The organism is Aliivibrio sifiae (assembly GCF_002954715.1).
GTDB classification, from domain to species: Bacteria; Pseudomonadota; Gammaproteobacteria; order Enterobacterales; family Vibrionaceae; genus Aliivibrio; species Aliivibrio sifiae.
Genome location: NZ_MSCP01000002.1, coordinates 735924 through 793594 on the forward strand (window position 1 = coordinate 735924; position 57671 = coordinate 793594).

Sequence of the window (57671 nt, forward strand, 5' to 3'; positions counted from 1 at the left end):
GAGCATTCAATGGGAGAATCTCCATTTTTGGTGGGGAGATGAACGTTGTGTTGCGCCGGATGATGCAGAAAGTAATTATGGGGAAGCAAATGAGTTGTTGTTTTCACATATTACAATTCCAGAAGACAACATTCATCGAATTCAAGGTGAAAATGATCCAGAAAAAGAAGCGATTCGTTTTGCACAAGAAATGTGCGATACCATTCCACAACAAAATGGTATTCCAGTATTTGATTGGATTTTATTAGGTGTTGGAGCTGATGGTCATACGGCCTCTTTATTTCCAAACGTTACCGATTATAGTGATTCAAACCTTAGTCTTGTCGCTATTCATCCAGAGTCAGGTCAGCGTCGAGTTTCAAAAACAGCCAAAGCATTGCAAGCCGCAAAACGTATTAGCTATTTAGTTTTAGGCAAAGGCAAGGCAGACATCGTACACGAGATTAATACAATACCAGCAGAGCAGTTGCCATATCCGGCAGCAAAGATCCAATCAACAATGGGTCAAACTGAGTGGTTTTTAGATTTAGATGCAGCAGCGCACATCATTAATAAATAGAGCGCTCGCACAATACAAATTTTGGAGAAATATATGAAAGGTGATATCGGTGTAATCGGCTTAGCAGTAATGGGCCAAAACCTTATTTTAAATATGAATGACCATGGTTTTAACGTCGTCGCTCATAATCGAACCGCTGCAAAAGTAGATGAATTTTTAGAAGGTCCAGCAAAAGGAACCAACATTGTAGGGGCTTATTCTTTAGAAGAGTTAGTCGAGAAGCTAGAAACTCCTCGTAAAATTATGTTGATGGTTCGTGCTGGTGATGTTGTTGATACGTTCATTGATAAACTTGTACCATTACTAGATAAAGGCGACATTATTATTGATGGTGGTAACACGAATTTCCCAGACACAAATCGTCGAGTTGCAGCATTAAAAGAAAAAGGGATTTACTTTATTGGTACGGGTGTTTCTGGTGGTGAAGAAGGTGCGCGTTTTGGTCCTTCAATCATGCCAGGCGGTTCATCAGAAGCGTGGCCATTTGTAAAACCAATCTTCCAAGCTATTTCTGCAAAAACAGAGAATAATGAACCTTGTTGTGATTGGGTTGGTAACGACGGTGCTGGTCATTTTGTGAAAATGGTGCATAACGGTATCGAATATGGTGACATGCAATTAATTACAGAAGCATATCAGTTCATGAAAGATGGCTTAGGCATGACGCATGATGAGATGCAATCTGTCTTTATGGATTGGAATGAAACGGAACTAAATAGCTACTTGGTTGAGATCACTGCAGATATTCTTGGTTATAAAGATACTGATGGTGAACCATTAGTTGAGAAAATTCTGGATACAGCAGGACAAAAAGGCACAGGTAAATGGACGGGTATCAACGCGCTTGATATGGGCATACCATTAACTTTAATTACAGAGTCTGTATTCTCTCGTTGTTTATCAGCACTTAAAGATCAACGAGTAGAAGCAGAACAGTTATTTAGTAAAACAATCGTCCCTGTTGAAGGCGATAAGAAAGCGTGGATTGACGCATTACGCCAAGCGTTACTGGCTTCAAAAATCATTTCGTACGCACAAGGCTTTATGTTGATGCGAGAAGCGTCAAATGAAAATGGTTGGGATTTGAATTATGGTAACGTAGCGCTTATGTGGCGTGGTGGTTGTATCATTCGTTCTGCATTCCTAGGTAATATTCGTGATGCCTATGATATTGATCCTGAATTGTCATTTTTAGGTTCAGACAGCTATTTTAAAGGGATCTTAGAAGATTGCTTATCTGCATGGCGTAAAGTTGCCGCTAAGTCTATGGAAGTAGGAATCCCAATGCCTTGTATGACATCAGCGTTAACATTCTTAGATGGTTATACAACGGCTCGTTTACCTGCGAATCTTTTACAAGCTCAGCGTGATTATTTTGGTGCTCATACGTATGAACGTTTGGATAAACCAAGAGGAGAGTTTTTCCATACTAATTGGACAGGCAAAGGTGGCGATGTTTCATCTACCACTTACAATTCGTAAGTTAAATTTACCTAATTACTAATTTAAAAGCCCTTAACTTATAATGAGTTAAGGGCTTGTTTTACTTATCTATATAAAGATAGATTTTAATATAATTTTTTACGTCGATATCTCTTTAAGCAATAACCACTAACAAAACTACCTAATGCGATAGCTAAGGTAATTACGGGAGCAGCCATTAAAGCCATCGTAATGTATTTAGACAGTTTTTCAGGTAAAAAAGAAAGAGAGTAACCAAAACCAGTAAGCAATAAAATCCAAATAATGGCACTCATCCAAGCAAAGTAATGAAAGCGAGCCGCTTTTTGCATTCTTAGTCCCATCATTAATGGTAAGAGGGGACGAACAACAGGAATAAATCGAGCAACAAACAAAGCAATAAGACCATGCTTAGCAAGTAAAGAGTCGACAGTTTGTAACCTATGCTGTGGAACCGCACTTATCCATTTTTGAATTGTTGGGAATTTATGTAACCAGCGTCCTTGAATAAATGCCAATTGGCTACCAATGGCAGCGGCCATAATAAGGCCAGCAGCAATAACTGGATAGCTAATCACATTCGCTGCAGCTAAAGAGCCTGAAAGGATAACAACACTGTCACAAGGGAGTGGGGCGGCAGGGATAAAAGCACTCTCTAACCAAATGAATAAGATCAGACAGAAGTAAATCATCGCTGCACTGTTTGGATTTTGTAAAATGGTGAAATCTTGTTGCCAAAGAGCCGTTAAAATTGAAATAAATGAATCAAACATCGCCATTCTCCAGACGAAATTCAAGTAGTTAACTTGTTGAATAAGAATGATCGAGAGTAAGGTAAGTGCTTGATAAAGTCACTATAAAAATTCACTGTCATAAAAAGTTCATAAAACTATGTTTAAGTTGTTTTTTTAGCTTAAAAAACGGGTAACAAATCAAGAGTTAGGTAAGTGTTACTTACTTTTTATAACGGTTATTGTAGTAAATAGAAAACAAAATTATAAATAACTAACTGAAATAGGTATTATTTAAAAATAATGAGATATTGATTAATTACAAATCAATTAATGCAATATAATAAATAAAACTTATGTGGTTTTATGTAAAAAAATATATTTGGCGCTTTTGTCTTGTCTGTTGTAAGTTGTTGTTTTTTATTGAATTGATAGTTAACTTAAATGATTCGGCTCATGTAATAAGATAAGCCTTTGTTATAATTTGCTTGGTTTTTGGATTGATGTATATTTTTAATCGAATCTAATCCTCACCAATCATACTTATAATTTATGGGAGGATTTTATTTGAGTTGCTTAGCTTCTATAGATAAATGATTGAACCTAAGTATTGAACTATTATTTTTAAGACTTATTTGGTATTTATTATGAATAAAATACATCTTGCTGCTTTAATTTTTGGTTTGTTTTCAGCTTCAGCTTCTGCAGATATGACTCCATATATAGGGATTAATTTGGGTATAGGAGGCATAGAGGCCCCTGATGCTGATATCGATGGAATGAACTATTCACAAGAGTCAGGAAAGTTTGCTTGGGGACTTAATTCTGGCGTTTTATTTAACGCTGAAATGAATAATAAATTTCAGTATGGTGCTGAAGTTAGCTATTCATCATATGCAACTAATGAAACAAAAATTGAAAATTTAAGATTTGATTATGATGGTTATAATGTCGCAGCTTTAGGTGTTGCTAAATATAACTTTAATAAAAAATGGAGTATATTTGGAAAGGCTGGTGCTGCTTATACGGTTCAAGATCTTTCAAGTAATGTTAGTGCTTTTAATAAAAAAGAATCAAAAGTATTACCAAAAATTGGATTAGGTGGCTCATATAATGTGACGAATAATTTTGCACTTAATGTAGGCTTTGAGCATATCTTTGGTGATGATCTTGTTGAGTTCACGAATAAAGCAAACAATTATCAATTATCAGATTATACTCATGTTGGCTCAGTGACAACGATGTATATTGGTGCTGGATATTCTTTTTAATTTACTCAATTAATTGTTTATATGTTGTAGTTTTTATACTGCAACATATGACAATAAACCTATACTTCTTCTTTCTTTAAAGTAGAATTTTTGGTTATCTTTAAAATGGCGTTTGTTGATCTTTTTAACTAATTAAGTTTAAATTTTGTATATTTAGATGGAATAGTAATTATTTATACATGGCGCCATTTTAATCAATAAAAGATAAATGATAACATTACAGTGTAACTTTCAATGTTTATTGTTGGGTTTATATATCTTCTTTGTTTGTTTTGTGTAAGAAGAACTCTAATATTCTCATTATGTTAACTAAGCCAAGAATAAGAGATTGACATTAAATAAGAATAGGTTTATTTATATTCATTATTGACTAGGTACTTATTAAGTAAGGTTTTTATGCTTTTTAAACTTAATGAAATCTATTGGAATCCAAGAACTAAAAAACTGTATAACTCACTAGAAGACGCAAGAAATGATGTAAATGAATACGGCTCAACTACTCCTTTAGTATCGGATATTCTTAATTTATTAATTAAAGAATACCCTTTAGTTTGTAATAATGAGCATATTAAAAATATACTATGGGGAACTCAATGGATATCTAATGAAAGCATACCACAGTTAATAAAACGGACTAGAGTTGCGATTAGAGATTCAGAACGTGAAGTGATTGAAAATGTGAAAGGAACAGGATATAAAATTAATAACTTGCAATCTATTGATTATAAAGAGATACCTGTAGATATCGACAATGAGTTAATCGAAAATGCTTTGGAGCAAGGCAAAGTAGAATCTAATAAAAAGATTAAACAAAAACAAATAACAATACTTGTCTTATCAATAGTCACATTTATTTTATCAACAGCATCATTAATTTATTGCGTGAATAAACATGTTTTTTATAAGTTGGTTCCCTTAGATGAAATAATAAAAGTAAAGGATTTTGATTTTATACGATTATCAGATGATAAATACATTTTAAAGACAAAAAATCAAGAATGTGAGTTCAATTTAACTAATAAAATAGCTCGATGTAAGGTATGAAAACAACAATATCAAAAATATTATTATTAATATCGGCTATTAATTTACTCGTTATAATAGTATGGCACAGTATATATAGAGTGGAATTGATAGGAACCATTACTATCAATGACAACTATGTAAAATATGCCAAATATGTAAAATATTTAGACTCAGTAGAAATATTGAATACTCATTCAAGTGATGATTCTTCGGTGTCTACAACTAGTGACTCAAGTGAGTTCATCGTTGACTATGATTTATCTCAAGGGCAACTCTATGCCTACGACGGAAATAATTATTACATATTAAACATATACTCGTTAGGTGAGTCCTGCTTCGTTACTTTACCTACAGGAAGTAAAAGCCTAAAGAAAATTGGTTTTTTCTGCACATATAATAATTAAAAAATCACGATTAGTTATTTTTATATATAAAATGTAAAATCCCATTCATTTATATAGAATGTAATTGTCTATAATTTGTATTTTAAACTAATTAGGGTAAATTCAGCCTTGTTGTTGATGCGCTAAAGTCTTAGTGAGCATCATTTTGTAATAGTACTTTTTGTTCAGGGTATTTTCTTGATTTCTAAATGTTCGTTTTTATATCAGCCAAAAATTCAACATGGAAAGGTTATTGGCGCAGAAGCTTTACTAAGGATCCCAGGCGTATCAAATATAGAAAACTATATTTCATTAATTACTAATAAGTCGTTATTTGATTACAGCGTTATAAAAAAGGTGCTCTTGGAGCGACGCTCGTATCATGAATACATAGGTATGAGTTTTCCTGTATCGATAAATATTTCAATTCAAAGCTTAGAATCTGATTTTTTTGTTGAAAAAGTCTCTAAGCTGTTAGTGAATGAATCTGATGTAACTTTTGAAATCACAGAAAATGATAATTATTTATCACTAAGTCGTGTTAAAAATGCGATGACAAAAATTAAGTCTTTAGGTGTGAAGTTCTCTCTTGATGACTTTGGAAAAGGTTTTTCTGATATTGAGCAGGTTTTAGCATTAGATTTTGATGAAATCAAAATAGATGGTTCTCTAGTTAAAAACATAGAAAACAATTTTTATAACTACAGACACCTTAAATACATATTAGATGAGCTGTCTGACATTCATGATTTTCATATTGTTATCGAAAGAGTTGAAACTAATAAGCAGTTAGATTTAATTGAGTCATATGGCAAAACGTTATCATATCAAGGCTTCTTATTCTCTAAGCCATTGAAAATATTTGATTTGAAAATTACAGGGCATCAAGATGTCGTTGAAAAATCGATGGATAATAAGTTAATTTTAGAAAAATTAGTTTATGATTTAATTAAAAATGATGACACTAAAACATGTGAAAGTATCATTAACGAGATTCATGTTGCTGATGAGTTTAATAATCTTGGTTCAAAAGTTTCAGACTGCTTGAATATCCCTGAAGTAAAATTAAATTTACTTAAAAAATATAACAAAATAACAGTAAGCTCAAATAGCCCAGAAACTCGTTTTTTTAAATCGTATCTTAATTGTACTAGCCGCTTAGTGATCATTCGTGATTCTGAAGGGAACGCATTGTTCAATAATCAAGCGCACATCGATTTTATGCAAGTTGACCTTGTTGGGTTACCTTTAAATAAAATTTATGAACAATTTGAACAATATAAAGGTTGTATTGCTATTGATAGGAATTTGATCGAATCAAAATCAAATTTTTTAGCTGTAAGAGAGTCGGTTGATTTTGATGGAAAAATTAAATCGTATTATACGTTTAGACAAAAGATTAATCATTACGGGAAAATACTTATCATTACAATTGTTTATGATGAAGATGATAGGGATTCATTCCCGCGTGATGCATTAACCGATTGTTTCGATAGAACTATTTTAAATAGCTATTATATGAATAATTTCAATATGGTTGCTTTTATTGATATGGATGGTTTTAAAAAAATTAATGATAAATTTGGTCATAAATTTGGTGATAATTGTTTGAATCGACTTGTTGGATACCTAAAAAATGAGTTGAGAGAAGAAGACTTAATTATTCGGTACGGCGGTGATGAATTTTTAATCTTTACTAAATGGAATGACATTAATGTATTTAAAAGTAGGTTAGAGTTAATTAGAAATAAAGTAGAACGATTATTTAAATCTGATGGTATCGCTTTATCTTTCTCTTTTGGTATCGATAATTTAGCTAAAGGCATTGAAATTGCGATTAACTGTGCGGATGAGAGAATGTATTTGGATAAAAATAGATAAATTAATTAAGTCATAATATGTTAACTAAGATAAATAAAACGGCTTTAATCAGTTTATGCGTATGTTATGTATTTGTTGGCTCTGTGATGTTTTATGTAAGTAATAATGCCACTAAGTCAATAAATAAAAATAATATGATTCATCTTTTAGGTAAGTATGAAAGTGAAATTCTAATTAAAACTAACGAATACCTTACCTTATCGAAGGTATATAGATATTTAATTTTTACGCAAAACTCTATTATAACCGAGTATAATTTCAATTCAATATCTGAAAATCTGATAAAAAATAATACAGCAATAAAAAGTTTACAACTTGCTCCTAATGGCTTTGTTCAGTTTGCTTACCCTAAAAAGGGTAATGAGAATGTATATATTGATTTATTTACAGATGAAAAGAGAAAACAAGATGCTCTTTATGCACGAGATAATAAGGTAAGTATGATGTCAGAACCACTTGAACTTTTTCAGGGTGGTTCAGGACTTATTATTAGGACCCCTGTATTTGTTGGAAATAAATTTCAAGATTTCTGGGGGTTTAGCATTGTGATATTAAATATTGAAAGTTTCATAAAAACCTTATCATTGAATGACTTATCTATTGATGGGTTCAATTATAAGTTAAGTTTTTTAGAAAAAAACACGAACAAAATTAAAGTGATTAGCGAATCGTCAGATAAAGCCTTATCTAATGCTGTTGATCATAAATTTTCGGTGTTAAATCAGTGCTGGATTCTCTCTGTTAGCTCTAAAGATAACTGGCTGAATCCAATTGAATATAAAGATAAGATTTATTTACTGATTTTTTTCTTTGTAGCCTTGTCTGTAATTACTTATATGTTTATGAATTTATTAGAAAAAAAGAAAGAGATGTATAAGCTTTCACATGTTGATTCACTTACAGGGCTTTATAATCGACGTTCATTTGATGAAAAATTTAGCTCATTATTTAAAACATCAGTACTGTTTTTTTCTGATCTTGATGGTTTTAAAAAAGTTAATGATATTTATGGTCACGAAGTCGGAGACCTATTACTGATCGAAATATCGAGAAGAATTGATTTGATCGTTGGTAATAAAGGTTATGTTTTCCGGTTAGGTGGAGATGAATTTTCAATTATTTTAAGTGATACGTCAGGTATAGATTTAGACAATTTTAAGATGGAAATTATTAATTCCATATCTGAGCCTATAATTATAGATACTGTGTCATTAAATATAGGGATTAGTATTGGTCATAGTCTTTATCCTTATGACGGAATAGATAAAGAAAACCTAATTAGAATTGCTGACAAAAGAATGTATAAAGTAAAGTTTAACAAATCTAAATAAACTACATTTAATATAAGCTAATCATTAGCTAATGATTACCTTTTTAATTTGAAATATTAATGGTAACAATTATGAATATGCAACCTGGAAGCCTTATTCCTGTCTATGTTATTGGTGAATCTAAATTTATATATGGTAGTGATATTAATATTATTCATATCACAAATGTGGATGAACTATTCTTACATGAACCCGCTATTTGTATATTATCTCTACCTTCAGAAGAGCAAGATAGAGCATTAGAATATCTTCACTCTAAGTTAGCACTATGGAACTGGCGCATCTATGTTTTAAAAATAAGCATCTTAAGCCCCCACTTATCTGATGGTTTATGGACTCCAACAAACGTAACAGAACAATGGAATTTACACCGTTCAAAACTAGAGTTAATAAAAGAAGAACCAATCGACAAATTGTTAGCTTGGCTTTGGTTAGGAAATGAACGATGTTTAAAACCTCTTTGTGATAGCACTAAAAAGGAATTGTATCATTATCCATTAATTACTTCGTATTTAGGTTATAAAAGTACATTTAATAATTACCTTCAATTAGAAGCAAAGCGAGGGAATTTAAAAAAAGAATATACAGTTGATAGAATTAGATTGTGTCCAAGCTGCCATAGCGGTCATCAAAACTATATTGAAACCTGTCCTTCTTGTAAAAGTGTAGATATTGAAGAAGCAATATCACTGCATTGCTTCACTTGTGGTCATGTCGGAAAGCAAGACCAGTTTACGCAGCGTGGAAAATTAGAATGTCCAACTTGCTTAACTCAGTTACGCCATATTGGTGTTGATTATGATCGCCCATTAGAAAATTATAAGTGTTTAGATTGTGATTACACCTTTTCTGAATCAGTTGCTAGGGTTCGATGTTTATCATGCACAGATAGTAATGAAATTGATGACTTAATTACTCGTCACATCAATACATACAAGGCTGATGAACAAGTTAAAAATGTAATGATATATGGTCAACATTCATTTAGCCAAGAGTTAATACTAAAAGGACTCATCGGTGGGGAGTCATTTGAAAATTTATTAGTTTGGGTTAATAAGTTAGCAATCAGGCATAAGCATAATCACATTCTATTAGGTATTAAATTATCTGGAATTGAAACGTATTCAAATCAGTTTGGAGAGGCTAAATTAATCCAATTAATTGATCAGATATCTAATGACTTGAATGGGATTTTACGTGATACGGATGTTTGTTGTCAGTATCGATCTGACATGATTTTGTTACTCATGCCAATGACACCTATTGAGTCTCTGTCAGTTTTACAGAAAAAAGTAGAAATTATTGCAGATAAAATTGAGTCTGAATTAGTTGTTCTAAATGTTCATATTTGGGCTTTGCCTGAACCATCATTACATGATGATGCTTCTTTGTGGTTGGTTGAACAACTTGGTGCTATTGAATAATGAGCGAGTTTGAATATGTTTTTTATTCTATGGTCGGAATGTTACAACAAGATATAGGGTTAATATTCTTATTTTTCCCTATTATGATTTTTATTGAATTACCATTGTTTTTATTAGTTTCAACTGGTGTCTTCCGTTGGTCGTGGAATTTAAGTGATGCGGAACCAAAGGAATATCCGACAATTAGTTTTATTATTACCTGTTATGGTGAAGGTGAAGCGATTGCTCAGACTATTGATACCTTAGTTGAACAAGTGTATCCAAGTTTTATTGAAATATTAGTAGTTGTTGATGGAGCAAAGCAAAATGAAGACACCTATAAAGCGGCATTAAATGGAGCGAAACGGCATCAATTTTGCGATATGAGAAGAGTGAAAGTGGTACCTAAGTGGCAACGAGGAGGTCGGGTATCAACATTAAATGCTGGATTATCAGAAGCAAAAAATGACCTAATAATCAATGTCGATGGAGATACATCATTCGATAATAATATGGCTTGGGAGATGGCGAAACAATTTTCAGATCCAAATGTTCTTGCCTCTGGTGGGGCACTTAGAGTCCGAAATTGGGATGCCAACTTTCTAACTCGTATGCAATCACTTGAATACATGATGTCAATGCAAGCAGGTAAAACGGGAATGAGTAACTGGGGAGTACTAAATAATATCTCTGGGGCATTTGGTGCTTTTCGCGTAAATGTAATTAAACAAGTTGGAGGTTGGGATACTCATACAGCAGAAGATCTCGATCTTACCATGCGATTAAAACAGTACAAAGGACGTCACCCAAACTGTCGATTAGCGTTTTCTCCTCATGCGGTAGGGCATACAGATGCTCCTGATACATTAAAAATACTCATCATGCAGAGGTTACGATGGGATGGTGACTTACTTTTTCTATTTTTACGAAAACATCGTAATGGGCTTAACCCAAAATTACTCGGTTGGGGGAATTTCATTTATACATTAGTGTATGGAGTAATACAAAATGTGATATTACCACTTTTGATGGTTTTGTTTACGCTACATATTTTATTTAGTTATCCAGTAACTGTGATTTTGGCGATGTTACTCTTTATATACCTATTGTATATGGGTTTTATCCTCCTTACGTTCTCGATTTATATTGGATTAGTATCAGAAAGAGCAAAAGAAGACATTAAGTTATTAATTTGGTTACCAATTTATCCATTATATGCATTTTTTATGAGATTAATAACTGCATTTTCAATGGTTAATGAAGTGACACGAAGAAGCCATGAAGAATCAAGTATGGCTCCATGGTGGGTACTTAAACGTGGAAAACGGTTTTAGACATTATGAAAGTTAAATTTCACCTAGAAAAAAATAAACAGCCAAAAACTGAAAATGGAATGAAAGTCGTTTATGGTAATGCTAAAAGGGGAGGTTATCGAATACGTTGGTATTCAATTTTAGCTTTAGTATTAAGTCCATTATTTGTTATGTTATATTTGTTTTTCCAAGAATATATCTTAACGATTGCACCAGGGATCATTACCAGTAATCCTGTTATTTTAACAGCACCTCAAGATGGATTAGTCGTTGAGATTAATGCCAAAGAGGGCGGTGATGTTTTTGAAAATGAAAATGTTTTATATTTAGAAGATAAAGTATTAAATGAAGATATTTCGTTTTTAAGAAATGAACTACAAAATGTAGTGAAAAGTAAAGTTACAACAAAAGATGACTTTAAACCATATTTATTGGCAATTAATAATGCAAGACTAAATTTAATAAAAATAACCAAAATAAAAGAAAAGTATGATGGATATATAAAAGAAGGAAAAGTATCACAAGTTGATTATGCGGCTATTATTGGTATGTATAGTAGTGCTCAAAATCTAATGACTAATGCCGATATTGAATTGCGCCAAGCAAAAATAAATGAGCATCAACTTAATCTTGCTGGTGGTATCGCTCAAGTTATACGGGGATTAAATCAAGAATTAGTGACCAAATTAAGTCAATATAATGCACTCAATATCCGTTCACCATTAGATGGTAATATTTTAGAGATAAATGCAGTTGTTGGCCAAAGAGTAAAAAAAGGTGATGATTTAGTTACGGTTTCATCAAAATTGGAACCGTTTGTCATAGTGTATTTAGAACCAAAATATATAGATAAAGCAACAGAAGGTGCATCTGTTACTATTACGTTACCAAATAGAAAGCGCTTAAAAGGACACGTATATCTTGCGATTGAAACGACATCTAAGTTACCAGCTCAGTTAGCAAAACCTTTTGAAGGACCTAAAGCCCTACTAAAAGTAAAGGTAATGTTTAATGAAAAATTAGAGGCAAATTCTTGGGTAGAAGGAATGCCTGTTAATGTTTCGTTTTAATTTATAATTAAAAATATATAAATACACTTAATTACCCAATGTCATTAACTATGTAATTAAGTGTAATAAGTTATAATTAGAATGCTTCTATGTGTCACGTTATTATTCTAATGATTAAATAACAATAATTTAGGAGTAATTGAACGATGAAGATAGACTATGTTTTTTTAATTAATAAAATCTCTGACTCGTGTGAGATATTAAAGTTTGCAATGGAAAAAGATCCTCTATTGATGGTAAACAATAAAGAGGCAGTCTTGAAGTTGATTGATTTAAATTGCTGGCTTATCGATGAATTATCAAAGCCGATATATGATAGTAATCACTATAAAGAAATCATATCAAAGTGTATTAATTTAAAAGTAATACTTAACGAGTTAGGTACTGAGTAGATACCATTATCAATGGTTATATTTGTATCAAATAAAATAAGCAATACAATAAATAATAATTATTAAAGGTTGTAACATGAAAAACTTTTCATTAAAAAATAAAATTTTATTTTTAGTGGCATTTAATGCTATGGGACTGTTTGTAGCATTGAATATTATATATATGAATTATATTGATAATGATAAAACAGAGCAGTTTTTGTTTAGACAAGTAATCCAATCATCAGAAATATTCGATACTTTTGAAAAAAAATTAATATCTTTAAGAAGGACAGATCTTGCATTGATTTCTATCCGTTTTGAAGATCAAAATGACTTGAATGAAAGAAGTGCTTTGGTATCTGATATTAATTCTCTATTGAATTCATACAGTACGTTTGATTTAGATGTTATCAAGAATGAAAAAAACCAATTGATTTCGTTAGGTAATGAGATTAATGAATACGTAAAATATGTCGATTCGATTAAAGATGGTAGAACATTAGAACCTAGGGCTAAACTCGTTAGTGATAGTTTAGTTGTTTATAGTAAAATTAATAACAATATTCGTGATCTTTCAGGCAAGATCGATGTCTTCCTTGAGGAATATAGACAAGTTTCAAAACAAGAACGATTAGACACTTTGTACTTTGCTATATTTATTATTATATCTATAACACTGGTTTCTGTCGTTAGTGGATTATTTATTTCAAAAGATTTGAATCGCCGTATCGCATTGATCAACTCTTCTCTAGATACCTTTATTTCATTGGATCTTCGAGATGGAGATGTATGCAAATTTATTGATAGTAATGATTTTGTTAATGATGAAATCGGCAGTATTATGAAGTCAATTCGTTCTTTTAGATTAAAAATTGTTAATGTAATCAATGCGGTAAAAGAAAGTATTGATATTAGCAACGATGCATTCAATTTAATGAATGAGCAATCAAAAGAAAATGAAAAAGCAATAACACAGCAGCTTAACTCTGTCGATATGTTAGCGACTGCAATTAATGAAATGCAGTGTGCCTCAAATGAAATTACAAGTAACATTAATAACTCTGCTAATTTTACTACTGATGCGTCCAAAGAGTGTAATCAGACTAAGCAAATTGTTTCAAATACATCAGAAGTGATTGCTTTAGCTTCTACTGAAATCGATGATTGTAACGCTTTAATTTCTGAGCTACGTAACGATAGTAATAAGATAACCAGTGTTCTAGATATGATCAGTAATATTGCAGATCAAACGAACTTATTGGCATTAAATGCTGCCATTGAAGCGGCAAGAGCAGGGGAGCAAGGACGAGGTTTTGCCGTCGTTGCTGATGAAGTTCGCGTGCTCGCTCAAAAAACGCAGCACTCTACAATTGAGATTAATAGCATCATTTCTAACTTACAAGCTAAGACACTTGATGTAAGTGAGAAAATGGAACTGAGCCAAAATACAATTAAAGAGTGTGTTGAGCAATCTATTGTATCTAGAAACAATATCGAAATTGTTGATAACAACTTAAATTCTATATCAGATATGAGTCATCAAATCTCTACAGCAAGTGAAGAACAGACTTGTGTGATTGAAGAGATTAATGGTAATGCTGTTAATGTGAGGGATATGTCTCAAGTATGCATGGACGTTTCAAATGTAATTTCAGAACAAGTTAAAAATATGAATAAAAGCATTTCTAACTTGTCTAAAAACATAGATCAATTCACGTTATAAGTTTTATTAATAAGCTATAAAGTCTTGTGCTTTATAGCTTATTTTATTTTTACCCAATAAAACTAATGTAAGCTTGAAGAATGATTAAGTTAGTAATATCAATGAAGAAGGCACCAACAATTGGAACAACCATAAAGGCTTGAGGCGAAGGACCAAATCTAGAAACTAATGACCCCATATTCATTACAGCAGTAGGGGTTGCCCCTAATCCAAATCCACAATGACCCCCGACCATTACTGCCGCATCATAGTTTGATCCCATAACACGGAAAGTGACAAAGTAAGAGAACAGGGCTAAGACTAGGGTTTGAATAGTTAAAATAATCAAGAATGGGATAGCAAGATCAAAGATATTCCATAACTTCAAGCTCATAAGAGCCATAGCCAAGAAAAGTGATAAAGATACTGTGCCTAATATATCAACGGTATCTGTGTCAATTTTACGAACCTTGGTTATTTCAAAAATATTGGTAATAAAAACACCAATAAATAGAGCATAAACAAAGTCAGGAATTTTAAGCCAAGCAATACCAAAACTATTCACAAAACTGCTTAAATGTTGTGAGCCTGCGACACATAACAACATGATAAATAGCATCTCAATAACTTTCTTAGCCGTTACCTTGTCTTCTTCACGTTCGTTATAGGTAACCAGTTCGGGGAAGCGTGTATGAGTATCAATATCAGTGCCATATTCTGATTCTAAGTTGTGTTTTTGAATCAGTTTTTGGGCAATAGGACTGCCGATTAAACCACCCATGACTAAACCAAAAGTAGCGGAAGCCATAGCTAACTCTAATGTATTCAAATGGTAGTTTTCAGCGAAGGTCTGCGACCAAGCTGCACCAGTACCATGTCCGCCAGATAGGGTTATGGAACCTGCAATTAGACCTAATAGTGGGTCTAATCCCATTGCACTAGCAAGACCTACACCAACGGCATTTTGAATTAAGATATAAAAAGAGGCGACAGCTAAGAATAAGAAAACCTTAGATCCACCTTTGATTAGTTGGGTGTAGTTAGCGGCAAGACCAACAGTACTGAAAAACATTAACATGAACGTGTTCTGCAATGGCAGAGAGAATTCAATACTGACTCCCTGAAAATGCAAAACAGTAATAGAAAAAGCAACAATTAAGCCACCAACAATCGGTTCTGGGATATTGTATCTTTTCAATATCCCAACTTTTGAGTTGATGAAATGGCCAAGGGAAAGCACTGAAATGGCGATCAGAAATGATTCTAATGCACCGATAGATAGAGTATTTGTCATAGAAGCTCGAAGTTAAATTATCAAACCAATAGGTATGATGCCAATCTAGGTAAGTATTTGATATCTGTCCGAGATGAGCATTGTTAGGAAGATCGAGATTATGCTAAGTTATTGAAAATGTCACTATAAATATTCACTGTCATAAAAAGTTCATATTAGTAGTTAAGCACGATAAACATAATCTCATCATTCTCAATTAAATCATTAATCTATTGATTATTAAGGTTTATATGATTTATGTAGGCAGAGAGACATAATAATACCAAAACAGATCCCTTGAGTGATCATTGCCGTTCCGCCATAACTGAAGAAAGGTAAAGGACTTCCCATAACAGGAAGGATCCCACTAACCATTCCCATATTAATAAAAGCATATAAAAAGAAGCTAAGAGCAAAAGTGCCACTGACTAGACGGTTGAACGAAGAGTCACATTGGTAAGCCAACCAAATGACTCGACCAGTAATAAACAAATACAAGCTTAGTAGTAACACGCAACCAAAAAATCCCCATTCTTCTGCATAAGTAGAGAAAATAAAGTCGGTATGGCTTTCTGGTATAAAACCAAGTTGGCCTTGAGTTGCGTTTGTCCAACCTTTACCACGTATACCTCCGGAACCAATTGCAATTAAAGATTGAATTATTTGATAGCCAGCACCAAGTGGGTCAGATTCAGGGTCAAGAAACTGAGTAACCCGCTTTTTTTGATAAGCTTCCATAATGAAAACCCACAAAATAGGGATTATGACTGCAATTCCGCCAAGGAAGGAGCCAATGATTTTCCAACTCATTCCCGCAAAATAGAGCACAAATAGGGCGTAGATTATAGTAAAGATAGCGCCATCAAGATCGGGTTGAATAAAGATTAGTCCAGCAGGAACAGCTGTAACAAGTAAACAAATAATGATTTTCCTAATATCAGGACGACCAGCTTCTGCTACTAAAATCCAAGCAACCATTAATGGGATCGCAACTTTAACTAATTCTGAAGGTTGAAATCGAATAGGGCCAACGACTAACCAACGTTGAGAACCATTGGTACTATCACCAGCAACAATTACACCGAAGAGAAGGATAACCGCTAAAACATATAAGTAAGGTGTTATTCGCTCATAAGTGCGTGGTGAGATTGATGACATGATAACGATACAACTAACCGCAATTAAAGCACGGATGAGGTGTCGTTCTAACATAGGTTCACTAAAGCCACTTGCGCTCCATACCGTTAAAGTGCCTAGTAGCATTAATAGTAGAATAGCAATGAGTAAAGCATAATCAATTCGGGGTGTATATTTGAACATAAGTCAGTAATCTTTATAAACGGGTAAGGAGACATTCATTGTTTTGAATGCATAAAAGAGTTTAAAAATTAATGAGGTTATGAACTCTCTACAAATGCATTACATTGAAAGCTTATAGATAGTGGCAATGAGTCTTTATGTATCATGAGATTGTCTACAAAGAGTACCTAAGTTTAGATACTGAAATTATGGTTATGCAACCAATTTATAAGACAGAGAAAATAACGCTTTTATAGAAAAAAGCAATCTTTTACTTACGATAAACAATAAAAAAACGAGCACCTAAAATGCTCGTTATGATATTTATATTATTAACTGAATAAAGCGCTTAGAACTCAGCACTCACCTCAAATTCCATCTCATTATTTGTGATTGGGTGACGCAGTTTTAAATACCCTGCATGTAAGTGCAATCGAGTGTCTTTAAAACCATATAGGTCATCACCAACGATAGGGGTATTTAGTCCTGTCTGATGGGCACAATGTACTCGTAATTGATGCGTGCGACCGGTTTTAGGATAAAGATATACTTTAGTTCGATTGTTGTTACGTGATATTACTTCATAAGTTGTTTCTGCACTTCGCCCGTGTTTATGACATACCATTTGACGAGGTCTGTCTTGCATATCTCCCGCCAGAGGTAGATTGATGATGCCGTGTTCTGATTTAATATTACCTTCAAGAAGCGCGGTGTAACGCTTTTCAACGGTACGTTCAATAAACTGTTTTTGTATGTGTTTATTCGTTTCTGCGGTTAAGGTAAGAACCAGTAAGCCAGAGGTCGACATATCTAAACGATGAACAATCAATGGCCCCGTTGCATTTGGGTAACGCTCTTGGATCCGAGCATGGACAGAATCTGTAATATATTTACCTGATACAGATAAAAACTCGGCAGGTTTATTAACGACAACCATGACATCATCTTCATAAACGATTTCAAGCTCTTTTCCATAAGAAGGGGTTAGCTCTAAAGGGCTGTCATCCGTTTCAATACCATCTAACATGTGTTGAATAATCTCAAAGCATTTACTTTGGCAAACAGGATAGAGGTTTTTATGTTGGCGGATTTGATCATAAGGGGAAGAGCCCCACCAAAACTCGCCTAAGGCTAATGGTTCGTAACCCATTTTAAATGCGGTTTGTAAGAGTTTTGGTAAATTTTGTTCACTTGAATATAAAATTGGATCTTGAGTCGTTGTTTTTAAATCATTAATAGTAAATAGCTCAAATAGACTTTTTGAAATACCATGATGATTAAGAAATGAGCATGATGTTAGTACTGCAGACTCTATCTCTTTAGTTAATTTAGCCTGTTTTTCTTTTATTAATTTAATAGCATTAAGCTGTTTGTTATGCCGTTCTGAAAACTCAGATACCGTTTCTTTCCAATGTTGTTTTAATGCTTTTAACTCACGTTTTTCACGACTGCTTTGATTACCTAGCTCACGAATGAATACATTCAGATCTTCTGGTGTTAATGATGGCTCAGTTTGTAATTCGGCTTCTTTTCGTGCTTGTTTACGCTGTGTTTTTGTTAAAGACATTGCGTGTTGTTGCTCTGTAATCTCTTTGTCTGATTGCTCAATGCTAGCGGCTAAATTTTTTGTCAGTTCAATAAACTCAAAGGAATTTTCTAATTCGTTGATATGACGGGTGAGTTGGTTAATCTCACTTTCTTGTTGAGAAAAATGGTGGTGATGTGCTGAATTATCAAAAATAGCATCAACAAAAAATGGCGGAATTTGTTCGTTATCAAAAGAATATAAAGGACAACCAGCATAAGATGAAAGGTAACCTAATTCATTTTGTTGATTCTTCACGACTAACACACCAAACATGACGCCTTGTTGTTCAAAATCATGCAGCCAAGTGGTTTGATTCTCTAAATAATGTTGTAACTGTTCTATCGCTTGTAACGCTAATGGATGAGGCGTGTAGTAATATGGAAACGTAAAACGTTGTGGCAAGTCTTGATGCGCTGTTAAATGAGAAAACGGCGTAAACTTTTGTGATGCAATATGAATATTTGTCATTCTAAAATTCTGCCTCAACGTTAAATTCCATTGGTTCTTTTGTCATCGGATGAGTTAGTGATAAATATCCAGCATGCAGATGGAGCCTGTCGGCTTTTTTACCATATAAGTCATCGCCCATTATTGGCATGTTTAAGCCAAGATGATGAGCACAATGAACGCGTAATTGGTGTGTGCGGCCTGTTTTTGGGTAAAGGTGCACTTTAGTTCTCTCTCCATTACGTTTAAGAACTTGGTAGGTTGTTTCTGCTGGCTTTCCATGTTCAAAGCAAACTAGCTGACGAGGTCTATCATAAAGGTCACCACGCAATGGTAGGGTTATCATTCCTTCATTTTGGGTTAATACACCATCAATTAATGCTGTGTAGCGTTTTTCAACAGTACGATTAATAAATTGTTTTTGAAGTCGTTTATGTGCTTTTTTCGTTAACCCTAGCACCATTAACCCTGAGGTCGCCATATCTAAACGATGAACGATTAAGCCTCCCGTTGCATTAGGGTAGCGTTGCTGAATACGAGTGTAGACCGAATCTTGAATGTTCTTACCGGGAACCGATAAAAAGTCAGCAGGTTTATTGACGATAAGCATAAACTCATCTTCATAAATGATTTCAATGTCTTTGCCTTCTGCTGGATTAATTAGCAAAGGGTTTTCATCCATTTCTATACCTTCAAGCATATGACCTAAAATTGGTTGGCATTTACTCTGGCAAGAAGCGTAGAATTTTTTGTGCTGACGTATTTCTGATTTAGGGGCAACTCCCCACCAAAACTCAGCTAAGGCTAGTGGTGTTAACTCATGGGCAAAAGCGTATTGTAATAATTTAGGCGCAGCACATTCTCCAGAACCAGCTGGTGGAATGTGATTCGGTGTATCTTTGAAAATATCATTCAGATCTTTTTCAATACCATGAGTATTTAAGAATTTATATTGCTGAAATAGTTTTTTTTGTAGAGCATTAGATAGGTTTTTACGCGTTGTTTTTAATTGTGATAATTCTGTATTTAGCCGATCTAACTGATGCTGAATATTATTTACGTTTTCATCCCAAAAGATCTTAAGATCTCTTAATGTATTTTTCTCTTTAATACTTTCTTTACTGAGCTGGATGATTAATTGCTCTAGGGCTATTTGAGATTCCTGAGTGCCATCTTGAGCTTTATTGTCAGCTGTTGATCGTTGCTCTTTACGCGATTTTCTTCCTTCAATCATTACTTGTCGTTGTGCTTCAAGTTGGTCTTGAGAGGATTTGATTTCAGTTTGTAGGGTTGTTGTTAACTCTACGAGTTGAGGATTGGCTTGTTGCAGTTTTATCGTTGCATTAATCTCTGTAATTTCAGCTAATTCAGTTTTGAAGAATCCATCTTCTTCTAACATATCAAATACCGGAGGAACAAACCCAGGAAGATGATTACTGTCCGCTACTTTACCTGAAAACGCAGATAAGTATCCAATCTCTCCTGATGAATGCTGAACTAACAAGACACCAAACATTTTACCAATGGCTTTTTCGTTACTTCCTACAATAACATCTTGCTCTACACCAAAGTTATGCTGCCAATCGGTTTGTGACGTTAGGTGACGTTGTAACTGACTTGCCGCTAATTCACATAGTGGATGTGGTTCATAATAAAATGGGAAAGTGAATCGTTCAGGCAAGGCATAGCTATTAATGGATTGTGTAAAAGAAGTAAAGCAAGGATCAGAAATTGGCATAATAATGTCTAATTAACAAGAGGTGAAGTGGGGCGATGGTTTTAAACAGCACAAGGCAATACCAATCGTATCTTTGTTGCAAATACGATTGGTATCGTGATTAGAAACAGGTTGGGACCGATATTTTCTAATCACTGAATGCGCTTGGTTTACAAAATCAGGGGATTATTCAGCCGCTTTTACACGGATTTTATCTTTACCAAACTTTTTACCATTTTCCGCTTCGATAGCCGCTAGAGCTTCTTCTTCATTTGGCATTTCAACAAAAGCGAAACCTTTAGATTCCCCAGTTGTTTCATCTAAAACCAGTGTGCAGTAACCAAGTGAACCGTGAGCTTTAAACATCTCTCTTAATTCATATTCAGTCATTGTGCGAGGTAGGTTGCGAACTAGTAATTTCATGATTAACCGTTAAATAGTGATTTGAAAGTACGTTATAACAGATCTTAAGATAATGTGCCAAAGTGAAAAATCCGAAACAGCAAAATAACTGTTCCGGATTGGGATTTAGCCCTCCACCCAGAGTGCTAAATTTTATTATCTTGTAATTAAATTATTTAGAAATCGTAACGAAGGCCGAATTGTAATTGGTCGTCTTTGTTATCGATTTGCTCAAATTTATAGCCTGCATAAGTACGGAAGCTTTTATTTAACTTATAAATAGCTTCAATAGCGACATTATTTTCAGTATCGGTACTGTCTATTTCTTGGAAGTTATAAACGCCTTGGAATACCCATTGGTCAAGTTTATAGGCTGCTGCTAATTCGTAGCCACTTGCATCATCTTTGTCTACTTCTCCGGTTGTAAATAAACCTGAAACCATAAATGCATCTAGTGTATAGCGAACTGCCAAGTTGATTTGATCGGCATCTGCTGTGATTAGTCCTGTTGAAGACTCTTCACCTGATGTATAGCCTAAACCGATATCTAAGCCCATAGGCAATGCATACATGCCAGAGATACCAAAGCTATCATTCTTTTTGGTATTACTTGCAATGTAGTTGGCTTGGATGGTTAGTGCATCAAACTCACCCGAGTATAAGAAGTTATTTTCACGTTTATCTTTGTTTCCATTCGTTAAGTCAGCCGCATCCCCCCCAAATGTTGCTAGGATATCGGTATAGTCAGTAAGCATAACTTGCGCAGAGTCTTGCTGGCCGTAAGAGAAATTACCAACAGTGGTGCTCAAACCTGCAAACAAGTAACGAGTGTTTACTGTGTTATTTTTACCGCTACCGATTTCTACTTCATAAGTACCAAATGCGCCTAAGCTATCATTAATTGTTGTTTTGCCTTTTAAATTAATACGAGCACGACTTTTATCTTCAAATGAACTGTCTGTTGCTGATTCATTATTGTCAGAAATATTTGCTCGAGCTTCGGCTCTGCCACCAACTTTTAATTGCGTGTCATCTTGATCATAAACGGTTGCAGCAAGAAGTGGTGCAGATACAAAAGACGATAAAATAGCGGTTGATAGTAGTAATTTTTTCATTAGATCCCATACCTTTAAAATGAACCAAAACAATCCGTTTTAGTCTAGTTATTTGCTTGAGATCTAAGATAGAAAAGATATATTAAGGAATGATGTAGGTTTTATTTAACATTTATAAAACTAATGTGTCGGTGGTATTACCGACACATTACAATTGATAAAGTGCGTATTACAATGAGGAAGGAATGCGCTTGGTGTTTTTCTTAATTCGTTCTTCATCAGAAAGTAAATGACACGTAGCACAATTTTTCTTGCCATCAATTTTGTATTTTAAACAACAGGTTTCACGTTGGACATATAAGATAGCGCGCTGCTCTTTTTCTGCTACATGGATATGGGCCAGTTCTTTCCCTATATCAGGCATGGTATTTGATAACCATTGCTGGGCATTAGGAAGTATTTGCTTAGCGAGATCTGCAGAAAGGCCTTTTTCGGTTAAACGCATAAAGAAGACGCTGATAGCCAGTGAGATACTTCCCCAAAATGGACGATGCTTTAATCTTTCTTTTTCAAATAACACACTTAATCCACCCCCAATTTGCTGTATCAAATGAGTAAAGGCTTCATCTAATAATGTTTGGTTTGCGACAACAGTTGCTTGAGGGCTAGTCGCTAGTGGGTCATTTTCAAGACAAACAAAAGAACTTTTATTGTTGATTTGTAATGATTTTATTTTCTCGCCATTAGGAGTGGAAATGAAAATGTCATTAAATTGAACGATAGGTACGCGATTAAATTTTAAACGTAAAGCGGTTAAACTGGTAAAAAATTGATTATTGAATGATTTTAACCACATTGACGCGGCAACATTTTGGTTTACTTCATTCTTTTTACCAAACAATTCAATAGCATTAGATAAATTAGCAGGCAGCCACTCATTTAATAGAAGGTGTTTATCATCAAGTTGCTCTTTGTTAATCGCTTTAAGCTTAAAATTATCGTCAGCATCGTGCAGCCATGCCAGTTGATCTTTTAAAGAATGGCATGAGTTTAATGGTTTTTTACTGTGCCAAAGTGGCTGTAATTGAGCTGAAATGTGCATAATAAAATACTTCTTAATTATTCTTATTTGTATTTAAGAGGCTGGGTAGACTACACCTAAACTTGCGTAACGTGAAGCACCTGTTACATCTGGCTCGTTGCTTGGTCTGTTATGAATTCGTTGATGTGCAAGCCATGCAAACGCCATTGCTTCCATGTTGTCACTATCTACATTGTAGTCGTTAGTCGTAGCAACTGCCCAATTAGATAAATTTTGTTGCAGTTTTTCCATCAGATATTGATTATGAGCACCGCCACCACACACAAGCAGCTTTGCCGCTTCACCAACATGAAATTTAGCGATTTGTTCAACAATAGTAACGACAGTAAATTCTAACAATGTCGCTTGTATATCTTGTGGTTTGTATGGTTTATTTTCAATAAATTGAGCAAACCATTCTAAATTAAACAATTCACGTCCTGTGCTTTTAGGGTAAGGGCGAGCAAAGTAACTGTGTTGTTTTAATTGAGCTAATAACTCTTGAATCACGACACCATCACGAGCCCAATCGCCATTATGATCATAGCTTTTTTGTTTATGTTTATAGATCCAAGCATCCATCAACATATTACCAGGGCCTGTATCATAGCCAATTACGGGAGTGTCTTTTTGTAAGATAGATATATTAGAAATGCCGCCGATATTTAGGATGATATGAGTGCTATTTGGCTTACCAAATAAAGTGTGATGGAAGGCAGGAACCAGTGGAGCTCCTTGGCCACCTAGTGCCATATCCTTACGACGAAAATCAGCAATAGTATCTATGTTTGTTTTTGCTGCGATGATGTTGGCATCTCCGAGCTGCATTGTGAATGGATGCTGTGTGTCTGGTGAGTGAAAAACAGTTTGTCCATGGCTACCAATCGCAGTAATGCTTTCTGGAGCAACAGAGAGGGTATTGAGAAGATGTAAAGAAGCATCAGCAAATAAATGCCCTAAGCGATGATCAATTTCACCAACGATTTTTAAATTAGTTGCTTGGCCTGTGCAGAAAGACAAAATATCTGATTTTAATTGAGGATCCATTGGATAATCCGCATGGCCAAGTAAATTAATGGTTGTGCCGTTAGTTTCTACTAATACGGCATCAACACCATCTAAACTCGTTCCTGACATTAAGCCTATGTATTTTTCCATTCTCATTTCTCCAACTGCATTTGATTTATGCCAAGATAATAATACCAAGTTATTGTGCCATAAAGCAGAGAGATAATATTTAAACAATTCAACGTATTTTGAGTAATAAGTTCCAGATATAAGATTTTAAATTCATAAAGAGCATGATACTTTAAGCCTATAAAAATTAAGATGATTTGGAGAAATTTATGGGACCGTTATGGTTAGATGTTGAAGGATACGAGATTGATGCTGAAGAGCGTGAATTATTACAGCACCCAACTGTGGGTGGCTTGATCCTATTTGCTCGAAATTATCATGATCCAAAGCAGTTAGCTGCATTAACTGCATCTATTCGTAAAGCCGCTGGTCGTCCAATTCTTATTGGTGTCGACCAAGAAGGTGGTCGTGTTCAACGTTTTAGGGATGAGTTTACTCTTATTCCTCCAGCACAAGCTTATGCAGAAATGGATAACGGTTTAGAATTGGCAAAAACGGCAGGGTGGTTATTATGTTCAGAGTTAGTTGCTCATGATATTGATCTTACCTTCGCACCTGTTCTTGATAACGGTTTTGATTGTAAAGCTATTGGTAACCGAGCATTCGGTGATGATATTAAGACCATTGTTAAATACAGCACCGCGTTTATGCAAGGAATGAAATCTGCAGGAACGTCAACAACAGGGAAACATTTCCCTGGTCATGGTGGTGTGATTGCTGATTCTCATTTAGAAACACCTTATGATAACCGTGATAATATTTTTGAGTTAGACATGGCGATTTTCAAAGCTCAAATTGAAGCAGGTATTCTAGATGCGATGATGCCAGCGCATGTTATTTATCCTGAATACGACTCATCACCCGCCAGTGGTTCTTCTTATTGGTTAAAAGAAGTGCTACGTAAACAACTAAACTTTAACGGATTAGTTTTTTCAGACGATTTGAGTATGGAAGGTGCGACCATTATGGGCGGACCAGCAGAACGCTCTCAGCAAGCCCTTGATGCCGGTTGTGATATGGTTCTTATGTGCAACAATCGTCAATCTGCGGTAGAAGTGTTAGACAACCTAGACATTCAAACGGTAGAAAAAGCAAACGCATTATTGAAAACTAAGCATTTTGATAGGGCAACGCTATTAAACAGTAAAGAGTGGAAAGCGGCGAATGAGAGCATTACCCGTGCTTATGATCGTTGGAAATCATAGATAGTTAAGCCTGTAGAATAAAAACGCATGATATTTTTCATGCGTTTTTATTACAGAATGAGTAAACTATTAACGTATAAAATGAATATTCGTATTCTATAAATGGCATTAACACTAATGGATGATCTACGCATGACGAAAAAACTGACGATTCTTGATATAGCTAAAATGGCTGGTGTTGGAAAGTCGACGGTTTCTCGTGTATTAACCAATGATCCAAAAGTGAAGCCAGAGACCCGCCTAAAAGTAGAACAGATAATTAAAGAGTCTGGTTTTACCCCTTCAAAGTCAGCTCAAAGCATGCGTGGTGGAAGTCAAAAAGTTATCGGTATTATTACTGCTCGTCTTGACTCACCTTCAGAAAATAAAGCAGTTAGTGCAATTTTAGAAGTGATTTATCGTCATGGTTATGATGCTGTGATTATGGAAAGTCAATTTGATACTCAAAAAACTAATGAACATTTAGAAGTTCTGAGAAAGCGCAGTGTTGATGGCGTTATTCTATTTGGTTTTACAGAGTGCGATATGAGTGAAGTTGAACGTTGGAATGAACGAATGGTCGTCATTGCAATGGATACAGATAAAGTCAGTTCAATTAACTACGATAATAACGGTGTAATAAGACAAGCACTTTATCATTTATCAGAACTAAGCCTCACTAATATTGCTTATATTGGCGTGGATCCAAGTGATAAAACAACAGGTAAATTGCGTTTAGATGCCTATTTAAACTGGTGTGAAGAGCACGAGTTACCACCGCGATTTGCAACAGGACAGTTAGATCACCAAAGTGCGTATGCGTTAGTTGATTCGGTGTTAGATGATGATATTGAAGCCATAGTATGTGCGAGTGATACATTAGCTCTTGGCGTTGCTAAGCGTCTTCAAGAGTTACATCGTGAGGATATTCAAATTACTGGGGTAGGTGGTAATGAATTACTTTCTTTCTTGTTTCCCAATATCATCAGTATAAATCCTGGTTATCAACTTGCCGGAGAGAGTGCTGCAAAACAGCTATTACAGCAATTAGATGGTGCGGTAAATATTGCACACCTAACTCAGCCTTTATCTTTCTAAATTATTAAAAATAACACGCTTTATTGTGATCTGATTCACCCTACGGGAATGTTCCCATTTATTTATCGATTCATCTTTGTAAGTATACTAAAAATAAAATGGGAACATTCCCATTGCGAATTATAATCAACGTGGACAAAGGTATGAGTAAAATAGAGAGAAAGGACGTACAACGTTTGATAGAGCTGATCGGGGGATCAGAAAATATTGCTAGCGTAAGTCATTGCTTGACACGCTTACGTTTTGTATTAAATAACACCAAAGGTGCGGACGTAAAAGCAATAGAAAAAATCCCAATGGTTAAAGGATGCTTTACCAATGCCGGACAATTTCAAGTTGTTATTGGTACTGAAGTGGATGAAGTTTTTATTATTTTAAATGAGCTTTCGGGAGAGAAAGGAGCCTCTAAAGAAGATGCCAAGCTTGCTGCTCGCCAAAATATGAATATTTTAGAGCGCGGGATCTCTCACCTTGCTGAAATTTTTGTTCCTTTACTGCCTGCAATTATTACAGGCGGTTTGATCTTAGGTTTTAGAAATGTCATTGGCGATCTAAGAATGTTTGATGGTCAAACATTAGTTGAGACAAGCCAGTTTTGGGCAACGGTACATTCATTCTTATGGTTAATTGGCGAAGCTATTTTCTTCTTCTTGCCTGTTGGTGTGTGTTGGTCAACGGTGAAGAAATTAGGAGGGACTCCAATTCTAGGCATCACGTTAGGTGTTACTTTAGTTTCCCCTCAATTGATGAATGCATATCTTATCGGTAAACAAGTACCTGAAGTTTGGGATTTCGGTTTATTTGTTATTGAAAAAGTCGGTTATCAAGCTCAAGTTATTCCAGCCATGCTTGCCGGTGTTGCATTGGCCTTTATTGAAACAAATTTAAAGCGCATCGTTCCTTCTTATCTATATCTTGTTGTTGTGCCTTTTGTTTCAATTATCGTTTCTGTCATTTTAGCTCACGCATTTATTGGGCCGTTTGGTCGCGTGCTCGGTGATGGTGTTGCAATGGCAGCAAAAGCCGCAATGACTGGAGATTTTGCGATTGTTGGTTCTGTGATCTTTGGTTTCTTCTATGCACCATTAGTTATTACGGGTATTCACCATACAACTAATGCGGTTGACTTACAGTTAATGCAAGAGTTGGGCGGCACCCCAATTTGGCCTCTCATTGCATTATCAAATATCGCTCAAGCTTCAGCTGTGGTTGGGATTATCATTATCAGTAAGAAAAGTGGTGAGCGTGACATTTCAGTCCCAGCGGCTATTTCAGCTTATCTTGGTGTTACAGAGCCTGCAATGTACGGAATTAATTTGAAATATAAATTTCCAATGTTGAGCGCAATGATAGGTTCTGCTATGGCTGCGGCTATTTGTGGTGGCGCAGGTGTCATGGCGAATGGAATTGGCGTAGGTGGGTTACCGGGTATTCTTTCTATTCAACCACAATACTGGGGTATTTATGGTGTTGCTATGTTAGTTGCGATTTTTGTTCCTGCCATTTTAACATTGATAATGTACAAGCGTGCACAAGTTCAAGACCAGTTAGCGGCTTCTGCTGTTTAATTATCAAGCCATAATGTAATTTTTATTAGTACAATATAGCGCCTTTGTATTAACAATATGAACAAAGGTGCTCTCTTTTAAAGTAGTTTAGAGACATAACATGACAAATTCAGAGTGGTGGCGTACAGCGACTATTTACCAAATTTACCCAAAAAGTTTTTGTGATAGCGGTAATAAAGGTACGGGGGATATTCAAGGCATTATTTCTAAATTGGATTACCTGAAAAAATTGGGTGTAGATGCATTATGGTTAACTCCTATTTACCAATCCCCAATGATTGATAATGGTTACGATATTGCAGATTATTACTCAATTAATCCTGATTTTGGCACCATGGCAGATTTTGATGAGCTACTTGAAGAAGCAAAATCCCGTAATATACGGATCATCATGGATATCGTTGTTAATCATACATCGACAGAGCATCACTGGTTTAAGTCTGCTCTTGGTAACAAAGGGAGTGAATATCGTGATTACTACATTTGGAAAGATCCGGTTGATGGAAAAGCTCCAACCAATTGGCAATCTAAATTTGGTGGCAATGCATGGGCGTTAGATGAAGTAACAAATCAATACTATTTGCATCTGTTTGCTAAAGAGCAAGCGGATTTAAATTGGGAAAATTCTAAAGTTCGGAAAGAAGTAAAAGACATAATCAGCTTTTGGGCTGAAAAAGGTATTGATGGATTTCGTTTAGATGTTATTAACCTTATTTCAAAACCGAATGAATTTATCAATGATGAAAGTGGCGATGGACGTCGTTTTTATACCGATGGCCCTAAAGCTCACCAATATCTACAAGAGATCAGCGAAGCCGTTTTTCAAAAGTACGGCTCTGTTACAGTAGGTGAAATGTCATCAACCACGTTAGATCATTGTCAGAAATATTCAGCTCAAGATGGTAAAGAATTATCGATGGTATTTAATTTTCATCATCTTAAAGCTGATTACAAAAATGGGGAAAAGTGGACCAAAGCCCCGTTTGATTTTTTATCGCTAAAGTCGATCTTCAATCATTGGCAAACTGGCTTAAATGGCAAAGGTTGGGGAGCATTATTTTGGTGTAATCATGACCAACCTAGAGTGGTAAGCCGTTTAGGAAATGATGAAGAATATCGTGAGTTATCAGCAAAAATGCTCGCGTCATCAGTGCATATGATGCAAGGAACACCTTATATTTATCAAGGTGAAGAGATTGGAATGACCAATCCGCATTACACTTCAATTGATCAATATCGAGATCTTGAAAGTACGAATATGTTCGACATTATGGTAAATCAAGAAAAGTCAGTATCTGAGTCTGAAATGCTTGATATTTTAGACCAAAAATCTCGTGATAATTCACGAACACCAATGCAATGGAATGGAAATGATAACGCGGGTTTTACCTTAGGCACACCATGGTTATCAATTGCTAATAACTATCAAGACGTAAACGCAGAAAATGCAGTAAATGATAAGAACTCGGTATTCTATTTCTATCAAAAAATTATTCAACTTCGTAAAGAAATAGAGGTAATTACCTCTGGTGATTACTACGATTTGATGCCTGAGCATAAGGCGTTATTTTGCTATCAACGAGAGAGTAGTACGCATCGTTTAATTGCAGTACATAACTTCTATGCAAATGAAGAGTCTGTTTCTTTGGATTTAAAAGGTGAGGATGTTAGGTATATCTTAGCGAACTATGGTGATGTGGAGTTCACACAACCTCAAGAAGGCATGATATTACGTCCATACGAGTGCCGAGTTATTTTAATTCAAAAATAACGATAATTTGACGTGCAACAAGATTATAAAAATAAAGCCCTGAGGTCATAATGATCTTCAGGGCTTTTTGTTTAATTAAGAGGGGGAAAGATTAAGTGATTAACCTTACTCTTATTCAACCGTAATAATACGCATACAGTTAGTAGAGCCAACGATATCCATCACATCACCTTGAGTGATGATAACTTGGTCACCAGCGCTTAATAGGCCTTTATCTTTTAATGCATTAATTGCAGCGTGAGTTGATGGTAAGCCAGAGTCTGCACTTTCATCAAAGAATACAGGTGTTACACCACGGAAAAGAGCAGCACGGTTTAGAGTACTTTCGTTACGTGATAATGCGAAGATTGGTAAACCAGAGCTTAGGCGTGACATCATTAATGGTGTACGACCAGATTCAGTTAATGTGATCATCGCAGTGATGCCTTCCATGTGGTTTGCTGCATACATGGTAGACATTGCAATCGTTTCTTCAGGAGTCGTGAAACGACGATCTAAACGGTGATTAGATACATTTACAGTAGGAACTTTCTCTGCACCAATACATACACTTGCCATAGACATTACTGTCTCAACAGGGAAGTCACCAGCGGCTGTTTCAGCCGAAAGCATTACCGCATCAGAACCATCAAGTACGGCATTAGCAACGTCCATAACTTCAGCACGAGTTGGCATTGGGCTTGTGATCATTGATTCCATCATTTGTGTTGCTGTAATAACCGTACGGTTAAGACTACGAGCACGACGGATAAGTTGCTTTTGAACACCTACAAGTTCAGGATCGCCAATTTCAACACCTAGGTCACCACGGGCAACCATAACTACGTCAGAAGCCATGATGATGTCATCCATTGCTTCTTCTGTTGCTACTGTCTCTGCACGTTCAACCTTAGCAACCAGTTTTGCCTCAAGGCCAGCTTCGCGAGCTAAACGACGAGCGTAGTTCATGTCTTCGCCGTTACGTGGGAAAGAAACCGCTAAGTAGTCAACTTTCATTGCAGCAGCTGTAATGATGTCCGCTTTGTCTTTTTCAGTAAGAGCATCAGCAGAAAGACCACCGCCTTGTTTGTTGATGCCTTTGTTGTTTGATAAAGGACCAGCAACGGTAACCTCGGTATGAACCTTGTTACCATCAACAGAAGTTACTTTTAATTGAACGCGGCCATCATCAAGAAGAAGTACATCACCAGTAACAACGTCTTGTGGAAGTTCTTTATAATCTAGACCTACAGAGTCTTGATTCCCTTCGCCTTTTGGTAAATCGCTATCTAGTGTGAATTTATCACCAATAGCCAGTTGAATTTTACCGTCTTTGAATGTAGATACGCGAATTTTAGGACCTTGAAGGTCACCAAGAATAGCTACGTGAGTACCTAGTTTCGCTGCGATTTCGCGTACTTTCTTAGTACGCATGATGTGGTCTTCTGGGCTACCGTGTGAAAAGTTCATTCGAACAACGTTTGCACCCGCGGCAATGATTTTTTCAAGGTTATTATCACGATCAGTTGCAGGGCCAAGAGTGGTAACGATTTTCGTTCTACGTAGTCTGTTAGACATATTATCTCCAAAATAGATGTTATTGTGTTTATTCTGTGATCAACTAAACATATATCGAGAATGATGACAATTCCATGATTCAAACAAGGAAATTGTAAAAAAGTATCACGCAATCGCTAAATATTTGTGTGTTTGTATAGAAAGTCGCCAATTTCTTTTGATGCAGGTTTCAATACAAAGTTCAGTAGCGCGTGGTTTTTGACTGATTGGTTGTAGTGCAATCGTAACATCGTCTAATAATTGTACGCCATCAAGCAGAGCTTCTAATTGTTCAATGTCTTTTTTTGTTCCAACAGGGTGTTTTATTTCGTTAGCGCGCATTAATGCTTCTTCTAATACAGGAAGCTTACCTTTCATATTGATTTTTGGTGACACTGTCACCCAAGTGTTGTCTGATGTCAAAATAGGGTAGGTACCACTGGTTTCTATTTGGCAACGGTAGCCATGTTGTTCTAACTCTTTTGTTAATGGCGTAAGATCATACATACATGGTTCACCACCTGTTATAACCATGTGTTTTGCTGTGTATCCTTGTTCATTAAGCATGCCTATGATTTGAGTGCTTGTCAGCTCTGTCCAGCTTGGTGCATCTTCTTTTTTAGCTAAAATCGTTGCTAAATCTGTTTTATCACTTAATTCAACGTCCCATGTTTGTTTGGTATCACACCAAGAACAACCCACAGGGCAACCTTGTAAGCGTAAGAAAATAGAAGGAACTCCGGTGAATGTACCTTCACCTTGAATGGTTTCGAATAACTCATTAATTTTAAATGATGGCGCTGACATAATTATTTTACTCAAATAAAAAACTATAAAAAATCGTAGGTGAAATACGTGCAAAAGTCGCATTTTCAGTAAATATTTCATAATCTTCGTGATGCTTATCACGTAGGTTAATACTCAGACTTCACAATTTGTTCGCAAAGTAAAAAAATGAAATTAGACACAAATTTATTTACTGGAGATACACATGTACGTGGCCCAACCCGGACACATTGATCACTTAAAACAAGTAAATGCTGGACGGGTTTATAAGCTTATTGACCAACGTGGTCCTATCTCTCGAATAGACCTTTCTAAACAAAGTAATTTAGCTCCGGCTAGTATTACTAAAATTACACGTGAATTACTTGACGCACACCTTATCAAAGAAACGCAGGTACAAGAAGCAAATAGTCGTGGTCGACCTGCGATTGGCTTAGAAGTTGATAATGAAGGTTGGCAGTTTTTATCTTTGCGATTAGGTCGAGGTTACCTTACCATCGCATTGCACAGTCTTGGTGGCGAGCAAGTTATTGAAGAAAGGCAAACGATTAAAGAGATAGAGCAAGATGAGCTACTTGCAAAGTTACTTGCCGAGATTGAACTATTTTTTCAAAAACATTCTCGTATTTTAGGCAGGATAACAAGTATTTCAGTTTCTTTGCCGGGACTCGTCATTTCTTCTGAAGGGCTTGTTATTCAAATGCCACATTACAATGTGGACAATTTACCCCTTGGGTCTAAGATTTATGAAGCAACAGGATTGCCTGTATTTATTGGTAATGATACTCGCAGCTGGGCATTAGCTGAAAAATTGTTTGGTAATTCTCAAAACTATGATAATTCAGTTTTAGTTTCTATCCATCACGGTGTTGGTGCCGGCATCATAATGAACGGCGAAGTTTTGCAAGGCAGAACCGGTAATATTGGTGAGATGGGGCATATCAAAATCAATAAATTGGGTGCTCGTTGTCATTGCGGTAATTCTGGTTGTCTTGAAACGGTTGCCAGTGCTAAAGCACTTAGAGAACAAGTCACAAATCTGATTAATAATGGACATCAAACCTCATTAAAAGACAAAGTAATTACAATTGAGAATATTTGCTTAGCAGCTAATGAAGGCGATATTTTAGCAAAACAAGTAATTACTGAACTAGGGCATAATCTTGGTGAAGCGATCGCCATTATGGTGAATTTGTTTAACCCAGAAATCGTATTGATTGGCGGTGAAATTAACCTTTCTAAAGAACTTCTTTACCCTGTTATCATGGATGCGATACAAAACCAAGTATTGCCTTTATATGCTAAAGATACAAAGTTAGTTGAAAGTCGTTTTTATACTCAAGCAACGATGCCTGGTGCGGCGCTAGTTAAGCAAGCAATGTTTGATGGATCATTATTGATGAAAGTGATTGAAGGCTAAGATAATTACTGGAATTGGTATTATTTTATCTATGTAAATAAAAAGAGCAGCCACTAAGCTGCTCTTTTTATTTGATTTATTTTTTATACAAATTGAGATTAGTATCTAATGATGTCACTGACATGAATTAGTATTAATTTAAAGCTAGACTTCGTTTTTTAGAAACTCAACAAACGTATCAATGTCCTGTTTTGCAATGTCTTTATGAGTAACAAAACGAATAGGGTTACCAGCAGAAATTAAAATATCTTGTTCTTGAGCGTGTTGAACAATCGTATGTATATCGACTTTGCTATCTAAGCGGGCAAACACAATGTTAGTTTGAATATGTTCAACATTGACTGAAAATCCACTCACAGTATTAAGTTGTTCTGCTAAATATTTAGCATTGCTGTGATCGACTGTAAGTTGTGAAACTTGTTCGGTTAAAGCAAGTTTACCTGCTGCCGCTAGAATTCCAGCCTGACGCATGCCACCGCCTAGCATTTTCCTGATGCGTCGTGCTTTTTGTATATACTCTTTAGTGCCTAACAATAAAGAGCCAACAGGTGCTGATAAGCCTTTAGATAAACAAATAGTCATACTATCAAAATGCTGAGCAATCTCTTTAATATCGACATTTAGTGCGACTGCTGCGTTATACACACGAGCACCATCAAGATGAAGTTGTAGGTTATGCTTATTTACGAACTCACGAGCTTCGACTAAATAGCTAAGAGGGAGGACTTTACCGTTAATGGTATTTTCTAAACTAAGCAGCTTTGTTCGTGCAAAATGAAAGTCATCTGCTTTAATGGCCGCTTCTAATTTTTGAAAACAAAGTGAGCCATCAGGGTTATTCTCTATTGGTTGGGGTTGAATCGACCCTAAAACTGCTGCACCACCAGCTTCATATTTATAATTATGAGCTTGCTGACCACATAAATACTCATCACCACGTTCACAATGAGCCATCAAACCTAGAAGGTTGGCTTGAGTTCCTGATGAAGTAAAAATTGCCGCTTCAAAACCATGTCGTTTAGCGGTCCATGCCTCAAGTTCGTTTACTGTTGGGTCATCCCCATACACATCATCACCAACTAAAGCGTTTGCCATTGCATCACGCATAGCTTGGGTGGGTCTTGTTACTGTATCTGAGCGAAAATCAATCATGTTACTTCCTTGCGTTAGCCGTAATGTTTAAAGGAGTCATTAGGCTGTTATTATTTTGGTTCTATTTTTAATAAACGATAACATAGTGTTTATGTATGTGAAAATAATGTCGACAACATCTTTTTACATACGCCAGAGCGACTAATACGACTCACTTCCGATTAAAACATCTTAGTGATAGAGTTAAAGGTAACTATAAAAAATGCATATCAAAAAGAGCGAAATTTCTAAAATACGACTAATTGGTTAGTTAAAGTGATTGTTTATTAAGCGATTATAGAAATATGTAACTATAATGAGTAAAGAAATTACATTATACTCAATGTCATATGACATCAGAATTGTAAGGGAATGTAATGCAATGTAACTCAATTAGAACCAGTGCAGAACGCGCATTGTTATCAGAACGAATTCAAAAACTGACAACAGCCTTGTCTGATGGCGTATATGAAAGGGAAGACACCATGAGGCTGTGTTTGCTTGCTGCACTTGCCGGAGAAAGTGTTTTTTTACTCGGTCCACCTGGCATAGCCAAAAGCTTAATCGCTAAGCGTTTGATTAAGGCTTTTGATAACAGTAGTTATTTTGAATACTTGATGACGCGATTCTCAACGCCAGAAGAAGTATTTGGTCCATTATCAATTCAAGAATTAAAAGACAATGGTAAATATGTACGTTTGACCGAAGGTTACTTGCCTAATGCTCAAGTCGTATTTTTAGATGAGATCTGGAAAGCGGGTCCTGCAATCTTAAATACCTTACTAACCGTTGTTAATGAAAAAACATTTAAAAATGGCAGTGAAATCCTTCCTGTTCCTATGCGATTACTTATTTCAGCGTCTAATGAACTACCAGATGAAGACAGTGGTTTAGATGCGCTTTATGATCGAATGCTAGTTCGAGTGTTTGTAAACCGTATTCAAAATAAAAATAACTTCAAATCGATGTTAATGACTGGAACAATTCAGGAAACTGAAGTTGACCCATCTCTTGTGGTTACTGATGCAGAATATCATCAATGGCAAAAAGAGTTTGATGGCTTAACATTATCTGAAGAAGTGTTTGAAAAGCTTTTTGAACTTAAATCAATGCTAGAGAAAAATAATTCATCTTATGATGACGATCTTTATGTATCCGATCGCCGGTGGAAAAAATCAGTTAAATTACTGAAAGCGTCGGCATTTTTCAGCGGACGTGATGAAATCAACCCAATGGATTTACTATTGCTGCAAGATTGCTTATGGACTACGCCTGAAAACCGTGAGCAAGTAAGGGAAAGCATTAGAAAGTTTGCTTCCGAAAAAGCATTTGATCAAAAAAATGTATCGATGAATATTGAGATGATCCAAGCTGATATTATTGAAATGGAAGCCGCGGTATTAGTTGAACAAAGCATCAATTTTCATATTGAAGCGACCGGTAACCGATTAATGAAAAAAGAAAGCTTCGAGTTCGATTTTCATAAAGGAAAAAGATATAGCGTTGGCTCGGCACATCAGTTAATTAAACTAGTAATGCTGCAATCAAATATGTCCGTTTCAGAGAGTGAAAAGGGTGATAGCCGTTGGGTTTATGTAAACCCTGATGATATTGCAAAGCAGATGAAAGAAGGCAGAGCCGTTGTTTATGGCTATGTGAATCAAAATCCAAATTTATGCGCGTTGAATTTGGAACTAGATGCCGATTCCAGATTAGTAATCAAAGATATCGCAAATCGCTCTGTTCTTGTTGGTATGGTTGGCCATAATGATCCTGAACAAAGCCAATTTGAGCAATGGGAACAAAATATTGCGTTGAATAATTCAAAGTTGAGTGACGCAGATCATCAATTGAGAAAAAGCAGAGCTCAATTCCATGCTGCGCTTCCACATAACTTTATTGAAGAGAATTTACCGTCAGTTATCGAAAGTAGTCTACAGTTATTAGCTCAACGAATTGAAGATTGTAAAACTCAATTTGAAAGCACAAGCCGTAGAGTGTTGAAGTTTAGTGAATATTATTCTTAATTTAATCTCGTATTATTACTCACAAGGAAATGTATGTTAGGTGCTGACGCGTTAAATTTGGTTATGATGGTTGCAGAATCAGGGATGATAGATTCTTCGATTGCAGAGGTTTTATCTAGACCTCAATTTTTAACCGCAGCAAAATCAAATCCTAATATTAAGCCTACCATTAAAAATCATATTTTAAAGTGGAGAGGCAAAGTTAAGCATAAAATGACAAAAGTATGTGAAACCGAACGTATTCAGGAAGAGTTAGCATTATATCAAGAAGTTATTCATTGGACTGAAGATGAGTTTTATCAGCAGATAGATAATGTTGTGACTAAATTAGAATGGCATTCTTCATTTTATATTGAAGCGAGCAAATTGGTTAACAACAACAAAGGGTTAATGAATCCTATGTTTCCTCGCTTCTTTTGTGAGCGTTGGTATGAAAGTCTCTCTGATGCGATTAAGAAAGCACAGCTGACCGAATTAAAAGAAGATAAAGAAAAACTTCTTGCTGATCTGTATCAACGTATTGAAACCTTAAAAACAATGGAATCAGTAGCCGCTGAAGGAGACGAAGCTCAGATTGGTAAACTATGGGATATGGCTTCAGCAAAGTTAACTAAGTCCAATGTAGATATCATGAAGCTTCATGCTCGTTTTTTAAGTAAAAATAAAGGACTGCAAGATATCGCGTCCAAGCTTGGACGCATGGCAAATGAAGCGCCAGATCATGACCGCTCTCAAGCACAGGCCGAAGAAGTAAAAGTGGTGGAAGAAAAAAGTGATTTTGTCACCGATGATATTGTAGGGATACAAGAGGGCGATGATCTTAGTCGTTTGTTACCAAATGAAACCTTATTTTTATCTCACCCTGAACTTGAGGTTATTTTTTATCAACATCTTGTAGATAAACGCCTGATGAATTACCGCATGGAAGGAGCTGATAGAAAATTACGCAAAGTTACCGCACATTCTAGGGCTGCAAGTGATACATTAATTGAAAAAGGACCATTTGTTGTTTGTGTTGATGCGTCAGGTTCAATGAGTGGTTTTCCTGAACAATGTGCTAAAGCATTAGCGTATGGATTGATGCAGATAGCATTAGCTGAAGAAAGAGATTGCTACGTCATCCTTTTTTCTACGCAACAAATCACCTATGAGTTAACAAAACAAGATGGATTGAAAGAAGTTGCAGACTTTTTGTCGTATAAGTTTCATGGTGGAACAGATCTAGAGCCTGTACTTGAACAGTCGATTGAGCTTATGCATGGTGATAAGTATAAGAATGCAGATTTGGTCGTGTTATCTGATTTTATTGCGTCTACGCAATCAGAGCATATTGATGCGATGGTTCAAGAGGTAAAGCAACACCAAAATAGATTTCATGCAGTATGCTTATCCAAATATGGAAATCCAGCATTAATGGCGATGTTTGATCATACATGGTCTTATCATCCATCAATGCTAGGTAGATTAACGCAAATTAGATAATGCGTTATTCCTCATCTTTCACAAAGCGAACTTTACTAAAACCTAATTTAGAAAAGTAGCTGTGACGAAAATCCTTAACTGCACCGGGGTTGCTTGATGCCATTTCTACTTGTTTTAGCATTGTATCAAATTTAGAGATATCAATACCTTCAGCAGCCGCCGCTGCTTCAAATGGGCCGTGGAATTCACGGAACGAAAAAGCAATTTCTTTCGTTTCTGATTTATAAGTGTAACGAACGGTACGAGCCATTATTATTCCTCGAAAAAGGATAGTCGAAACCATCCTTTTCATTAATTACTTTTTGAAGATTTCAGCAAGTTCACGTTTCATGATTGGGTCACGACGTGCTTTCTTAATTTGCTTAACAAGATCTTTAACACAGTTGTGTAGAACTTGATCAAGCAGTTGAGAACGGTATTCTGCTTGTGCATCTTCATCCATGTTTTCAGGAAGCTCGATAGTTTCGAATTCCGCCATGAAATCATAACCAGCGTAGCTTTGACTTAAAGAAACTAATGCATGAAATTGCTCAAAGTTGTCTAATACTTTTTGAGCACTTGCTGGCATTTCATCCCAAGATTCACGAACAGCAACTTCTGCTACTTCATGAACAGAAACAAGCATGTGCCACATTTCTTCAGGAACGCTTTCAAACTCAATTACTTTTTTAAGTTCTGGAGAGATAGTTGCTAAATCAATAGCTTCTTTTTGTGTGTTTTCAACTTCAGACATGGGCATTTCTCGTCATATAAAAAATAAATGGTAACCAGACCACAAAAAATGTCAATTCTATTCATTGCAGTATAGGAAAATAGCATCCTAATTGTTCTATTTAGAAGCAAAAATAAGGAATAAAGGTCACAAAAGCAGGGTTTAAAGTAAAGAAATCACCATCTAGGTCGATAAAAGGGTCAGGAATATTATTACTCGGGTTAATCATGCTTAAAATTTTATCACTATGTACTTCATTGTTACTGATCGGTTGTGCTCCAATGGGGAATAATTTATTAGATACCGCACCTAAGACCAAAGATGATGCTCCATTTCCAACATTTGAAGATCCAGCAAATCAATCACCAGAAAAAAGTGAATCTGTTGATGCTGAGATAACAAGTCCGTTAACTGGACCAAATGGTGAATTGAAAGACGATGACATGAGAAAGGTAGCATCTCAACTTTCTGAACTTGGTGTTATTTATCATGAAGTCAATGGTGATCAACTTGTTATTAGTATTCAAGAGAAAGTTCATTTTTCAAGTGCAAAGGCAGAGTTAACGCCACTGGCTAAAAATTTATTAAATAAATTGATAGCAGTGATGGCAACGAAGCCTGAGCTTGCTTTGGTTCTTGATGGGCATACTGATAAAACAGGTAACTCAGTCAGTAACCAGAATCTGTCAGAAATGCGCTCTAACGAAGTTCGCCGTTATTTATTAGACAACAGACTGGATGCCGGCCAATTGTATTCGCGTGGATTTGGTGAGTATCTTCCATTGTGTGATAACGAAACAATGTTAGGTCGAAAATGCAATCGCCGCGTTGAAATTACGATATTAAAGATTCACTGGTAAAGATAAGATTGAAGATAAAGCAAACCAGATAAGGTGTTATCCCTATCTGGTTTATTTATTTTTATTGAGTAGATATTGGTTGCTCTTGGTATGCTTTTGTTCCCCATAATGGCACTGTAGACAAACTATGCTTGAAACTGCCATCGGTCTCTTTAGTTGTATAAGACAAGTAGAGAAGGGTTTGGTTATCTGCATCGTAGATGCGTCTAACTTTCATCGATTTGAAGAAAATACTTTTTGATTGTTTAAAGACAACTTCACCAGATTTACTTCTATCGATATTAGCGATCATCTCTGGTGTAATTTCGCCAGTTTGACGACAAGAAATAGAGCTGTCACTTGGATCAGAAAGGCTTAAGTTAGCTTCAATAGAGGCGATATGGCAAGTTACCCCCGGAATTTTCTCATCATCTAAGTTTGAAATTTTTATATCTTTCATGGTAAACATACCAAGCGAGACGTCACCAACTTCATTATCTGAACAAGCCGTAAGCATTGCTGTGAGACTTAGTGCAAAAATAATTTTTTTCATTAAAGATTCTCTGATTTTAAACGATATAAAAGAGTGTAGCATAAGTGCAATTCGATTTGAGCATGACCTCATGTTAAAAGGATAAACGATGTCATGACTTTGGCATATAAAAATTAAGTACGAGCGTGGAAGTCGAGTAACAAATTGATTTCTGAATTAGTAAAAGTGTATTAGTATCTATTTTATAAAATGTGAGAGTGGAGATATATCTTGAAAAAACAAATAATTACAGCTGCCATTATGGTTCTTTTGTTAAGTGGTTGTAGTTCTCCATCACAACCGAGTATGTGTGTTCCAGACTTTTGTAATATCTGGGGACAATGATTTTTATCGTCTCATTTTTATTGTTAGATTCAACGTATCTATTTAATTAAATTAAGCCTATAATCAACAGGTTCAAGACATTGTTAGGATTTTAGAATGAAAGTATGTGGCGTAGAGCTTAAAGGTAATGAAGCAATCATCTGTTTAGTTAATAAATCAGATGGCATGATTGACCTACCAGATTGTCGTGTTGCTAAATTTGATATTACTGAGCCATCTAAAACGGAATCTATCCGTGATTTTCAGTTTAAATTTAAAAAATTGATGGAAGACTACCAAGTAGAAACGGTTGTAATTAAAGAACGCGTTATGAAAGGTAAATTTGCTGGCGGTGCTGTAGGCTTTAAATTAGAAGCTGCAATTCAACTAATTGATGCTGTTGAAGTTGAAGTATTATCAGCGATGGATCAAAAAGCTAGCCTTAAACGTGCACCAGAAATGCTGCGAGTAAAAGAAGTTGGCCTTAAAGGTTATCAGCAAGAAGCGTATGAAACGGGTTTTGCTTTCTTAAACTTATAATTTTTGATTATTAAAAGGATGGATTAACCATCCTTTTTTTGTAGGTACCTATGTCTATAGATTTGAATACATTCCATCAACAAAAATTAGCTTGGTTAGCGAATCAAGTTAATGTCGACTTTCCTACGCCAGAAAGTGTAAAAGGTCGCGATGTCTACTTAAATCAAGAGACTTTAGATTCAGCAGAATATACGTACCTTTCACCAGAACTTACTAAGAATATATCCATTTTATTGGTTACTGAGCATCGATTAACCATTCGATGGGCGATGACAGTGGCGAGTCAATGGGATGCTGAGTATGACGATGTACTTGAATTTTTAACTCAAGTAGATCTATGTGATGATTACCAGCTCTTTATTGCATTAGATGGAATGAAACCTGTTGCTGCTTGTTTGTCTCAAGCTTTTGACGATGTTATGTATGTTTCTGATGTTGTAATTACAAGTAATGCTTTGACTATCGATAGATTTTTAAGTGCCGTTATGGAGCAGCAATCTACGTTAACGGGTCATACGTTTAAATCTTGTTCTCGAACATAAATCTGTTTCGTAATGAGTTAAGCAGATGCGTTATATCCTCTCAATATTATTGGTTTTCTTTTCTTTATATTCATCGGTTTCTTGTGCGCAATCGATAGGGACAAAAAAGCCAATTAATATCCTTGTTTTACACTCTTATAGCCCGTCTTATGAGTGGACTATGAACATAGAGAAGGGGATTCAAAATACCATTATAAATGCGGATAAAAACATACGTTTATCTATTGAGTATATGGATTCTAAACGTATTGATAACGAGCAATACCACGTAGAATATAAGCGTTATTTAAGCTCTAAATATACAACAAATTATTTTGATGCTGTGATCGCTTCTGATGATAATGCACTTAATTTTTTAACTACAAATGCCAACAATCTTTATCCAGATATTCCTATCGTTGCCGTTGGGATCAATAATCTCTCTCCTGATTTGGGTACATTGAAAAAACGATTAACACTCTATTATGAACGTGATCATATTGCTAAAAATTTAGAATTGGCTAGGTCTCTTTTTCCTCAAGTAAAAACGATATATTTATTAAGTGATAATAGCTTAACTTCTCAACTCATCCGTAAACACTTTTTATCTGAAGCAGACAAGTTTCCTCAGTTAACGGTTCAAATCATTAGTGATAAATCATTAGAAGAAGCGACCAGTTTCTTATCAAGAGCACCAAGTGATTCTGTTGCTTTTCTAACGCACTATAATACCGAATTAGATAAGGGTCGATATTATGATTATGCAGCTATTGCTTCGGTATTATCAGAGAACAGTACTATCCCTATTTTTGTATTTTGGGAGCATTATATTGGTTATGGTGTTCTTGGGGGGTATGTAAATCGCTCTTATTCGTTAGGTGTTCAATCGGTTTTATCCCTTACTCAAAAATTGAATTTTACAGTAACAGAAAAAGTATCTGACTTTCCTTCTGGGTGGGAAGGATATCTGTTTGATTCTAGTGTGGTAGAACGGTTTCATTTAAAAAGACAAAAATTGCCCCATGCTTCAAGCATCGTGAATGGACCTTCTTCCTATCTGTTTGAGAATCGGAATATTATCACTGTTTCGGCTTTATTAGTGATTATGATGCTTGGAATTATCATTACTCAATATATAGCCATATTGCGTAAGAAAGAATTGAATGGAAATAAATCGCACATACTGGCTTTACAAAAGAAAACCTTAACAGTACAAAAAGAGATGATAGAAGTCTTGGGAGAGGCGATCGAAACACGTTCTGGTGAAACGGGGAGCCATGTCCGTCGGGTTGCTAAGATGTCTCACTTGTTAGGTAAGATTTATGGTTTGCCTTCGACTGAATACGAATTAATAGAAGTTATTAGTCCCATGCATGATGTGGGGAAAATAGGTATCTCTGAGGCAATATTAGATAAACCCGGAAAATTAACCCAAGATGAAAGAAAAATAATAGAGCAACATACAGTTCTTGGTTATCAATTGCTAAGTACTGGGGGCGAAATTATGCAATCAGCAGCAAGAATTGCTCTAGAACACCATGAGCGGTGGGATGGGAAGGGGTATCCTAATCAATTAGTGGCTGATGAAATTTATATTTTTGCCCGTATTACTGCGATAACAGACGTATTTGATGCTTTGATGAGTAAGCGTTGTTACAAAGAGCCATGGCCTTTGGATAAAGTTATTATCTTGTTTGAAAAAGAATGTGGTAAACAGTTTGATCCTGATTTGTGCCGACTATTTTTAAATAACATTCAGAAGTTTGTCGATATCAGGAAAGACTATCCTGATTAATTCTGAATAAGAGAGCTCATTATTTGAACGAAAAAAAGCCCGATACAATGATGTATCGGGCTTTTTTACTATTACTTAAAATTATCCAATAAAACTAATGTACGTTTGTAAGATAATTAAATTTACAATGTCGATGAAAAATGCGCCAACGATTGGAACAACCATAAACGCTTGTGGCGATGGACCAAAGCGAGAAACAAGTGAACCCATGTTCATTACCGCTGTCGGTGTTGCACCTAAACCAAATCCACAGTGCCCACCCGCCATTACCGCTGCATCATAATTTGAACCCATAACTCGGAACGTAACGAAATATGAAAATAACGCTAGCACAACAGTTTGAACTGAAAGAATAACCAGTAATGGGATCGCTAAATCAAAGATATTCCATAGTTTTAAGCTCATTAATGCCATTGCTAAGAATAGGGCAAGTGAAACCGTACCTAAAATATCAACCGTTTCAGTATCAATTTTATGGACTTTAGTTACTTCAGTAATATTAGTAATGAATACACCGATAAATAATGCATAGACAAAATCAGGAATTTTCAGCCATGAGATATCAAAGGTAGCAACAAAATCACCAAGGTATCCGGCACCAACGACACAAAGTAAAAGAACAAATAATGTTTCGATTACTTTTTTTGCGGTAACTTTATCTTCTTCACGCTCGTTGTAAGTAACAAGTTCAGGGAAGCGGCTATGTGTATCAACACCAGTACCATACTCTGATTCTAGCTTATGCTTATGAATCAGTTTTTGTGCAATTGGGCTACCAATTAACCCCCCCATAATTAGACCAAAGGTCGCTGATGCCATTGCTAGCTCAAGCGTGTTTAAATGATAAGTCTCAGCAAACGTTTGTGACCAAGCTGCGCCAGTCCCATGGCCGCCTGATAAGGTAATTGAACCTGCAATTAACCCCATTAGAGGATCCAGCCCCATCATACTTGCTAAACTTACCCCAATTCCGTTTTGGATAATGATATAAACAGAAGCAACTGCAAGGAAAATGAATACTTTCGTACCACCCTTTATTAATTGCTTATAGTTAGCAGCCAAGCCGACTGTACTAAAGAACATTAGCATGAATGTACTTTGTAAAGGCAGTGAGAACTGTAAGTTAATCCCTTTGAAATGAAGAGCGGTGATAGCGACCGCGACGATTAATCCACCAACAATAGGCTCTGGGATATTATATTTTTTAAATAGCACAACTTTTGAATTGACCAAGTGGCCGAGAAAAAGCACCGCAATGGCAATTAAAAATGATTCAAGTGCGCCAATAGATAGAGTGTTTGACATAGTACTCCTAAGTTGAAATATCGATTCTTAGCTTCGTCTACATTAGTTAGATTTTCGAAAGAAAATGAAGAATAAATGTATTTTAATGCATTATTCTGAATGATATTGTCTAATTTCAGGGACGGATAGTAGCACTTTTATCAACACTAGTGGGTTAATGTGGAGTAAAATATATAAACGTACTGTTATCGTTGATAAATAACGTGAGTTTATCGGTGATTATTCATCGTAAAAAAGTACGATACTGCCACCACGAAGTGCACTACCTACGTTAAATGTGAAGCCAATGCCGACATTATCAACCAGAGATATCCATTTTCTAGTATCGATTAACCATGCAATATTGAACTCGTAATAGAAGTCAGTACCAAGAGGTTCGTTTACATCTCCACCGAGATCAACACGTTTTGCTTTTAAGTATAGAACTTGGGCAAAACGGTTCCAATGGGCCATGTTGTATCTTAATTGTAGACTATTTACAAAACGCCACACTTCAGGGTTTACGTCTGAACTAAAATCAGCAGAACCTCCAAAACCTTGACCATAAGCGTAATGATAGCTGTTGTTAAAACGCCATTCACCCCAGTCCGTTTCTTTTTTATATTCAAATGTAAGTTTAGGTTCGATAATGAAAGAGTTACTTGATAAATTGTAGTAGGTACCATCAAGTTTAGGTGCGAAGGATTGACTAAAGTCCGAATTATATTTATGTGTATTTTTGTAATGCATTAGGTGAAGCGCATTACCAAATGAAATTGTCCAATCTTTATAAAATTCATAGCTTTGAGCGTATTCAGCGTATAAACCGAATATTTCATCTACATCTGAATCTGGAGAGGTTTTGTCTCGAACTTCAACATCAACATCGGTGTTAACGTAAGATGCACGCACCGTTATATCATGAGACCACCGTGAATCAGGATCATCTGTTAATTCAAATGTGTAAGGAAGGGCATATACGGTTAATTGATTACGAAGTTCAACAGAATTCGAGCTACCAATACTGTCGTTTTCGTTTTCTAAGTAATTATTTGGATTGAAATCTGCGATACCGAATGTGATCATGTTGCTATCAGATAAAACGAGAGAGGTAGCAAAAGCCTGTTCAACTTGTCTTTCTGGCGTAAGCTTACGAGCGACAGCCTTCTCTACTACGAGGTGTAATAACAATATAATAAGAAGAGATTGTAATCCGCGCAATGTTTCAAGCCTTTTGAATATGTATCCATACAATGTAGTAGAAAATAATAGAATAATCTACAATAAATCAGCTTGTTATCTAGAGTTTTCGCAAAAATAATACTAAGAAAATGAAAACACAAAAAGAAAAATCTAATTGTGTCTTCATTGATAAGATTGTTACTTATTCGCTAATGAAACCACCAGTTTGATGATTCCACAACTGGGCGTAAATACCACCTAGTTGAACTAACTCTTTGTGCGTGCCTTGCTCTACTACTTTACCTTGGTCCATAACCAATAATCTATCCATTGCAGCAATGGTTGATAGTCTATGGGCGATGGCGATAACGGTTTTTCCTTCCATTAGTTCATCAAGACTGTCTTGAATTGCAGCTTCAACTTCGGAGTCTAAGGCTGAGGTTGCTTCATCTAAAATTAATAATGGAGCATCTTTGAGTAGAACTCGAGATATAGCAATACGCTGGCGTTGACCACCAGATAGTTTCACACCACGTTCGCCAACTTGAGCATCATAACCTTTCTTGCCATTAGAATCGGTTAACGTTTCAATAAACTCATGGGCTTGAGCTTGTTTAGTTGCAATAAATAGATCTTCATCACTTGCATCAGGTCGACCATATTTGATGTTATCTCTAATTGAACGATGCAATAGGGAAGTATCTTGACTTACCATACCAATTTGGCTGCGTAATGAATCTTGAGTTACATCTCTAAGGTCGTGACCATCAATTGTTATAGATCCAGATTCAATATCATGGAAGCGAAGCAATAAATTCACTAATGTTGACTTACCAGCGCCAGAACGACCAACTAAACCAATTTTTTCACCTGGTTTAATTTCAAGGTTGAGGTCATTAATGACTCCTTTATTTTCCCCATAATGGAAATTTACATTATCAAATTTAATTGATCCTTTAGTTACTTTTAACTCTGTAGCATCAGGTTTATCGTTAATTGAAATTGGTTTTGAAAGTGTATTGATACCATCAGTAACGGTACCTAGATTTTCAAATAATGAACTAATCTCCCACATTATCCAATGAGACATGCCGTTAACACGTAAAGCTAAGCTGATAGCAATGGCAATAGCACCAACAGATAACACATTATCTACCCATAACATGATAGACACTGCAGCAACAGAAAAAACCAGTAAGTAGTTAATGATTTCAACGGAAATATTAATACCTGTCGCCAAGCGCATCTGTTTATGTACTGTACCTAAAAACTCTTCCATGCCTTCTTCCGCGTATTGAGTTTCACGTTTGCTGTGGCTAAATAGTTTTATGGTGTTAATGTTAGTATAACTATCAACAATCCGACCTGTCATGGTAGAGCGAGCGTCGGCTTGTTTTTCAGATATGGCTTTTAGTTTTGGAACAAAATAGAATTGAATAGCAACATAAGCGGCTAACCATACCAACATTGGAACCATAAGGCGCCAATCGGCTTTACCAACCATGACAATCATTGAGGTAAAATAAACAGATACGTAAACGAGAACATCCAATAACTTCATTACTGTTTCACGAACGGCTAATGACGTTTGCATTACTTTAGTTGCAATTCGTCCAGCAAAGTCATCAGAATAAAAAGAGACACTTTGTTTTAAAAGGTAGCGATGAGCCTGCCAACGAATAGCCATTGGATAGTTACCCAGTAACGTTTGATGAGTAAGTAAAGAGTGGACCATTATCAGTATTGGCATTCCGACAACAACAAGCAACCCTAACCATATTAGGGTTTGTCCTTCTTGTGCAAAAAAGGTTTCTCTATTATGAGTTGATAACCAATCGACTAATTGTCCCATGAAACCAAATAACGAGACTTCAACCATCGCAATAACGGCACTAAGTAATGACATGCCAATTAATGGTTTTTCGAAACCTTTAGTGTAATGACGACAAAATGCATACAACCCTTTTGGTGGTTGTTCTGGCTCTTGTTTTGGAAAAGCAGTAGTAAGCCGCTCAAAGAAATTAAACATACGCTAAGCCTTTTAATTATTATGTTGTTTCAAATGATTTATAAATAGTGTTGAAGAGAAGTGAGTGAGTATCTCTACATGCTGTTAACATAACTCAAAAGCCAGATTTATGTAATTTATTTTCTACATTAATCAATAAGTTTTCCTAAATAATTGGCGTGATGAGACGCAGTAGAGGTATCATAAAAAGGATTTTATTAATTGCGAGCATTGTTATGAAAAAAATACCAACCAATATCATCACTGGTTTTCTCGGTGTAGGGAAGACAACGACTATTTTACAGCTACTAAAAAATAAGCCAGAAGGTGAGTCTTGGGCTGTTTTAGTGAATGAATTTGGTGAAGTCGGTATCGATGGCGCATTTTTAACAGAAAGCGGAGCAATGGTAAAAGAAGTTCCAGGTGGTTGTATGTGTTGTACTGCTGGCTTGCCTATGTCTGTTGGTATTAATGCATTATTACGTCAGAAACCAGACCGCTTGATTATTGAACCAACAGGATTAGGTCATCCCAAGAAAATCATTGCGATTATTCAATCTGAGCATTATGAAAAATACATTGATTTAAAATCAACCATTGGTCTTGTTGATCCCCGTAATTTATCCAACGAAAAGTACACAAGTAATCAGAATTTTAATGACCAGTTAAGTATCTCTGATGTTGTGGTTGCGACTAAGATGGATATTGCGTCAGATTATGATGAATGTTTATTCTCTTCATGGGCAAAATCTCTACCACATAAACCTAAATTTACCACTATTAATCATGGTGAGTTGCCTTTACATTGGCTAGATGAGAATCGTACAGTTGAAATAACCATTGAAGAGCATCACCACCATCATGCAGAACAAGAAATTGTTGAAATGGTATTAGAGCCGGGACAAAAGTTCTGTCGTAAAGAAAACAAAGGGCAGGGTTATGTTAGCTGTGGGTGGTTCTTTGGGGCAGAGTCGGTATTTGATTTTGATGAGTTATTTTCAATGTTATCAGCACTTACTGCTGAGCGAGTTAAAGCGGTGATGAACACAAATAAAGGCTTTTATGCATTTAATGTGGCTAATGGGATTGTTTCAGTTAATTTACTCAGTATTGATGGCATGGAATCAAAATTAGAAGTGATAGATACTCAGTTATTACCTTGGGATCAGTTAGAATGTGTATTATTAAGTTTACTTATTGAAGAATAATAAACTCAGTAAGTAAGAATGAAAAAGAGAGGCTAACTTAAGGTTGGCCTCTCTTTTTGTTTGTGTGTTAAAAAAGAATTAACGTTTGTTTTTTAAGTAACGCTTACGACGTTCTTCTTTTTTCTTAATTTGTTGCTCAACTTTAAGCGCGGCTGCAATTTCAACAGCTTCAAGTTCTGCTGGGATCATTTCTGGAAGTTCCAGAGTTAATTGACCTAATGTGCCAGAGCGAAGTTCATGAAGAAGAATTTCAGATGCTTTATAGATATTGATTCGTCCACCAGCTTGTAAACAACCACGGCTACGACCAATCGCTTCCATTAATTCTAAATCGTTATTTGGTAATTCATCCAAGTTATAACGTTCTTTTAAACGTTCTGGGTACTGTTTTGCTAAATACTCAACAGTATAGAAAGCCACTTCATCGTAATCCATCGCGGTATCTTTTACAGCCCCAGTCGCTGCAAGGCGGAAACCACTGTGTGGGTTCTCAACTTTAGGCCATAAAATTCCAGGAGTATCAGAAAGAACAACCCCATTTTGCAAATTAATACGTTGTTGACGACGAGTTACCGCAGGTTGGTTACCAGTTACCGCAATCATACGCCCTGCTAACGTATTAATGATGGTTGATTTACCCACATTTGGAATGCCCATAATCATGGTGCGAACGTTTTTTCCCATCGCTTCACGGTGAGGAACCAGTTTACGACATCTTTCCATAATTTTATGGATTTCATCCGGATTACTGGTTGTCACGGCCATTGCTGTGACGCCTTGTTCTTTTTCCAGATGTTCAATCCAAAGTTTAGTCACTTCAGGATCGGCTAAATCACGCTTGTTCAAAACTTTAATACAAGGCTTGTCTTGACGTAGAGAGGCAATCATCGGATTCTCACTACTGAAAGGGATACGAGCATCAAGTACTTCGATGATCACATCCATTTTAGGGATCACTTCAGCGATCTCTTTTTGAGCTTTATGCATGTGACCAGGGAACCATTGGATGGACATAGCGTGAATCCTTTAAAAATCAAAAACGCTATTTTAACGGCAAAGTCAAAAGAGTAAAGGGAAGTTACGCAGCTTGGTGATTTTGTTGATGTAATGGCAAAGGTTTACCTAATAAAAAGCCTTGAAAATAATCAATACCAAGTAATTTCATATCTTCATACTGTTTAGTGGTTTCAACACCTTCAATAACAATTAATGCTTTTTGATTTCTCGCTAAGGTGATGGCCGACTGAATAGGCTCAGTATTGCCATTTTCATATTTCAATAGTAAGGAACGGTCAATTTTTAAGATATTTGGTTTTAATAAAGAAACACGATCTTCAGAAGAAGCTTCTGAGCCGAAGTCATCTATGGCTATATTAAAACCGTGTGATTTAATGTCCTCTATGGCACCTAATAATTTAGCTTTATCTTGATAATGAAACTCAAGAAGCTCTAGAGTTACACATTGAGGAAATAAACCAAGCTCTTTAATGCGAGATTCCAGTAATGATGTATTTAGGTTTGGTATTTTATTTGTATGAAAGTGAACCGCAGATTCAGGTAAAATATTTAGGAATAGTTGAATATTTCTTTGTGAGAAAAGAGAGAAATTTCGGATATGGATAACACGGCTTAGTCGCTCAATATTCAGAATTTGTTCAATGGTTCTTGTGGTGTCTTTAAAGAATAAATCCGGTCGAATAGGTAACATATTATGGTCAAAAATTCGTAGTAATGCTTCATAGCCAATAATGGCTTGTTGAATATTAAAGATAGGTTGAAAAACACTCTGTAATAAATAACCATCATATTTTGAATAATACGAGCCATCCTCACCTAAAAATAAATAGGCTTGAAATTGCTCTTGAGTGACTAGTAGCATGCTTTACTCCATTAAATAGCATGTTCTATTGATAACCGAATCAGTAGTTTTTATCAAATTAAGGAAAATCGTTATACGACGTGAATCACGTTTGAGTTGTACTTATCCATACAGAAAAGATAAGTACAACCTTAAATGGTTAAAGGTTACGCTGTCACGGTTATTTCGTAAGAACCGAACTTACGAATATTGATAACACCCGTATCAAACAGAAGGTATTGACCTTTAATGCCATTTAATACGCCAGTTACTTCCGGATTTTTATCAAAGTTATGGCTGACTATTTTGACGGGAAATTCGTTTACAGGAAAAGCAATATCTAGAATATTCTCATCCAGTAGCTCAACAGAATCATCACCGTACTCAGCTTGAATTTTAGTTATCGTATCTGCGACTTGAGGTAATAATTCTAATGCCGCTTCTTTTAAAGCAAGTGGCTCATTATTACCCTTTAGAAGGGTGCGCCAATTGGTTTTATCTGCAATTAGCTTAGCTAATTCAATTTCAACTAAACCTGAAATTAGGCGATTTTTCACTTTAGCAATAGGTAAACCTTGTGTTGCCCCTTGGTCAATCCAGCGAGTAGGGATTTGGGTGTAACGCGTAATACCTACTTTTATACTTGATGTATTTGATAGATAAACATAATGGTCTACAAAACAGTTTTCTTCACCCCATTGAGGTTCTCGGCAAGTTCCTTCAGCAAAGTGACAGGTTTCTGGCTTCATAATACACATGTCGCAACTTGCTAATTTTTTCATACAAACAAAGCAGTGACCTTGTGAGTAACTTTTCTTTGTTTTTTTACCGCAAGAACAACAAAAGATGTTACCGGTATGGGTTAATGTGAGTGTTTTTCCAATTAAGGCGTTAAGTTCAACTTCTTCGTTACCAACAGGTAAGCGATATTGCACAGCACCGTCGAGTAATGAGGCGCGCATTTTTGCTAATGTTCCAGTAATTTGAATGCTCATAAACTTTTCTACTTTCTTGTTATTAGGTTAGGATCTTTATAATTAAGTTAATGTTTTTATGTGTTAAGGCTTTTATCTGTTTCGATATATTGTAGCAAAGCAAGAGGAGAGTATAACAGTTCAAATGAAGATTTATGTGCAAGGATAAACGACACTTATGCTATACTCCGCCGCATTAGACCAGAATGACTGGTTATCCATCAATAATACTCGAAATTGGAGTGCAGCTTTTGCAATTTAAAGATTTAGGTTTAGATAATCGCCTATTAAAAAATCTCGCTCATCAGAACATCAAAAAACCAACAGAAATTCAGCGTAAAGCTGTACCTGTTGCGATGGCAGGAAAAGACATTCTTGCGTCATCAAAAACAGGTTCAGGTAAAACGTTAGCGTTTGTCTTGCCAATGCTTCATAAATCACTGAAATCAAAATCGTTCTCTAAGAATGATCCTCGTGCAGTGATCTTGGCACCAACGCGTGAGTTAGCGAAACAAGTGTATACACATCTACGTAGTATGTTAGGTGGGTTAAGTTATGATGCTACCTTAATTACGGGTGGTGAAAACTTTAATGACCAAGTGAATGCACTGCGTAAATTCCCTAAATTTATCGTAGCAACTCCGGGCCGTTTAGCTGACCACTTAGAACATCAATCTTTGTTCTTGAATGGTCTAGAAACACTTATCCTTGATGAAGCAGACCGTATGCTTGATTTAGGTTTTGCTGAGCACTTGCAAAAAATTCATAAAGCAGCAAACCATCGTCGTCGTCAAACGTTAATGTTCTCCGCAACATTAGATCACGATGCTGTTACTCAGTTTGCTGGTAATATGCTTGATAATCCTAAGTTTGTTTCTGTTGGTTTATCAACAGATGAACATACAGATATTACGCAAAGCTTTTACTTGTGTGATCACCTAGATCATAAACAAGCTCTATTAGATAAAATCATCGAGACGGAAAAATACTTCCAAATCATGATTTTTACAGCGACTCGCGCTGATACTGACCGCCTAACTAATCTGCTTAATGAGCGTAAGCTTAAAGCTGTCGCGTTAAGTGGTGATATGAACCAAACAGCTCGTAACAATATTATGAGCCAGTTTGAGCGTCGCGCACATAAGATCCTAGTAACAACAGATGTTGCTTCTCGTGGTTTGGATTTAACGAGTGTAACTCACGTTATTAACTTCGATATGCCAAAACACATGGAAGAATACGTTCACCGTGTTGGTCGTACTGGTCGTGCTGGCAAAAAAGGGACTGCAATCTCTTTAGTTGGTCCAAAAGACTGGGAAAGCTTTAAACGTATAGAAAACTTCCTACAGAAAGAATTAACGTTCTCTGTATTTGAAGATCTAAAAGGTAAATTCAAAGGTCTTGTACCTAAGAAGAAGCGTACGTTTGTTAAGAAAGGCGACGCGAAGAAAACAACAGCAAAACGTGGTTCTCATAAACCAAAAGCGGCTAAGAAACGTGATAATTCATTCCATACTAACGTGGCTGTGGGTGATCAAGTATTTATGCCGAAGAAGAAACCAAAGAAACTGGTTGTTGATGATGAGTAAGACGGACTGTTAAGTCTCTTTGTTTAAGATAATAAAAATGCCAAGTGAGATATCTCACTTGGCATTTTTTATATTAAATCATATAGTGAATAGCAAAGTTATAGGTATTCACATAGATAAGCGGTTTCAATACTCACTTTTACATCAAAAGATGAATTGCCTTCAACTGAAAAACTCTCACCAGAAGAAAATACAACCCAATCAACGTCTGTTGTGCGTTTGATTTCTAACGCACCAGTAACAACTGTCATTTTTTCTGCCGCATTTGTTCCAAATGTATAGTTACCCGGTAACATAACACCAACAGAAATAGCATTGCTATTTTGCTCAAATCCAATTGATTTTACTTTATCTTCAAAATAGCTATTTACGCTCAGCATGACGCATCCTTGTAATTAAATTCCATTTAACAATAGGTTATTCATTGTTTTTTTTCAACTGTTACTTTACATAGCCTAATGATTGGATCTGTTGTGTGGCAGAATCGGAGTTTATATATGACATAAACTCATCAGATTGTTTTGATAAAGAATCACTTTTAAAAACGAATAGAAAAGGGCGAGAAAGTGGATATTTATTATCAATAATAGCTTGAGGGGTTGGTAATACATCATTAACTTTTACAACGTGTAATTGAGCGAGATCACCAATAGAACCTGCAGAAACATAACCAATAGCATGAGGATTACGAGCAACAATACTCTTTACCATGCTTGTACCGTTCACTACAATTGCATTTTTACTGATATCAGAAACAGTGAAAGAGTTTATTTCTTTAGTTAAGCCCAGATTACGCTCAAATGAGAATCGTGAACCTGAGGCTAATTCTCGTGTTACTACTGCAATTTTTTTATCTTCACCACCGATCTCTTTCCAATTTGAAATATCGCCATGATAAATTTTCCAAATATCCTCAGCAGAGAGTGTTTTTATTGGATTATCAGGATGCACAACAACGGCAACTGCATCATAGGCGATGAGTTTTGAAGACAAGGTTTCTTTCTCTGTATCTGACAATTGTCTTGAGCTAATGGCTAAATCAACGGCACCATTATTTAGCATGGTGATACCGGCGCTAGAGCCAATACTTTGAAGATCAATATCATGATCAGAGCTATGATTATATTGTTCAATAAAAGGTTCTAATAAATTAGATACCGACGTTGAACCTGCTATTGTTGTGTTTGTGTTTGCAGCAAATGTGGTAGAGCTAAGAAGAAAGCTTGCCATAAGAGTGATGTAGGATAACGCTTTAAACATGACCGGATCTCATTAAAGAAAAAAAGCATAATAAAACGAGAGTGTTACACCACTATGACAAATTTTTATTTAAGACTGTATTTGTTCTCTAAATTCTTTTGGTGTCATTCCATTTACCGCTTTGAATGTAGTACTAAAATGAGCTGCGGTTTTGAATCCTGTTTCATATGCGATTTCAGTAATAGTTTTTCTTGTTATTCTGAGTTGTGTTGCTGCATGATTTATACGTTTAACTTTAACTAGGTTTGCAAATGATAACTTATCAGATTGCAGCTTTCGTTTTAGGGTTGAAGATGACATACCTAACTTAGGTGCGACGGTATCAATCGTTAAATCTGAAGCGATGTTTTGTTCAACATACCTAATTAGCTGTTGAGAGATCGTCAAAACTGAAATTCGATGTATAAAATCTAATAATTCAGGATGTTGATGAACCATTTCACTTAAAATTGCTAAGGTCATGAACTCAACAGTATCTGGAGATGGATTCCCCCCCAGCTGTTCTTTTAGAAGAGAAAGAAGAGAAACAAGATTTGTATCAGATTGATTAAAGACGAATGACTCACGTGTTGAGCTAACATGATCTTCTGCATTACTGTAACTAATAAAACGCTGAAAAATAGAACTATCGATAACAAGAGATTCAGCTGTAAAGTTGCCAGTAGAAGATGAGATCTCAATCTTGGATATATCACCAGAACTATAAAGTAAAAAATCACCGCTAGTAAGTATGATGGATTCACCAGCTTTATCTTGATAAGTGAATTCACCAGATTTGACCAGAAAAATACCGTTACGAACAACAGGGTAACGATCAGACTTTCTTCTCATATGAGAATTGAATTCATGTAATTGAACTGGAATCATCTTGAATTTCCTCTTAAATACTCGGAATTTAGTGTAAACTTACTTATTGAAAAATCAAGAGCATAAGCTCACAGTCTCAATATTTGAGTTCATATTAAGACTTATATCAATTAAATGAACGGTGCTTTATGGGTAGTCCACGGTTACGTACACAATTTGAAAAACTGTATGCGCATTATCATCGAACTTCTGCTGGAGTTCAGATTGATGATATTGCCGATTTGTTATGCTGTACTCGTAGAAACACTCGCATGGTTCTCAAGAAAATGTCTGATGAACAGTGGATAGTGTGGCGACCAGCAGTAGGTCGAGGAAAAAGCTCGATCTTGGAATTTATTTCAACACCTGATTATGTTTATTTATCTTTGGCAAAACAAAGTATTGAAGATGGTAAGTTGGATGTTGCCTTAGAGATCTTAGATGGTAACCAAGATGCATTATTAGATCTTATTCATAATGTACTTGGTGTCTCTCATGAAAAAGGAAAGCAAGTTGTAAAGCTCCCTTATTATCGTCAACTTCATATTCTTAAACCATCATTAGCGATACGTCGTTCAGAACAGCATTTAGTACAACAAATTTTTAATGGATTGACTCAATGGAATAAGAAAGGTGATATTGAAGGTGATATTGCTCATCACTGGGAAATGTTAACGCCTCAACACTGGCGATTTTATATTCGACCAAGTGTTAGTTTTCATGATGGAAAATTACTTTCTTTTGATGATATCAAAGCCACTTTTGCGTCATTAAAATCTAACTTTGTATTCAATCATATTGAAGAGATAATAACGCCTAATCTTAATGTTATTGATTTTATCTTAGCGAGAGATGATCACTACTTTGATTCTAAATTGGCGCAATTTAACGCTAAAATTATTCCTGTTTCAGCTCATGCAGCCCAAGATTATAATCGATTACCGATAGGCACAGGCCCATATAAAGTCAGTGAGAACACAGATAAAAAACTGATCCTTGTCGCTAATGAAAACTATTTTGGATACCGGCCATTAATCGATTCTGTTGAAGTCTGGATTTTGCCTGAAGTCGCACCCATCCAATTAAAATTAGGCTTAGAAGTTTATGAAGGTTCAGAGTTATCACCAACGTCATACGGTGAAAAAGTTGATGTTGATAGAGGCTGTAGTTATATTCTATTTAATAGGAAATCGGGTATAACGAAGAATCAGAATTGGCAGGCTTACTTAACGCAAACTATTACGCCTCTGTTGTTACTGAGCGAACTGCAAAACTCCAGCATGAATGGGATTGGGCTTTTTAATGCTTATGGATTATTACCTGGTTTACAGCATTGTTTAAATCGTCCTCAGAAATCCTTTATAGCACCAGAGAAAGGAAGTGTTGTTCACTTAGGCTATGAAAATGAACATCCTTTGTATCCTTTACTTGGGAAGATCATTAAACAACGATTAGCTCAAGACGGCATAACTTTAAAGATTCATCCGTTTGATACACTCGATCTTCTTGATGAAGAAAAAACCGCTAACATTGATATTTGGTTACGGGGGATGAGCTTAGGAACACAATGTCCAGAAGCGTTATTATCGTGGTTATTTGCATTTAATGAAATAGAACGGGTCATGCCAGAAGAAGAATTCGAGCATATTTCGTTTTTAATTGAAGAGTGGCAATCCTCATCTCAGAGACATT

At 35.7% G+C, this 57671-nt stretch carries 48 protein-coding genes (2 of these 48 cut by a window edge); 24 read left to right on the forward strand and 24 right to left on the reverse strand.

The genetic code is table 11. From position 1 onward, the window contains the following. Together pgl and gnd are read left to right on the forward strand one after the other, a co-directional pair. Window positions 1–559: the 3' portion of a 6-phosphogluconolactonase gene (gene pgl, locus BTO23_RS14455; protein WP_105063858.1), read on the forward strand. It extends 164 nt beyond the left edge of the window; the window shows 559 of its 723 coding nt (coding positions 165–723); its start codon lies beyond the left edge, outside the window; the stop codon is at window positions 557–559. A 33-nt stretch (window positions 560–592) separates the two neighbouring features. Next, entirely contained in the window at window positions 593–2041 is a 1449-nt protein-coding gene (gnd, locus tag BTO23_RS14460) for a decarboxylating NADP(+)-dependent phosphogluconate dehydrogenase (protein ID WP_105063859.1), read from the forward strand. 86 nt (window positions 2042–2127) lie between these two features. On the opposite strand, the gene BTO23_RS14465 is transcribed toward gnd, so the two are convergent. Beyond that, entirely contained in the window at window positions 2128–2793 is a 666-nt protein-coding gene (locus BTO23_RS14465) for a DedA family protein (protein ID WP_060993813.1), read from the reverse strand. Window positions 2794–3398: 605 nt separating this feature from the next. Here BTO23_RS14465 and BTO23_RS14470 point away from each other — a divergent pair. The 8 genes from BTO23_RS14470 (at window position 3399) to BTO23_RS14515 (ending at window position 14526) form a co-directional block, all read left to right on the forward strand. Beyond that, window positions 3399–4022, forward strand: a complete 624-nt coding sequence (locus BTO23_RS14470; RefSeq protein WP_105063860.1) for an outer membrane protein — start codon at window positions 3399–3401, stop codon at window positions 4020–4022. Between the two features lie 396 nt (window positions 4023–4418). Next, window positions 4419–5066 (forward strand): winged helix-turn-helix domain-containing protein, encoded by a 648-nt coding sequence (locus BTO23_RS14475; protein ID WP_061005383.1) that lies wholly within the window; start codon window positions 4419–4421, stop codon window positions 5064–5066. A gap of 563 nt (window positions 5067–5629) precedes the next feature. Next, window positions 5630–7312, forward strand: coding sequence for a bifunctional diguanylate cyclase/phosphodiesterase (locus BTO23_RS14485; RefSeq protein WP_105063861.1), 1683 nt, complete (start codon window positions 5630–5632; stop codon window positions 7310–7312). A gap of 17 nt (window positions 7313–7329) precedes the next feature. Further along, complete coding sequence (locus tag BTO23_RS14490) at window positions 7330–8643, forward strand: sensor domain-containing diguanylate cyclase (protein WP_245922117.1); 1314 nt, start codon at window positions 7330–7332, stop codon at window positions 8641–8643. A 71-nt stretch (window positions 8644–8714) separates the two neighbouring features. Continuing rightward, window positions 8715–10067, forward strand: coding sequence for a TackOD1 domain-containing metal-binding protein (locus BTO23_RS14495; protein ID WP_060993808.1), 1353 nt, complete (start codon window positions 8715–8717; stop codon window positions 10065–10067). Next, window positions 10067–11380: a glycosyltransferase family 2 protein gene (locus tag BTO23_RS14500; RefSeq protein WP_060993807.1), complete on the forward strand. Its 1314-nt coding sequence runs from the start codon at window positions 10067–10069 to the stop codon at window positions 11378–11380. The genes BTO23_RS14495 and BTO23_RS14500 overlap by 1 nt, the downstream gene beginning before the upstream one ends. Before the next feature lie 5 nt (window positions 11381–11385). Next, on the forward strand, window positions 11386–12429 hold the full coding sequence (locus BTO23_RS14505; RefSeq protein ID WP_105063862.1) for an HlyD family secretion protein: 1044 nt from the start codon (window positions 11386–11388) through the stop codon (window positions 12427–12429). Window positions 12430–12897: 468 nt separating this feature from the next. After that, window positions 12898–14526 (forward strand): methyl-accepting chemotaxis protein, encoded by a 1629-nt coding sequence (locus BTO23_RS14515; RefSeq protein WP_060993804.1) that lies wholly within the window; start codon window positions 12898–12900, stop codon window positions 14524–14526. 49 nt (window positions 14527–14575) lie between these two features. On the opposite strand, the gene gltS (BTO23_RS14520) is transcribed toward BTO23_RS14515, so the two are convergent. The 8 genes from gltS (BTO23_RS14520) to BTO23_RS14555 form a co-directional block, all read right to left on the reverse strand. After that, window positions 14576–15799 (reverse strand): sodium/glutamate symporter, encoded by a 1224-nt coding sequence (gene gltS, locus BTO23_RS14520; protein ID WP_060993803.1) that lies wholly within the window; start codon window positions 15797–15799, stop codon window positions 14576–14578. A 219-nt stretch (window positions 15800–16018) separates the two neighbouring features. Next, window positions 16019–17098, reverse strand: a complete 1080-nt coding sequence (gene rodA, locus BTO23_RS14525; RefSeq protein WP_105063864.1) for a rod shape-determining protein RodA — start codon at window positions 17096–17098, stop codon at window positions 16019–16021. Between the two features lie 328 nt (window positions 17099–17426). Then, window positions 17427–19133 carry an RluA family pseudouridine synthase gene (locus tag BTO23_RS14530; protein ID WP_061005378.1) on the reverse strand — a complete coding sequence of 569 codons (1707 nt, stop codon included), beginning with the start codon at window positions 19131–19133 and terminating at the stop codon, window positions 17427–17429. A gap of 1 nt (window position 19134) precedes the next feature. Next, window positions 19135–20850 (reverse strand): RluA family pseudouridine synthase, encoded by a 1716-nt coding sequence (locus BTO23_RS14535; RefSeq protein ID WP_061013770.1) that lies wholly within the window; start codon window positions 20848–20850, stop codon window positions 19135–19137. 165 nt (window positions 20851–21015) lie between these two features. Beyond that, the gene (locus tag BTO23_RS14540; protein ID WP_060993799.1) at window positions 21016–21252 is read right to left on the reverse strand and encodes an RNA recognition motif domain-containing protein; all 237 of its coding nucleotides are present in this window, start codon (window positions 21250–21252) and stop codon (window positions 21016–21018) included. Window positions 21253–21407: 155 nt separating this feature from the next. After that, a complete protein-coding gene (locus BTO23_RS14545) occupies window positions 21408–22346 on the reverse strand; it encodes a porin (protein WP_060993798.1) in 939 nt (312 codons plus the stop codon). Between the two features lie 169 nt (window positions 22347–22515). After that, window positions 22516–23388, reverse strand: a complete 873-nt coding sequence (locus tag BTO23_RS14550; RefSeq protein ID WP_060993797.1) for a (2Fe-2S)-binding protein — start codon at window positions 23386–23388, stop codon at window positions 22516–22518. 33 nt (window positions 23389–23421) lie between these two features. Next, the gene (locus BTO23_RS14555) at window positions 23422–24525 is read right to left on the reverse strand and encodes an anhydro-N-acetylmuramic acid kinase (protein ID WP_060993796.1); all 1104 of its coding nucleotides are present in this window, start codon (window positions 24523–24525) and stop codon (window positions 23422–23424) included. Between the two features lie 188 nt (window positions 24526–24713). Here BTO23_RS14555 and nagZ point away from each other — a divergent pair, with 188 nt between their 5' ends. The 4 genes from nagZ to treC all read left to right on the forward strand — a co-directional run bounded on the left by nagZ (window position 24714) and on the right by treC (window position 30125). Continuing rightward, window positions 24714–25709 (forward strand): beta-N-acetylhexosaminidase, encoded by a 996-nt coding sequence (gene nagZ / locus BTO23_RS14560; RefSeq protein WP_060993795.1) that lies wholly within the window; start codon window positions 24714–24716, stop codon window positions 25707–25709. A 132-nt stretch (window positions 25710–25841) separates the two neighbouring features. Further along, the gene (gene treR, locus BTO23_RS14565) at window positions 25842–26786 is read left to right on the forward strand and encodes a trehalose operon repressor TreR (RefSeq protein WP_061013811.1); all 945 of its coding nucleotides are present in this window, start codon (window positions 25842–25844) and stop codon (window positions 26784–26786) included. A 143-nt stretch (window positions 26787–26929) separates the two neighbouring features. Then, a complete protein-coding gene (gene treB / locus BTO23_RS14570; protein WP_061013762.1) occupies window positions 26930–28354 on the forward strand; it encodes a PTS trehalose transporter subunit IIBC in 1425 nt (474 codons plus the stop codon). Between the two features lie 100 nt (window positions 28355–28454). Continuing rightward, window positions 28455–30125: an alpha,alpha-phosphotrehalase gene (gene treC, locus BTO23_RS14575; RefSeq protein WP_105063865.1), complete on the forward strand. Its 1671-nt coding sequence runs from the start codon at window positions 28455–28457 to the stop codon at window positions 30123–30125. Between the two features lie 111 nt (window positions 30126–30236). On the opposite strand, the gene pyk is transcribed toward treC, so the two are convergent. Both pyk and queE read right to left on the reverse strand, forming a co-directional pair. Continuing rightward, entirely contained in the window at window positions 30237–31682 is a 1446-nt protein-coding gene (gene pyk, locus BTO23_RS14580; RefSeq protein ID WP_060993792.1) for a pyruvate kinase, read from the reverse strand. Window positions 31683–31787: 105 nt separating this feature from the next. Next, entirely contained in the window at window positions 31788–32468 is a 681-nt protein-coding gene (gene queE, locus BTO23_RS14585) for a 7-carboxy-7-deazaguanine synthase QueE (RefSeq protein WP_061005365.1), read from the reverse strand. A gap of 184 nt (window positions 32469–32652) precedes the next feature. Here queE and mlc point away from each other — a divergent pair, with 184 nt between their 5' ends. Beyond that, the gene (gene mlc / locus BTO23_RS14590) at window positions 32653–33867 is read left to right on the forward strand and encodes a sugar metabolism global transcriptional regulator Mlc (RefSeq protein WP_105063866.1); all 1215 of its coding nucleotides are present in this window, start codon (window positions 32653–32655) and stop codon (window positions 33865–33867) included. Window positions 33868–34011: 144 nt separating this feature from the next. On the opposite strand, the gene ltaE is transcribed toward mlc, so the two are convergent. Beyond that, entirely contained in the window at window positions 34012–35019 is a 1008-nt protein-coding gene (gene ltaE / locus BTO23_RS14595) for a low-specificity L-threonine aldolase (protein WP_081091623.1), read from the reverse strand. A 356-nt stretch (window positions 35020–35375) separates the two neighbouring features. On the opposite strand from ltaE, the gene BTO23_RS14600 reads away from it, so the two are divergent. Beyond that, window positions 35376–37025: an ATPase RavA domain-containing protein gene (locus BTO23_RS14600; protein WP_061013752.1), complete on the forward strand. Its 1650-nt coding sequence runs from the start codon at window positions 35376–35378 to the stop codon at window positions 37023–37025. Window positions 37026–37058: 33 nt separating this feature from the next. Next, window positions 37059–38507, forward strand: a complete 1449-nt coding sequence (gene viaA, locus BTO23_RS14605; protein ID WP_105063867.1) for an ATPase RavA stimulator ViaA — start codon at window positions 37059–37061, stop codon at window positions 38505–38507. Window positions 38508–38511: 4 nt separating this feature from the next. On the opposite strand, the gene BTO23_RS14610 is transcribed toward viaA, so the two are convergent. Together BTO23_RS14610 and BTO23_RS14615 are read right to left on the reverse strand one after the other, a co-directional pair. Then, window positions 38512–38757, reverse strand: coding sequence for a DUF2960 domain-containing protein (locus BTO23_RS14610; RefSeq protein ID WP_060993787.1), 246 nt, complete (start codon window positions 38755–38757; stop codon window positions 38512–38514). Between the two features lie 45 nt (window positions 38758–38802). Beyond that, a complete protein-coding gene (locus BTO23_RS14615) occupies window positions 38803–39240 on the reverse strand; it encodes a DUF3069 domain-containing protein (protein ID WP_060993786.1) in 438 nt (145 codons plus the stop codon). Between the two features lie 206 nt (window positions 39241–39446). On the opposite strand from BTO23_RS14615, the gene BTO23_RS14620 reads away from it, so the two are divergent. After that, window positions 39447–40079, forward strand: a complete 633-nt coding sequence (locus BTO23_RS14620) for an OmpA family protein (RefSeq protein ID WP_060993785.1) — start codon at window positions 39447–39449, stop codon at window positions 40077–40079. Window positions 40080–40140: 61 nt separating this feature from the next. On the opposite strand, the gene BTO23_RS14625 is transcribed toward BTO23_RS14620, so the two are convergent. After that, window positions 40141–40611 (reverse strand): CreA family protein, encoded by a 471-nt coding sequence (locus BTO23_RS14625; RefSeq protein WP_061037321.1) that lies wholly within the window; start codon window positions 40609–40611, stop codon window positions 40141–40143. A 420-nt stretch (window positions 40612–41031) separates the two neighbouring features. Between BTO23_RS14625 and BTO23_RS14630 the strand changes: the two genes are divergently transcribed. The 3 genes from BTO23_RS14630 (at window position 41032) to BTO23_RS14640 (ending at window position 43770) form a co-directional block, all read left to right on the forward strand. Then, complete coding sequence (locus BTO23_RS14630; protein WP_060993783.1) at window positions 41032–41454, forward strand: DUF3010 family protein; 423 nt, start codon at window positions 41032–41034, stop codon at window positions 41452–41454. Between the two features lie 50 nt (window positions 41455–41504). After that, a complete protein-coding gene (locus BTO23_RS14635; protein ID WP_081091622.1) occupies window positions 41505–41996 on the forward strand; it encodes a hypothetical protein in 492 nt (163 codons plus the stop codon). Window positions 41997–42156: 160 nt separating this feature from the next. After that, window positions 42157–43770: an HD domain-containing phosphohydrolase gene (locus BTO23_RS14640; protein WP_245922118.1), complete on the forward strand. Its 1614-nt coding sequence runs from the start codon at window positions 42157–42159 to the stop codon at window positions 43768–43770. Window positions 43771–43851: 81 nt separating this feature from the next. Here BTO23_RS14640 and gltS (BTO23_RS14645) read toward each other — a convergent pair whose 3' ends face one another. The 3 genes from gltS (BTO23_RS14645) to BTO23_RS14655 all read right to left on the reverse strand — a co-directional run bounded on the left by gltS (BTO23_RS14645) (window position 43852) and on the right by BTO23_RS14655 (window position 48265). Beyond that, window positions 43852–45075, reverse strand: a complete 1224-nt coding sequence (gene gltS / locus BTO23_RS14645) for a sodium/glutamate symporter (protein ID WP_061005357.1) — start codon at window positions 45073–45075, stop codon at window positions 43852–43854. A gap of 219 nt (window positions 45076–45294) precedes the next feature. Beyond that, window positions 45295–46275, reverse strand: a complete 981-nt coding sequence (locus tag BTO23_RS14650; RefSeq protein WP_060993780.1) for a Solitary outer membrane autotransporter beta-barrel domain — start codon at window positions 46273–46275, stop codon at window positions 45295–45297. Between the two features lie 163 nt (window positions 46276–46438). Beyond that, window positions 46439–48265: an ABC transporter ATP-binding protein gene (locus BTO23_RS14655; protein ID WP_105063870.1), complete on the reverse strand. Its 1827-nt coding sequence runs from the start codon at window positions 48263–48265 to the stop codon at window positions 46439–46441. Between the two features lie 215 nt (window positions 48266–48480). Between BTO23_RS14655 and BTO23_RS14660 the strand changes: the two genes are divergently transcribed. Further along, complete coding sequence (locus BTO23_RS14660; RefSeq protein WP_061005352.1) at window positions 48481–49452, forward strand: CobW family GTP-binding protein; 972 nt, start codon at window positions 48481–48483, stop codon at window positions 49450–49452. Between the two features lie 78 nt (window positions 49453–49530). On the opposite strand, the gene ylqF is transcribed toward BTO23_RS14660, so the two are convergent. The 3 genes from ylqF to BTO23_RS14675 form a co-directional block, all read right to left on the reverse strand. Next, window positions 49531–50466, reverse strand: coding sequence for a ribosome biogenesis GTPase YlqF (gene ylqF / locus BTO23_RS14665; RefSeq protein ID WP_060993777.1), 936 nt, complete (start codon window positions 50464–50466; stop codon window positions 49531–49533). 64 nt (window positions 50467–50530) lie between these two features. Next, window positions 50531–51331 carry an EAL domain-containing protein gene (locus tag BTO23_RS14670; RefSeq protein ID WP_061013745.1) on the reverse strand — a complete coding sequence of 267 codons (801 nt, stop codon included), beginning with the start codon at window positions 51329–51331 and terminating at the stop codon, window positions 50531–50533. A 146-nt stretch (window positions 51332–51477) separates the two neighbouring features. Beyond that, a complete protein-coding gene (locus tag BTO23_RS14675) occupies window positions 51478–52305 on the reverse strand; it encodes a DUF2797 domain-containing protein (protein WP_060993775.1) in 828 nt (275 codons plus the stop codon). A gap of 185 nt (window positions 52306–52490) precedes the next feature. Here BTO23_RS14675 and BTO23_RS14680 point away from each other — a divergent pair, with 185 nt between their 5' ends. Next, complete coding sequence (locus tag BTO23_RS14680; RefSeq protein WP_061005348.1) at window positions 52491–53873, forward strand: DEAD/DEAH box helicase; 1383 nt, start codon at window positions 52491–52493, stop codon at window positions 53871–53873. Between the two features lie 98 nt (window positions 53874–53971). Here BTO23_RS14680 and ppnP read toward each other — a convergent pair whose 3' ends face one another. The 3 genes from ppnP to BTO23_RS14695 all read right to left on the reverse strand — a co-directional run bounded on the left by ppnP (window position 53972) and on the right by BTO23_RS14695 (window position 56000). Next, window positions 53972–54253: a pyrimidine/purine nucleoside phosphorylase gene (gene ppnP, locus BTO23_RS14685; RefSeq protein WP_060993773.1), complete on the reverse strand. Its 282-nt coding sequence runs from the start codon at window positions 54251–54253 to the stop codon at window positions 53972–53974. A gap of 61 nt (window positions 54254–54314) precedes the next feature. Continuing rightward, window positions 54315–55133 carry a phosphate ABC transporter substrate-binding protein gene (locus tag BTO23_RS14690; RefSeq protein ID WP_105063871.1) on the reverse strand — a complete coding sequence of 273 codons (819 nt, stop codon included), beginning with the start codon at window positions 55131–55133 and terminating at the stop codon, window positions 54315–54317. Between the two features lie 69 nt (window positions 55134–55202). After that, window positions 55203–56000 carry a helix-turn-helix domain-containing protein gene (locus BTO23_RS14695; protein ID WP_060993771.1) on the reverse strand — a complete coding sequence of 266 codons (798 nt, stop codon included), beginning with the start codon at window positions 55998–56000 and terminating at the stop codon, window positions 55203–55205. Window positions 56001–56128: 128 nt separating this feature from the next. On the opposite strand from BTO23_RS14695, the gene BTO23_RS14700 reads away from it, so the two are divergent. Continuing rightward, window positions 56129–57671 carry the 5' portion of an SgrR family transcriptional regulator gene (locus BTO23_RS14700; RefSeq protein ID WP_060993770.1) on the forward strand. Its footprint extends 170 nt past the window's final position, so the window shows 1543 of its 1713 coding nt (coding positions 1–1543); the start codon lies at window positions 56129–56131; the stop codon falls past the right edge of the window.

Coding starts and splice junctions, on each gene's coding strand:
- gnd (WP_105063859.1), top strand. CDS start 593: ATGAAAGGTGATATCGGTGTAATCGGCTTAGCAGTAATGGGCCAAAAC.
- BTO23_RS14465 (WP_060993813.1), bottom strand. CDS start 2,793: ATGTTTGATTCATTTATTTCAATTTTAACGGCTCTTTGGCAACAAGAT.
- BTO23_RS14470 (WP_105063860.1), top strand. CDS start 3,399: ATGAATAAAATACATCTTGCTGCTTTAATTTTTGGTTTGTTTTCAGCT.
- BTO23_RS14475 (WP_061005383.1), top strand. CDS start 4,419: ATGCTTTTTAAACTTAATGAAATCTATTGGAATCCAAGAACTAAAAAA.
- BTO23_RS14490 (WP_245922117.1), top strand. CDS start 7,330: ATGTTAACTAAGATAAATAAAACGGCTTTAATCAGTTTATGCGTATGT.
- BTO23_RS14495 (WP_060993808.1), top strand. CDS start 8,715: ATGAATATGCAACCTGGAAGCCTTATTCCTGTCTATGTTATTGGTGAA.
- BTO23_RS14500 (WP_060993807.1), top strand. CDS start 10,067: ATGAGCGAGTTTGAATATGTTTTTTATTCTATGGTCGGAATGTTACAA.
- BTO23_RS14505 (WP_105063862.1), top strand. CDS start 11,386: ATGAAAGTTAAATTTCACCTAGAAAAAAATAAACAGCCAAAAACTGAA.
- BTO23_RS14515 (WP_060993804.1), top strand. CDS start 12,898: ATGAAAAACTTTTCATTAAAAAATAAAATTTTATTTTTAGTGGCATTT.
- gltS (WP_060993803.1), bottom strand. CDS start 15,799: ATGACAAATACTCTATCTATCGGTGCATTAGAATCATTTCTGATCGCC.
- rodA (WP_105063864.1), bottom strand. CDS start 17,098: ATGTTCAAATATACACCCCGAATTGATTATGCTTTACTCATTGCTATT.
- BTO23_RS14530 (WP_061005378.1), bottom strand. CDS start 19,133: ATGACAAATATTCATATTGCATCACAAAAGTTTACGCCGTTTTCTCAT.
- BTO23_RS14535 (WP_061013770.1), bottom strand. CDS start 20,850: ATGCCAATTTCTGATCCTTGCTTTACTTCTTTTACACAATCCATTAAT.
- BTO23_RS14540 (WP_060993799.1), bottom strand. CDS start 21,252: ATGAAATTACTAGTTCGCAACCTACCTCGCACAATGACTGAATATGAA.
- BTO23_RS14545 (WP_060993798.1), bottom strand. CDS start 22,346: ATGAAAAAATTACTACTATCAACCGCTATTTTATCGTCTTTTGTATCT.
- BTO23_RS14550 (WP_060993797.1), bottom strand. CDS start 23,388: ATGCACATTTCAGCTCAATTACAGCCACTTTGGCACAGTAAAAAACCA.
- BTO23_RS14555 (WP_060993796.1), bottom strand. CDS start 24,525: ATGGAAAAATACATAGGCTTAATGTCAGGAACGAGTTTAGATGGTGTT.
- nagZ (WP_060993795.1), top strand. CDS start 24,714: ATGGGACCGTTATGGTTAGATGTTGAAGGATACGAGATTGATGCTGAA.
- treR (WP_061013811.1), top strand. CDS start 25,842: ATGACGAAAAAACTGACGATTCTTGATATAGCTAAAATGGCTGGTGTT.
- treB (WP_061013762.1), top strand. CDS start 26,930: ATGAGTAAAATAGAGAGAAAGGACGTACAACGTTTGATAGAGCTGATC.
- treC (WP_105063865.1), top strand. CDS start 28,455: ATGACAAATTCAGAGTGGTGGCGTACAGCGACTATTTACCAAATTTAC.
- pyk (WP_060993792.1), bottom strand. CDS start 31,682: ATGTCTAACAGACTACGTAGAACGAAAATCGTTACCACTCTTGGCCCT.
- queE (WP_061005365.1), bottom strand. CDS start 32,468: ATGTCAGCGCCATCATTTAAAATTAATGAGTTATTCGAAACCATTCAA.
- mlc (WP_105063866.1), top strand. CDS start 32,653: ATGTACGTGGCCCAACCCGGACACATTGATCACTTAAAACAAGTAAAT.
- ltaE (WP_081091623.1), bottom strand. CDS start 35,019: ATGATTGATTTTCGCTCAGATACAGTAACAAGACCCACCCAAGCTATG.
- BTO23_RS14600 (WP_061013752.1), top strand. CDS start 35,376: ATGCAATGTAACTCAATTAGAACCAGTGCAGAACGCGCATTGTTATCA.
- viaA (WP_105063867.1), top strand. CDS start 37,059: ATGTTAGGTGCTGACGCGTTAAATTTGGTTATGATGGTTGCAGAATCA.
- BTO23_RS14610 (WP_060993787.1), bottom strand. CDS start 38,757: ATGGCTCGTACCGTTCGTTACACTTATAAATCAGAAACGAAAGAAATT.
- BTO23_RS14615 (WP_060993786.1), bottom strand. CDS start 39,240: ATGTCTGAAGTTGAAAACACACAAAAAGAAGCTATTGATTTAGCAACT.
- BTO23_RS14620 (WP_060993785.1), top strand. CDS start 39,447: ATGCTTAAAATTTTATCACTATGTACTTCATTGTTACTGATCGGTTGT.
- BTO23_RS14625 (WP_061037321.1), bottom strand. CDS start 40,611: ATGAAAAAAATTATTTTTGCACTAAGTCTCACAGCAATGCTTACGGCT.
- BTO23_RS14630 (WP_060993783.1), top strand. CDS start 41,032: ATGAAAGTATGTGGCGTAGAGCTTAAAGGTAATGAAGCAATCATCTGT.
- BTO23_RS14635 (WP_081091622.1), top strand. CDS start 41,505: ATGTCTATAGATTTGAATACATTCCATCAACAAAAATTAGCTTGGTTA.
- BTO23_RS14640 (WP_245922118.1), top strand. CDS start 42,157: ATGAACATAGAGAAGGGGATTCAAAATACCATTATAAATGCGGATAAA.
- gltS (WP_061005357.1), bottom strand. CDS start 45,075: ATGTCAAACACTCTATCTATTGGCGCACTTGAATCATTTTTAATTGCC.
- BTO23_RS14655 (WP_105063870.1), bottom strand. CDS start 48,265: ATGTTTAATTTCTTTGAGCGGCTTACTACTGCTTTTCCAAAACAAGAG.
- BTO23_RS14660 (WP_061005352.1), top strand. CDS start 48,481: ATGAAAAAAATACCAACCAATATCATCACTGGTTTTCTCGGTGTAGGG.
- ylqF (WP_060993777.1), bottom strand. CDS start 50,466: ATGTCCATCCAATGGTTCCCTGGTCACATGCATAAAGCTCAAAAAGAG.
- BTO23_RS14670 (WP_061013745.1), bottom strand. CDS start 51,331: ATGCTACTAGTCACTCAAGAGCAATTTCAAGCCTATTTATTTTTAGGT.
- BTO23_RS14675 (WP_060993775.1), bottom strand. CDS start 52,305: ATGAGCATTCAAATTACTGGAACATTAGCAAAAATGCGCGCCTCATTA.
- BTO23_RS14680 (WP_061005348.1), top strand. CDS start 52,491: ATGACTGGTTATCCATCAATAATACTCGAAATTGGAGTGCAGCTTTTG.
- ppnP (WP_060993773.1), bottom strand. CDS start 54,253: ATGCTGAGCGTAAATAGCTATTTTGAAGATAAAGTAAAATCAATTGGA.
- BTO23_RS14690 (WP_105063871.1), bottom strand. CDS start 55,133: ATGTTTAAAGCGTTATCCTACATCACTCTTATGGCAAGCTTTCTTCTT.
- BTO23_RS14695 (WP_060993771.1), bottom strand. CDS start 56,000: ATGATTCCAGTTCAATTACATGAATTCAATTCTCATATGAGAAGAAAG.